Source organism: Bacteroides sp. AF39-16AC, assembly GCF_003602735.1.
Taxonomy (GTDB): Bacteria; Bacteroidota; Bacteroidia; order Bacteroidales; family Bacteroidaceae; genus Bacteroides; species Bacteroides uniformis.
This window is the reverse complement of sequence record NZ_QTLN01000001.1, coordinates 63,472-121,142: the sequence shown is the minus strand read 5'-3', so window position 1 is coordinate 121,142 and position 57,671 is coordinate 63,472. Positions and strand designations below refer to the sequence as shown.

Genomic DNA, 57,671 nt, shown 5'->3' with positions numbered 1-57,671 from the left:
CAAGAACCAATAACTTATATTTCATGGCAACTCGATTTTGGGGTTATTATGTTACAAAGTTAAAAAAATGACTGTTAAAACGGTAATATTCGTTTTATTGTTTACTGAAACTTCTTTTATTTATCCTATCTTTGTCCACGTTTTGTTCCGCGTTCTCTATCCGGAGAAGCGGATGAAAAGGGAATCGGGTGAAAGTCCCGAACAGTCCCGCTGCTGTGAGTTCCATGCTCGGTGTATCATACTTGTGCCACTGTTCTTCGGAAAGAACGGGAAGGCGATGTACCGGGAACGAGTCAGAAGACCTGCAAAACAAAGTCGAAAAATTGTCCATTCGAGGAAAGTGGGCAGTGCGCAAATGGTTTAAGATAATCTTCATTTATTCTATGTCAGGAAGGACTAAGGTATTACTGGTCTGTGCTGTTTCATTGGGTGCAAGTATACTCCGGCTCTCTGCCCAGGAGGTGGGGGGAGATACGATTACGGGGAAAGTGCATCAGATAGAGAAAGTGACAGTGACAGCACGCAGGTCGCCCAATAAAGTGACTTCTGCCGTACCCATACAGACGATGTCACGGCAGGATATCAGCCAGCTGGGAATACAGAATATGGCAGATGCTGTACGCCGTTTTGCCGGAGCCAATGTAAAGGACTATGGAGGCATTGGAGGACTGAAAACGGTTTCCATACGCAATATGGGAGCAGCCCATACAGCTGTCAGTTATGACGGGGTGGCGGTGAGTAATTGTCAGGCAGGGCAGATAGATATCGGGCGTTTTTCGCTGGACAATGTTTCCATGCTTTCGCTCGCCATCGGGCAGTCGGAGGACTTGTTGCAGTCCGCCCGCTTGTATGCGTCGGCCGGTGTGCTGGGCATAGAGACGGAAAAACCTCATTTTGATGACGGGCGCAATGCCGCTTTTCAGGCACGGGTGCGCGGAGGGTCGTTCGGCATGGTCAGCCCCTCGCTGCGCTGGTGGCAGAAACTGGGCTGCCGTACACGCGTGGCGGTAGATGCCGGTTATATGAGGGCAGACGGTAATTACCCTTTCACGCTGGTCAATGGGAAATACGTGACGGAAGAGAAACGTAACAACTCCGGCATCTATTCCTGGCAGGGCGAAGCTACCTTTTATCATACTTTCAAGGATGACAGCGAACTGGATGTGAAGGGTTATTACTTCTATTCCCGCCGGGGACTTCCAGGGGCGGTTACGCTCTATAATCCCCTTTCCGATGAAACGCTTTGGGATGAGAATACTTTTGTGCAGGCACGTTATAGGAAGCATTTTTCGCCCCGGTGGAGTTTGCAGGCACAGGCAAAGTATAATCATGGCTGGAACCAATATAAGGATGAGGGCAAGGAATATGCCGACGGATATTATCGGGAAAATCACCGGCAAGACGAATATTATATTTCCGCGACCGTTCTCTACCGTCCTTTGGAAGCTTTGACCCTTTCGTTGGCGCAGGATGGGGTGATAAACAAGTTGCGCAACAGTTTGCCGGAATGTCCTTTCCCTACAAGATATACTTCCATCAGTGCCTTCAATGCACGCTACCGGCAAGGATGGCTCACGGCCACGGCTTCGCTGGTGCATACTGCCACTTCGGAGCATGCCGAGAAAGGTACGGTCCCCGATGACTTCCATCGCTTTGCCCCCTCTTTATCAGTCAGTATGCAGCCTTGGCAGGACGAGTCGCTGTATTTCCGGTTGATGTATAAGAGTACGTTCCGTCTGCCCACTTTCAACGACCTCTATTACTACCGGCTGGGCAACCGTAATCTGCGACCCGAGAAGGCAGACGAATATAATGTCGGCATCACATGGAGCAAATCCGGATTGTCTGTGTTCGACTATATCTCCGTTACGCTCGACGGTTACTATAATGATGTGACGGATAAGATTGTGGCTTTTCCCACCACCTATGCGTGGAAGATGGCAAACTACGGCAAGGTACATGCCGCAGGTGTGGATGCCACTTTGGCCGCCACTGTACCCTTGACAAAAAAAATAAAACTGGTTATGTCGGGCGGATATACGTGGCAGAAGGCCATTGACTTGACCGATGCCGATGCCAAGAACTATAAAGACCAATTGCCTTATACCCCTCTCCATAGCGGAAATGCGTCTGCCATTGTGGAAACGCCGTGGGTGAATGTGGGCTACTCGGTGGTGGGAGTGGGAAAACGCTACTATTTGTCGCAGAACCTTCCGGAGAATGAGATTGAGGGGTATTGGGAGCATACGATGAGCCTCTCTCATGAGTTTGCTTTGGGCAGTTGCCGACTCCGGTTGCAGGCTGAGATTATAAACCTGACCGATGAACAGTATGACGTGATAAAATATTATCCTATGCCGGGCCGTTCGTGGCGGCTGACGGGGACCTTTAAGTTTTGAGTCAGCCATTTATAAACAATAAGAAATAATTATAAACAATAACAACAGTGATTATGAAAGTAAGAAGTTTATTATTCGGTATGCTCTGCATGCTTGCTTTGGGTGCCTCTTTGGTATCTTGTAGTGACGACGACGATGATTCTCTGGATGATGACGGGTCGAAGGTGACACTGCCGCAGACGCGTGTCTATATTCTGAACGAAGGCTCTCAAGGGGCCAACAATGCAGGACTTGCCTTTTATGCACCCAATAAGGATGCGGATTTTATCAGTGATATCTACAAGACCCAAAACAATGCCAAGTTGGGTGACCTTGGTCAGAGCATGATTGAGTATGAAGATGAAATATATATAGCCGTTTATGGCTCTAATTATCTGACCAAGCTGAATGCTGCAGGTGTGGAGTTGAAACGTGTTTCGTTCGTAGGCGACAACGACCTCAGTGCTGGTATTCGCTATATAGATGCTGAGGATGGGTATATCTATGCTTCCTTTTGGGGAGGAGCAGTGGCTAAAATCAATGCGACAACGTTGGAGGTAGTGGATAAATTGACCGGACTTGGTGACAATCTGGAAGGTGTGGCAATCTGTGAGGACATGCTTTATGTTTCGAATAGTTGTACTGCTGACTATACTTATCACAATGATGTTAAAGTGATAGACTTGCGAACATTCACACTAAAGGAAACATTGACAGTGGCTTCCAATCCCAATACACAAATGCTGGAAGAGGACGACAAAGTGTTCCTCATTTCTGATGATTATTCTTCTGCAGAGGGCTATGTGCTGCAGATGATTGAGCCGGCCAAAGGCAACAAGGTTACCAAGATAGGCAATGCCACTTATATGGCTGCCAATAATGATATATTGTATCTGGTGAATTCAATGACGGACTGGAGTACTAAACCGGTTACAACTGTCAACACTTTCTTTACTTACAACATCAAGACGGGACAGATGAATAATGCTTCTTTCCTGAAAGATGCTCCTGCTGAACTTGTATCGAGTACATTGCATATGTTGACAATAAACGACAATAACGGTGATATTTATATCAGTACTTCCGATTTCATTACGAACGGTACCATCTACCGTTTCAAGAAAGACGGTACGTTCATAGAAAAGTTCGATGCAGGAGGTGTCAATCCTAATTCCGCTGTTTTCTTTAATTAATGTCGATGAAAAGGAACAGCTTTCTTATCTGCATACTCGCAGTCTTGCTTCTTTTCTCCTGCGGGGGAAGGGGCAAGACTGCCTCTGCTTTGCCCGACGGTGACACCATTCCCTTACGTTATGCGGAGAACCTTACCTTAGTGTCCTATCCCGACTATACCCTTGCCACCCTGCGCAATCCCTGGGATACGTTGCACACGCTGCATACCTATATCCTGGTTCCTAAAGACCGTGAACTCCCGGCACATCTTCCGGAAGGTACCGTGGTGCGTACCCCGCTCTCCAAATCGGTCATTTACTCTTCCGTACATTGCGGGTTGATGGATAATCTGGGCGTGTTCAGTAGTATCGGCGGCGTTTGCGACCTGAAGTACATTAAGCTGCCGGCCGTGCACGAGGCTTGCCGTCGGGGTATCATTGTCGATTGCGGCGATGGTATGAATCCCGATATGGAACGTATCATCGACCTGCATCCCGATGCCATTCTTCTATCTCCGTTCGAGAACAGTGGTGGTTATGGCCGTATCGAGAAACTGGATATTCCCATCATCGAATGTGCCGACTATATGGAAACTTCCGCTTTGGGCCGTGCCGAATGGATGTGTTTTTACGGGCTGCTCTTCGGGGCTGCGCCACAAGCCGACAGTCTGTTTGCCGAGGTGGATAGCTGCTACCGGCGCCTCAAGATGCGTGCAAAGCTTTCCTCCACCTCACTGTCCATTGTCAGCGAGATGAAAAGTGGTTCGGCATGGTACGCTCCGGGAGGGCGTAGCACTATAGGAAGGCTTTTTCAGGATGCTTGCGGGCGTTACGCTTTTGCCGACGATACCCACAGCGGTTCTGTTCCTCTGGCTTTCGAGACCGTTTTCGACAAGGCGGGCGATGCCGACGTCTGGCTGGTGAAGTACAACCGTGACCGCGATATGACCTACGCTGATTTGGAGGCGGATTATATCGGCTACACCGGTTTTAAGGCTTTCAAGACCCGGAATGTCTATGGTTGTAATACGGCGAAAGTTCCTTTCTACGAGGAGACTCCGTTCCGTCCCGATTATTTGTTATCCGACCTAATACAGATTCTGCATCCCGAAATAGGAGATTTGGGAGGTTTGCGCTATTTTTGCAGACTGAAGGAGTGATGAACACACAGAGATACGGAACTTTTGTGAAAGTAATAGAAAACTCTGTGCCTCCGTGTCTCTGTGTGCTAAATAATGTAACTATGAGTAAAGGCTGGAAATATGGTATCGGGTTGGGAGTAGTAATCTTATTGCTTTTTGCGGGCAATCTGCTGGTGGGGTCGGTTTCGATTCCGCCTGCCGATGTTTTCCGTATCCTGCTCGGTGGAGAGGGGGAGAAGGCAAGCTGGAGCTTCATCCTTTGGGAATCCCGTTTGCCCCAAGCGCTGACGGCGCTGCTTTGCGGTGGCGCATTGGCTGTCTGCGGACTGATGTTGCAGACGGCTTTCAAGAATCCGCTGGCAGGACCATCCATTCTGGGCATCAACGCCGGGGCAAGTCTGGGAGTGGCCTTCGTCATGCTGCTGTTTGGCGGCAGTATCACGGCAGGGGTGTTCAGTCTGTCCGGCTTCTTCTCCGTACTGCTTGGCGCATTTATCGGAGCCATGCTGATTATGGCACTTATCCTTTTCTTTTCCACGCTGATAAAGAGCAATGTCATGCTGCTGATAACGGGTATCATGATAGGCTACATCGCTTCTTCGGCCATTGCCCTGCTGAACTTCTTTGCTACGGCAGAGGGGGTGCAGTCCTATATGATATGGGGGCTGGGCAACTTCGGTGGAGTTTCCCTACAGCAGATGCCGGCCTTTGCGCTGGTCACCATTGTGGGACTGTTCGGCTCATTATTGTTGATAAAGCCCCTGAACGCCTTGTTGCTGGGAGAGCGCTATGCCGAAAATCTAGGTGTAAATATCCGCCGTGTGCGCAACTGGCTTTTGATTATCACCGGGCTCTTGACGGCTGTCACCACCGCCTTCTGTGGCCCAGTCGCTTTTATCGGTCTGGCCGTGCCGCATGTGGCCCGCATGATATTGGGGACAGCCAATCACAATTCCCTATTGCCGGTCACCATCTTGAGTGGCGGTGCAGTGGCACTGCTTTGCAACTTGATTTGCGTCTTGCCCGGCGAAGCGGGTATTATCCCCTTGAATGCCGTCACGCCCATTATCGGTGCGCCGGTCATCATCTACGTTATTCTGAGCCAGCGGAAGCCCCAACAATTCAACTAAGCTATTGCCGACAGCTTGACAAGTTTTTGCCATGCCTATGGCAATGTCTTGGCAAAATTTCTCTCTGATTATCAACGTGCTACTTTTTTTGTATTTTTCTCTCCATTCTATAGGGTTTTATCTTCCTCACCGCTCTTATTAATAGAAACCCCTTAAAAACATGCCTTATGAAAAACTTTGTAGGATTTACACTTGGGTGTTTGTTTGCATTCTTATCTTCGGGTATCACCCCGTTGATGGCGCAGGACGCGGCAGTGAACGAGCTCGTCATCACCGGTACGGTCAAGAACAAGGACAGCAGGAAGAAACTCGAAAACGTGAACGTCTCTGTTGTCGGCAACAATATCGGAACGGTGACCAATGCCGACGGCACATTCTCCTTGAAAGTAGCGGAAGCGGAAGCTTTCCGTGGACTGGAAGTCTCCCATATCGGCTATCTCACTACACACCTCTCTCTGGAAGAACTTGAAAAAACGGGCGAGCTGACCATCTGGATGATACCGGCCCCCAATCTTTTGAGCGAGATTGTGGTCTATGGCAATAATCCCCGCGTCATAGTGGAAGAGGCCATCAAGAAAATTCCAGTAAATTATTCTGGCAATGACAACATGCTGACCGCCTTCTATCGGGAAACCGTGCAGAAGCGCCGCCGCTATATCAGCGTGTCCGAGGCAGTGATGGATGTCTATAAGACGGATTATAACTCCCGCGATGTGGACCGCGACAAGGTGCAGCTGCTGAAAGGCCGCCGCCTGCTGAGCCAAAAGCAGAGTGACACGCTGGCTGTGAAAGTGGTGGGAGGCCCCAATCTGTCCCTTTATCTGGATATTGTGAAGAATGGCGATGCGCTGTTGAGCACGGACAATCTGGACTATTATGAATTCCGTATGGAGGACCCCGTCAATTTGGATAACCGCATGCAGTATGTGGTCAGCTTCCGTCCGCGGGTCAGCCTGATGTATGCCTTGTTCATCGGGAAACTGTATATAGACTACGAACGGCTTTCCTTTACACGTGCCGAGTTTGGCCTGGACATGGCAAATCGGGTGAAGGCAGTGGAGGCCATTCTGCATAAGAAGCCCGTCGGCTTACGGTTCCGCCCGCAGGAAGTCACCTATCTGGTGACCTACAAGCAGCAGGGGGCCAAGACTTACCTGAACTATATACGGAATGTCATCCGCTTTAAATGCGACTGGAAAAAAAGGCTGTTCTCCTCCAGCTACACCGCTTTCTCTGAAATGGTGGTGACCGACAGGACGGAAAGCCCTCTCTCCGGCATCTCCAACAAGAACACCTTCAAACGGAAGCAGGTATTCTACGACCTGGTGGATGAGTACTGGAACGAAGACTTCTGGAGGAACTACAATATCATAGAACCTACGGAATCCCTGGAGAATGCAGTCAGCAAATTGCGGAAACAATCCAATTGATTATCTGATAGTTTTCCTTATATTTGGAGCAACCGAGAAAAAACACCGTGTATGCTGGACGAACTGATGATACTGGCCAGAATAAAGGAGGGCGATATAAAGGCGTTCGAAGGAATCTTCCGCCGGTATTATTCCCCTCTTTGCTGGTATGCTGCGGGCATCACGGGTGATACGGCGTCTGCCGAGGAAATTGTGGAGGAGCTGTTCTACGTGCTGTGGAAGAACCGGGAGCGGTTACAAGTATTCCAGTCCGTGAAAAGCTATCTCTACCGTTCTGTGAGGAATGAAGCCGTGCAGTTTTGTGAGCATCAGGAGGTCAAGGAGCGCTATCGGGCATCTGTCCGTACGGAGTCCGGGCCGGGCTATTCGTCCGACCCCCACGTGCATTTGGAGTACGAGGAACTACGGACTCTCATCCGGCATACGCTCGACAAGCAGCCCCGGCGCCGGCAGCAGATTTTCAGGATGCACCGCATGGAGGGGAAGAAATATGCAGAGATTGCCTTGTCGCTTTCGTTGTCCGTCAAGACGGTGGAAGCGGAAATGACCAAGGTACTCCGAACCTTACGAAATGAAATTGATAATTATATCCGGACACAATGATGGAAGTAGATAAAAAGAAGACAAGGACCGACGAGGCATGGGTACGGCTTTATGCCCGCTTCGAAACGGACTGCCTGCTGCCGGCAGATGCGGAACATGCTCCGGCAATGCACCGCAGGCTTTACCTCAAGTGGGGGAGCGTTGCGGCAGCCGTGATTGCCGGAATCGTATGTTTTGCCGCATGGTGGGCCGTACCGGAACAAGGTGGGGACAGTCGTAGCTTGCTGACGGAGGAGAACCGGGAGAAGCCCACACTGGTCAAGACCCTTGAAGACGGTTCGGTGGTATATCTGGCGCAGGAAAGCACGCTGAAGTATCCCGAACATTTTGCGGAAGACAAGCGGGAAGTGAACCTGCAGGGTGAAGCCTTCTTCGATGTGGCAAAGAAACCCGAGCAGGCTTTTACGATTGAGACGGCGAGGGTGCGTGTGGAGGTGCTGGGCACGGCTTTCAATGTCAGGAGCAATGAAGGGGCCCCCTTCAGCTTGTCCGTGAAGCGCGGGAAGGTGAAGGTGCTGCTGAAACAAGAGGAACAGACGGTCTTTGTAGAGGCGGGAGAAACGGTTATCTTGCAGGGGGGCAGTCTGCTCGTCAGCGAGACGGAGAATCCGGAGCTCTTTGACCGTTACACCAGCAACATCCGTTTCAAGGACGAGTGCCTGGAGGATGTGCTGCGTGCTATCAATAAGGAGTCTGCCGGCTGGCAGATAGAAGCCGCGTCGCCAACCCTGGGCAAAAGGCGGCTGACGGTCGAATTTTCGAATAACTCCCCGGAGTCTGTGGCCGAGCTGATATGCTGGACGTTCGACTTGAAGTGTACACGTCAGGGCAATAGACTGATATTGTCGGAACAATGAATTCAATGAAATGCTTCATTCTCCATTTTTCACTCTTCATTTTCTTCCTGGCGGGCAGTGCAAGAGCGGACGGAGGCGATGTGCTGGACCGCATCGTCCGGCTGCCCGGAATGAAGGGAACGGTTTATGCGCTGTTGGGGAAAGTCTCGGAGCAGTCCGGCTATCTGTTTATCTATGACAGCAAGGTCATCCATAACGACTCAGTAGTGAGGGTTAGGAAGCAGGAGTGTTCCGTGAGACAGGCCATTCATAGGATAACCGGCAGTCGGAACCTCGAATTGAAGGTATTAGGCAACCATATATTGATAACACGGGCGGCAGAAAGGAAGAGTATGGAAGAAACGGTACTCCTGCCGCCCCGACCGGCGTATTCCACCATTGCCGGAATCCTGTTGGACAAGGAGACGGGAGAGCCCGTCGTCAGTGCGTCGGTCATCGCACAAGGAACCTCACTGGGTAACATTACCAACCAGAACGGTGAATTCCGGCTCAACCTGCCCGACTCGTTGAGGCGCTGCATGCTCTCCTTCTCCCATCTGGGTTATGTGGGGCAAACGGTGGAAGCCTCTGCTTTGGAAGGACGCAGCAATGTTCTGAGCCTTGAGCCGAAAGTCATTTCCTTACAAGAAGTGCTTATCCGCCTGGTGGAGCCTAAAAAGCTGCTTCGCGAGATGATAGAGCACCGGGATAGGAACTGCTCCACTTCTCCGGTCTATCTGACCACCTTCTACCGGGAAGGTGTACAACTGAAGAACAAGTTCCAGAGCCTGACGGAGGCCGTTTTCAAGGTCTACAAATCACCGACGATGGAACCCGGACAGAAAGACCAGGTGAAACTGCTCAAGATGAGCAAGATAGATAACCGGGAGCAGACGGACAGTGTGCTTGCCAAAATCAGCTCCGGGGTGGAGGCATGTCTGCAGTTGGACATCATGAAGAATCTTCCAGACTTCCTCTTGCTGGAATCCGGCGAGGAACTTTATACCTATACTTCGGGCGACATCGTATCGGTGGACGACCGTACTGCCAACGTCGTCTATTTTGAGCAGAAACGTGGGGTAAAGGAGCCTTTGTTCTGCGGAGAACTCTATATAGACTCGGAGAACAGCGCCTTGCTGCGTGCCCGCTTCGAGATTCATCCCCGGTATGTGAAGGCCGCCACACAGCTTTTCGTGATACGCCAGGCTCCGAAAATCAGGCTGACAACGGAGAAACTTGTCTATACCGTCTCATACAAACCCTGGAACGGTACCTATTATGTCCACCACATCCGTGGCGACCTTTACTTCAAGATGAAGAGAAAACGCATGCTCTTCAGTAATCCCACTCTGTATACCTGGTTCGAGATGGTGACCTGCCGGATTGACGGGGAGAACGTGACGCGCTTCCCGCGTGCGGAACGGTTGCCGGTGCATACCGTCTTCTCTGAAACCGACTTCAAGTATGACGCCGATTTCTGGGGCGACTTCAATGTGATTCCGCTGGAAGAGGAGCTTGGAAAGATTATCGAGAAGGTCTCCCTGAAGATAGAGCAGACGGAAGCTCCGTAAACATGGCCCTCAATCGTTTGCGGTGGGTAGGTTGTATATTCTACACTAAAATTATCTCTATTTTGTTTTTTTATTGTAATTTTGTCCCCGGTATTAGTTTAAATTTAAAGATTGTAACTATGAGATTACCTGAGGACCCGGTGATGCTGTACAGCTTCATCAACATGAAACTGCGTGATTTCTATCCTTCGCTGGACGCGCTCTGCGAGGATATGAACGTAGAGAAAGAGGACATTGTACGAAAATTGAAGCTCGTGGGATTTGAGTATAATCCTGCAAAGAACAGATTTTGGTAAATAATGTTTCTGTATAAAACAACTCCCGTTGCTTGTTGTTGTAAAGCGCAAGTTAACGGGAGTTGTTTTGTTATGGAACTATGGGATAAGGCAGAACGTCTTTGGACGAGGGTCAAGAACTGGAAAACAGTACGCGGCTGGCACATCTGGAAGTTGAAGCTGGTGGATGCCCGGCTGTATTTCGTCAGCATGTTCGTCGGTTTGCTGACGGGACTGGTCGCTGTGCCCTATCACTATCTTCTCTATTATCTGTTCCACCTCCGCAGTGGTTTCTTCGCTTCGCATCCGGCCTGGTACTGGCACATTCCACTCTTTCTGTTTTCTTGGGGCATTCTCGTCTTCGTCATGTGGCTCGTGGGGAAAATGCCGCTTATCGGCGGGGGAGGTATTCCGCAGACACGCGGCGTGATTAACGGGCGCATCACTTACCGGCATCCTTTCATCGAGATGGTATCCAAGTTTGTAGGGGGCATTCTGTCCTTCTCGGCGGGGTTGTCTTTGGGGCGCGAAGGGCCTTCCGTGCAGATAGGCTCTTATGTGGGTAGCCTGGTATCCCGCTGGACTCATATCCTGAAAGGCGAACAGAAACAGTTGCTGGCAGCCGGGGCGGGAGCGGGGCTCGCTGCGGCTTTTGCAGCGCCACTGGCTTCCTCGCTCATTGTAATAGAATCCATTGAACGCTTCGATGCCCCTAAGACGGCCATCACTACCTTGCTGGCGGGTGTTGTGGCAGGAGCCGTGGCAAGCATGGTCTTTCCTGTGAATCCTTACCATCTGATAGAAGTAACGGAACCGGTTTTCGCCTTCTTTGTCCAGATGAAGTATTTCTTGATATTGGCGGTGATTGTCTCCGTATGCGGGAAGTTCTACTCCTCCACCATGAATGCTTTCAGGCATGTGTATGCCAAAGTCAATTCTCCGGCGTATGTCAAGATGTTCTATCTGGTGCTGGTGGCCTACATCATTTCGCTGATGCAGGTCAATCTGACTGGAGGCGGGGAGCAGTTTCTGCTGGCCCAGGCACAGAACGGCAGTACGCAGATTATGTGGGTGACGGCCGTCATGTTGCTGCATTTTGTCTTTTCAGTTTTCTCTGTCTCTTCCGGATTGCCGGGCGGCAGTTTCATTCCGACGCTGGTTACGGGAGGGTTGTTGGGACAGATTGTCGGTCTGGTAGGAGTGAGGTACGGTGTCATCGGGCAAGAGAATGTCAGTTATGTCATGCTTGTTTCCATGTCGGCTTTTCTGGTGGCCGTGGTCCGTACACCGCTCACGGCCATTGTGCTGATTACGGAGATTACGGGGCATTTCGAGGTCTTTTACCCTTCGGTGGTTGTTGGTGGGTTGACCTACTATTTTACGGAACTTCTGCAAATGAAGCCTTCCAACGTCTCCCTCTATGAAGATATGATTCATGCTCCCGATTTTAAAGAAGAGAAACGCTATACGCTTTCAGTGGAGATTATGACGGATTCTTATCTGGACGGGAAACTGGTGGACGAACTGTCCCTGCCGGAACGTTGCGCCATCATCAATGTACATCGGGATGGAAAAAATCTGGTCCCCACGGGAACTCGTTTGATTCCGGGGGACCAGGTACAGATTGAGATGGACTCGCAGGACATAGAGAAACTCTATGAACCGCTTGTCAGTATGGCGAATATCTATTAAGCCAGATTGCCTATCTCGTCCAGATTCTTCTGGATGTCGGCATCCGTCAGCTCGTAATTCACTAAATCGCCGGACAAATACTTGTCGTAGGATGCCATGTCGATAAGTCCGTGACCGGAAAGGTTGAACAGAATCACCTTCTCTTCACCCGTTTCCTTGCATTTGTTTGCTTCGCGGATGGTGGCGGCAATGGCATGGCAGGACTCGGGGGCGGGGATGATGCCCTCTGCTTGCGCAAACAGACAACCGGCGTCGAATGATTCGAGCTGCTTGATGTCCACCGCTTCCATATAACCGTCCTTCAGCAGTTGTGATACGATGACACCTGCACCGTGATAGCGTAGGCCGCCGGCATGGATATTGGCAGGGGCAAAGTTGTGTCCCAGTGTAAACATGGGCAGCAACGGAGTGTATCCGGCCTCGTCGCCGAAGTCGTATTGGAATTTGCCGCGTGTCAGCTTCGGACATGAGGCAGGTTCGGCGGCGACAAAGCGTGTTTTCTTTCCTTCGAGGATGTTGTGGCGCATGAAGGGGAAGGCGATACCGCCAAAGTTGGAACCTCCTCCGAAGCAGGCGATGACGGTGTCGGGATATTCACCCGCCATTTCCATCTGCTTTTCGGCTTCCAGTCCGATGACGGTCTGGTGCAGGGCCACGTGGCTCAATACGGAGCCGAGGGTATATTTGCAGTTGGGAGTGGTCTGTGCCAGCTCTATGGCTTCGGAAATGGCTGTTCCCAGCGAGCCCTGATAGTTGGGATGGGCGGTCAGTATATCTTTTCCGGCGCGGGTAGACATGGAGGGAGACGGGGTAACCTGCGCACCGAATGTCTGCATGATGCTGCGGCGGTAGGGCTTTTGCTCGTAACTGATTTTTACCTGATAGACAGCGGCTTCCAGTCCGAAGAGGCGGGCGGCATATGCCAGGGAAGCTCCCCATTGTCCGGCACCGGTTTCGGTGGTCACGTTAGTCACTCCCTCCTGCTTGCAATAGTATGCCTGTGGGATGGCGGAGTTCAGCTTGTGCGAGCCCATCGGGCTGACGCTCTCGTTCTTGAAGTAGATATGTGCCGGTGTGCCGAGCGCTTTCTCCAATCCATAAGCGCGCACCAGCGGAGTGCTGCGGTAGTATTTGTACATTTCGCGGACCTCTTCGGGGATTTCAATCCACGTGTCAGTCTGATTCAGTTCCTGGCGGCAGAGTTCCTCGGCAAAGATAGGATACAAGTCTTCTGCTTTCAGCGGTTGCTTGGTGCCGGGGTGAAGCGGTGGCATGGGCTTGTTCACCATATCGGCTTGTATGTTATACCAGTACTGTGGGATTTCCTCTTCCGGGAGAATGAATCTTTTCTTTTTGTTGCTCATAGTGGTTAAAATTATTAATAATTCAATGCCCAAATGTAGCTATTATTTTTGAACCAATTTCTTTTTCCTTTTGTTTTTTGTATATCAAGGTATATTTGTCTAAGTTTGCCGCGTTTCATTAATCGATGCATTTATGAAGATTTATCATAAATTCCTTTTGTATCAAAATAAATGGATTCACCCTTACGTACGGATGACAGTGGGAGTAATGACTTCCATCACTTATTTGGCCTCCATCCTGCTGATTGTCGGCGTGGTCTATGAGCATGGCTTTACGATTTCAGAGGTCGAGGCGCATCAGCTCCAACGCTTGTACCATGGGGTGTGGATTGTTTTTCTGGTAGATGTCACCCTTCGCATTTTGCTGGAATACAAGGATACCCGGCGCACCTTCAGTAAGCTCACCTGGATACTGACCATTCTGCTCTATCTGACCCTTATCCCGGTCATTTTCCATCGTCCGGAGGAGGAGGGCGCCATCTTGCAGTTCTGGGAATTTCTGCATGGCAAGGCCTATCATCTTGTCCTGCTGCTGGTGTTTTCCTTTTTCAGCCTTTCCAACGGGCTGGTACGGTTGTTGGGGCGGCGTACGAACCCTTCGCTTATTCTGGCTGCAAGTTTCCTGATAATCATAATGATAGGCACGGGGCTGTTGATGTTGCCGCGCTGCACGATGAACGGCATATCGTGGGTCGACTCGCTGTTCATATCCACCAGTGCGGTGTGCGTCACGGGGCTGACGTCTGTCGATGTGGCGTCCACTTTTACCCCGACCGGTTTTGTGGTAATCATTCTGCTGATTCAGATAGGCGGTCTGGGAGTGATGACACTGACGAGCTTCTTTGCCATGTTCTTCATGGGTAATACCTCGTTGTACAATCAGTTGGTGGTGCGCGACATGGTGAGTTCCAATTCCTTGAATTCCTTGCTCTCCACCCTGGTCTATATTCTGGCCTTTACGCTGGTGATTGAAGGAATAGGGATGCTTGCTATCTGGGGAGACATCCACGGGACGATGGGGATGGACCTTCAAGAAGAGCTGGCCTTTTCCGCTTTTCATGCCATTTCCGCTTTCTGCAATGCGGGATTCTCCACGTTGCCCGGAAATCTGGGTAATCCGTTGGTGATGACGGGGCACAATCCGTTCTTCATCTATATATCTCTGCTGATTATTTTGGGGGGTATCGGTTTCCCCATACTGGTGAATTTCAAGGATATTATTCTTTACCATCTGCGTCGTCTGTGGCATTTTCTGCGTACGTGGCATTGGGACGGCAAGCGTTTTTACCATCTGTACAACCTGAATACAAAGATTGTACTGATAGTCACCTTCCTGCTGCTGGTACTGGGCACGGTGGGCATTGCTGTCTTTGAGTGGAATGCCGCCTTCGCCGGCATGTCGGTGGCCGACAAGTGGACGCAGGCGTTTTTCAATGCCACGTGTCCCCGTACGGCAGGCTTTACCAGTGTGGACTTGGCAGGCTTGGGGGTACAGACATTGCTTATATATCTGTTTCTGATGTGGGTGGGAGGCGGTTCACAGTCTACGGCAGGCGGTATCAAGGTAAATGCCTTTGCGGTAGTGGTGCTGAATCTGGTGGCTGTGTTGCGCGGCACGGAACGGGTAGAGGTGTTTGGCCGTGAGCTGTCACACGATTCTATCCGTCGTTCCAATGCCACGGTGGTGATGTCGTTCGGCGTCTTGTTGCTGTTTGTTTTCATCATCAGTATGCTGGAGCCGGGTACGTCGCTTTTGGCCATTACCTTCGAGTGTGTGTCGGCATTGAGCACGGTGGGGTCCAGTTTGAACCTTACCCCACGGTTGGGAGACGACAGCAAGCTGCTGGTGGCACTGCTGATGTTTGTGGGGCGTGTGGGACTAATTACGCTGATGCTTGGCATCATCAAGCAGAAGAAGCATACGAAGTATCAGTATCCGAGTGGTCAGATTATTATCAATTAAATGAGATGAAGTATATTATTATCGGTTTAGGGAATTATGGTCACGTGCTGGCAGAAGAGCTTTCTGCACTGGGGCACGAAGTGATAGGTGCGGACGTGAGCGTCGGCCGGGTGGATAGTCTGAAGGAAAAGATTGCCACAGCCTTTGTCATCGACGCTACGGACGAGCAGGCCTTGTCCGTATTGCCGCTGAACAGTGTGGATGTGGTGATTGTTGCCATCGGCGAGAATTTCGGTGCATCCATCCGTGTAGTGGCTTTGCTGAAGCAGAAGAAGGTGCAGCATATCTATGCCCGCGCCATTGACGCTGTCCACCGTTCCGTGCTCGAGGCTTTTGAGCTGGAACGCATTCTTACTCCCGAGGAGGATGCCGCACGCGGACTGGTACAGTTGCTGGAATTCGGTGCCGATATGGAGACATTCCGCGTGGCACCGGATTATTATGTAGTCAAGTTCACCGTTCCGGACAAGTTCATTGGCTATTATGCCAATGAATTGAATCTCGATAAGGAGTTTGGCCTGAAGATGCTCGCCTTGAAACGTGCCGAGACTTTGAAGAATTGCCTGGGCATCTCGTATGTGGAACACAATGTACTGAACGAACTGCCGGAAAATGACCAGATACAAGCCGGCGACCAGTTAGTGTGCTACGGACGGTATAAGGATTTCCAGAAGTTCTGGAAAGCACTATGATAATTGGTAGTTGGAAATGTGTCAAAAGTGGTATTCACCCCCCATTTTCAACTAATCAAAGTCTTTCTCCCGACACCGATGATGGAAATAATCAGTCAGGAAGTGTGCATTCTTGCGTATGAACTCTTGCCCGTATTCTTTTCTTTGCAAACTGTTCAGATAAGCATCCGGAAGCATGCCTTCGTCTTGCAGGATGCAACTCAATTGGTAGGGGATAATGTCTGGGTTGACGATGAACATAATGGCGTTTTTCTCTGCTTCCTCCTTATTATAATTGGGGTTGTCCGGAGATTTGATGCATTCGCACAGCTTGAATTGGATATGTAGGCCGGTGTGCGGGTTGGCCATCAGCATGGCTCCGGTTTCTGTATGTATGCGTGGTATGTCCAGGTCTTCTTTCAAGCCGTATCCCATCTTGTTCAGCAGAAAATCAGAGATTTCCTCTTGCGATTGGCAGAATACAAAAGATTTCCCGCCGGATGCTTTTATGAAATCATGGAATGTAGCCTTTTCATTCGTCTTTTCTTTCTGTTTCGTCAAGTCGTCCACATATTCCGCCATTTTCTGGTCGTACTTGTTTTCGAGAAGCATGCCGCACTGCCACCATGCGTTGCCAAAATAAATCAGTTCGCAGATAAGGGTGCTTTTCCCTGCCTCTCGGCTACGGATGGCCGAAAGGTTCAAGGACTTCTTGGTTATCTTGAATTCGCCTTCGTCCTCACTGCACAAATCTTTGACGTACAGAAATTCATCGTCTTCTTTCTCGAGCAGATAGCAACTGTTTTCCCGTGCCTTCACTTTGCCCCAAAGCTGATGTTCGGGATGGGCTTTTCCGATGAGAGCCAGCCATTCCGGTGAGGTCAGCGACAGCAGGTTGCGGCGGCCTTTGAACGTCAGTGAGGTGCGTGTGGCATATATGAGGGTCTCTGCCATTTCGGGAGTAATCTTTTCATCATCCAGCAACCGTTCAGCTTCGTCCCGGCATTGGGCGACATTTTCGATGTTGAAGTAGCATTGGTAGTGAAACCAATCCAGTATCTCCCGGTAGCGGAAGAAATCTTCTTCTCCCATGGCAGAGTGGTATAGAAATTCCTGCATCCTTTCATTTTCGGGAGCGGTTTCGTATTCCTCTGCAAGCAGTCCGTATATCTCTTGTGCAGTCTGCTCTATTCCGGGATTCTCGGGGTTGATGGCGCTTATTCCCCGGCATAGATATTGTATATGGTGCCAAAGCAGAAAGCGTATGTCCTCCAGATTGATTTCATCCGGAAAATAATCGCCTTTGATGGGGTAGAAGGGCAGATAGGTTCCGTATCGCTTCCGGCACTCGGCAGTGAATGCCTGCCAGATGCCGGTCTGGGAGATGACGTCCTCAAACCATGCGGCGAGGCAGAGGCTTGTATAGCGTATGTTTTCCTCTTCTTCGAAGGCGTCGGCTATCGTTGAAGAGTAAAGTCTTTTGTGGATTTCGTTTGCAATGCCGACGTAGTACTGGTCAACGCTGTTTGTCTGCTTGTACGGATGCAGTTCCAACCATTTTTTGGGATATATTTTCTTCATGACTCTAAAGTGAGTTTGGTGTGTATTTTTTATATGTTTCATTTCCAGCGTAAAGATATGTTTTTTATGGGAATTTTCTTGTTTTTCCTCCTTTCGATTAGTATATTTGTATGCTACTATTAAATCGTTCCATCGTGTGGAAAAAATCATTCCACTATGGTGGAACGATTTTTCTTCCGTGGTGGAATGATATTTTCTCCATGGTGGAATGATTAAAGAATAGCATTTCTTCTCCTTAATGCCGTGGAAGAAGAAATGACGGAATTGCAGGACCATTTAAAAACAGAATATATATGAGTGCGTATTACGACCTTTTCGAGAAACCCGACGTCCGCCAGACCGGCGAGCAACAATCCCTTTATGCCCGCTTTGTCCCCAAGGGCACCATCGACCGCAAGGAATTTATCGAGCGTGTACATCTTTTCACCGGCCTCAGCCGCAGCCTGCTGGAAGGAGCGATGGCAGGCTTTATGGACGAGTTGCGCGACTGCCTTGCCAATGGCTGGACGGTGGAGCTGGGCGAACTGGGTTACTTCACCCCCTCTTTGAGTTGTACCCGCCAGGCGACGGACAAGAAAGAGCTTCGTGCTGCCTCCATCGCTTTGCGCGGGTTGAATTTCCGTCTGGGCAGGGAGTTCTATAAGGATTTGAAAGGTAAGATGCAGTTGGAGCGTTGTCCGCAATCGGCATCGGCGCCTGCTTCGTCTGCCGATGAGGCGTTGGGCGTGGAGCAGCGCTGGCAGTTGCTGGATGAGTATTTGCAGCAGTATCCCTGCATCAATCGCTCTCAGTATGCACGGCTGGCAGGACGTAGTTATAAGCAGGCGGTTGTCGATTTGAATAGGTTTATAGAAGAAGGGGTGTTGATGAGGCATGGGATGGGGCCGAGTGTGGTGTATGCAAGGAAAAAGTGAGCAAGATTTGGCTATTTGCAATTCAGAAACGTATCTTTACACTATTATAGATTGTGTTATGGACAAGATGACTCCCGAGCAACGGCATCACTGCATGAGCAGCATCCGCAGCAAGAACACGAAACCGGAGATGGTGGTTCGCCGTTATCTCTTTTCCCGTGGTTTCCGTTTCCGTGTCAATGTGAAGCGGTTGCCTGGCACGCCCGACATTGTACTCCGCAAGTATCGTACGGTGATATTCGTGAACGGATGTTTCTGGCATGGGCACGAGGGATGCAAATACTTTGTACTTCCCAAAAGTAATGTGGAATTTTGGAAGGACAAGATTGAACGGAATCGGCGCAGGGACTTGAAGGAACGGATTCAGTTGCGTTGCATGGGGTGGCATGTGATGCAGGTGTGGGAATGCCAGTTGAAACCCAAGGAGCGAGAGATGACACTGAAAGGGATTGAATGGGCACTGAATAGGATATTGCTGGAAAATTACGGAATGCGTAAGAAAGGTGAAATGAAACCTTATCGGGAATATGAAGAGGGAAATGGTAGGATGATAGCAGCCGATGGGATGGAGGATTACGGAAAGTGAGAAATTGCGTGGATAGAATAATGTATTATTTCCTTAAATAAGAAGTGGACCGCAAGTAAGGTTGCTTGCTTTTTATTATCTTTGCCCATTAAACGGAGAAAGAATATTTTTTATAATATTCTCATAAAAAGTGGAAAGATCATAAAAATGAAACATTCTAAGTTTATAGATTTATTTGCAGGATGTGGCGGATTAAGTTTAGGTTTAGAAAATGCAGGTTTTGAAGTCGTGTTTTTCAATGAGATAGTACCTACTTTTGCTGCTACTTATCTGGCTAATCATCAATTGGAGGCAGGTAATTATTATATTGGGGATATTAACGGGTTGAATGCCAACATTGAAACCTATAGAGATATAATACTTAATCCGGAGAAGCCTATCACTCTTGTTTGTGGAGGACCTCCGTGTCAAGGATTTTCAATGGCGAACAGGCAGCGGATTATTGATGATCCAAGAAATCAATTATATAAGGCATATTTGCAATTTTTGTCATATACGCGTCCGCAGTTTTTCATAATGGAGAACGTGAAAGGAATGGCGAGTAAGATAGATGAAATTAAAGATAATTTTATAGAGTATTTAGGTGATGAATACTTGTTTGATTATCGTTTGCTTAATGCAAAAGATTTTGGAGTTCCTCAAAATCGTGAACGTTTCATTATGATAGGAAACCGTATAGGTATTAAGCCAGGCATGATTTTTAATCAGATAGATTGTTTTAGGCGTGAGCCATTTGTGCTTCGTGATGCTTTGGAAGGGTTGCCATGCCTACAATCTCGCAAAATGAAAAACCAAGGAGAATTAGAATCGGAAGAGTCTGGATACACAGAACGAAATTTCGAATACCCTGACACTTCCTTTTATCATTTTATTAATGGGGACAGGGTCGTAAAAAAACTCTATAACCATAAGAATAGATATAATAATCCGCGTGATATTGAAATTTATCGCAGGCTTCCACAAGGTGCTAATTCATTGCACGAGTCGATAAGGGACATTATGCCTTACAGTAATAGAAACCATATGTTTAAAGATAAATATTTTAAATTGGATGAGACACAGGTTTGCAAAACAATAACGTCGCATATGAGATATGATTGTAATATGTATATCCACCCAAGAGAAGCAAGAGGACTCAGTCCACGGGAGGCTGCCAGAATTCAGACTTTTCCGGATGATTTTGTTTTCTGTGGAGCACAGAATTCGTGGTATGCACAAATAGGAAATGCTGTACCTGTCAAATTAGCAGAAGCTATTGGACGGGGAATAATGAAGTTTGTGAAATGATTATACGTCGTACACTGCAACATATAGAACTTTTTGCCGGCATTGGCGGATTCCGTACTGCTATGGATATTCTTGGCAGGGATAAGATTGCACGATTTAAGCATGTGGGATATTCTGAGATAGATAGAAAGGCTGTTCAGACCTATTGTGCCAATTACGATACGGAAAATGAGGTGGTAATGGGGGATATTGTTCATTTTACAGAATCTGTTGAAAGAATCGGAAAACTGCCGAATTTTGATTTGTTGACAGGTGGTTTTCCGTGTCAGACTTTTAGTATGATGGGACATCAACGAGGCTTTGATGACGAACGGGGATTGATGTTTTTTCGTATTATGGATATTGTCCGTGTTAAACATCCACCATACATATTGCTGGAAAATGTAAAGAACCTTTATACACATGATAAAAGACGTACCTTTACTCGTATTGTTGAAGAGCTTAAAGCGGCAGGGTACAATGTAGTGTATGATATTTTTAATACTCAGGATTTCTGTCTTCCCCAAACCAGAAATCGTGTATTGATTTTTGCAACATTAGAACCATTGCCTAATAATTTTATTTTTTCATCTAAGGCCGTTAAAGAATGTTTTGAATTTAATAAGTCGAGGATGAGTGTCCGACAAAGTGACACTGTAATAGGTATCCTAGAAAAAAATGTACCAGACAAATACATGCTTTCTGAAAGAATCAAACCAACGTTATTGGCTGATGGATCTGCCGGGTTTAAATCGAAATCAGAGATAAACCAATTGATAGCGCGCCCGCTAACAGCTTCAATGCATAAGATGCATCGGGCATGTCAAGACAATTATTATAGTCTGGATTTTATAGCCTCAGATGGTGCCGTGAATCAAGCGATTAATTTGAGCAAAGACGAGCAGGCTCGTTTGCCTATTCGTAAATTGACGCCTAAAGAAGCTATGTTGTTACAGGGATTTCCTGAGGATTTTGCAGCAAAAGCTTCAGCTATGGGCGTTGCTGACGGAGCTCTTTATAAACAGGCCGGCAATGCTGTAAGTGTAAATACTATATATGCTGTACTATTTTATTTGATTACTAATAAAATCATCCAATAATTATGTTCTTTAAAATAAATGCAGAATGCCATATCGGTTTCAAGAAACTTACAGCTGCTGACTTGGGTATAGGCACAAGCCATCAAACCCATATAGGCTTATATGAGGGAGTACTTAATTTTCTCCCTGATGTGGATGTCGTTTCTACGGCTATGCTTATATGCGATGGCTATTGTGATATCATTAAGTGTTATTTTGATCGAATAGAAAATCTAGATGGAACATTCCGTAGTCCTAAGATTAGAATTGGTGGGTCTGAAGAGTCAGTAGTAAAAAGAATAAGGGAATTTGCTTCCGCGGATACAGGTGCGGATTGGTATTTACTTTGGTTCGGCTTGGAAAGTGAAGAATTGGTTTTTATTCTTTTAAATGCTAATTCGGAGGATTATCATAGATTACATTCTTATATTTCTGATAATGATAAAATATTAGATGAATCCCATCCTGCTTTTGCAGCTATCTTGCAGTATATTGAAGACAAAGTGAACAGGGTTAGCGTTGATTTGCAGAAAGATTTGGAGGTTGTGGCACAAACTGGTAGAGGAGTACATGAATATAAACCGAAAGATATCGAGAAAGCTAATAAGTATTTCTGTCAAACAGGAAGGGCCGGCGAAGAGCTGATTAATGAATATTTTGATAAAGAGTGTGCGGCCGGACATATAAAGTCATACCTATGGATGAATGCGAGTCGGGAATCGGGGTTGCCTTTTGATTTTATTGTTAGCTCCGATTCATCGGCCGCTTTGCATGTAGATGTTAAATCAACTCAATTTGATTGTAATCAACCTATTGTTTTTAGTGATGGTGAGATTCGTTTCATATCGGAGTACGGGCGTGATACTTACCAGGTGTATCGTGTATTTGATATGTCGAATGAGCAGAAAAAACTTTGCATATACCATGAAATTTCATCATATGCAGATGCAATATTGGCAAAGCAAAATATATTTGGTGCGGAAATATCTCAGTTATCTACATCGGTAAATTTAATAAAATATGCTGTGCGGCCAAATATTTTTAATGTTGGACAGGAAATAATGTTGTAGAGATGGATAAAGTTATAAAACAGATACATTCACAAGATGCCGGATTTAAATTGTCTCCTAAAAAGTCTGGAGAGACAAGTTTGAATCTTTCCAATGTAATTTTGAATTTCTTGGTAGATAAACCTCTTTCGAGAGGTGATGAAATTTCTGTTAGTTTTAATCTGTATAAAGAGGACTTCTTGAGATGCTTGAGTTATATCGTGATGCATCTGCCGCTTTATAGGTCGTCTTCGCAGGAGTCTATGAAAATAACATTCTCGACAGGGATGTTTGCTTCTTTATATAATCCAATAGAGGAGTTTTTTGGTGCTTCTGAGATACAGAGATACGATGTGAATTTACTGTATCGCCTTGATGGACGGATTTATCTGAATGGCTTGAAAAAGGGGACCTTTTCTTTACGTAACTATCTGGTCGAAAATAATACGACTTTAAGTTTTCTGAAAGATGAAAAAGGGGAGTATTCTTTACGTATGGAAATGGGGGATTTAGAAAATGTAGTTTTGGAGACTGATGTTTTACCGCTTTCATCAATAATAGCTCAATTCCGTCCTTATATCACAGCCATTAAATCCAAACCCTTCATTCTTCTTGCCGGCATTTCGGGTACAGGAAAATCTCGTATTGTTCGTCAATTGGCTTATGCTACCGGAGGTGAGAATCCGGATGAGGTTAAAAAGCCGTATAATTATGAGATGATACAGGTGCGTCCCAATTGGCATGATTCAACAGAGTTACTGGGCTATGAGACAAGAATCTCTGGGGAAACAGAATATGTGCTTACCGATTTCTTGCGTTTCCTTGCAAAAGCCTGGTATTTTGAGGAGACTCCTTTCTTTTTGTGTTTGGATGAAATGAACCTGGCTCCGGTAGAGCAATATTTTGCAGAGTATCTGAGTGTGCTTGAAACCCGTAAATTGAACAATGGAAGAATTATTTCCGATTCATTGTTACCGCCTCTGAATAATTATGGAAAAAAAGGAAATACATGGGTGGGGGATATCATGATGAATGATCTCTTCGGAAAAGATTGGAAAATAAACGGCAAGTCTGTGGAAAAAAACAAGGAACGTGAAGCTCGATTGAGAGAGCAGTTTCGTACGGAAGGTATTGCATTGCCACCCAATCTGATTGTGATGGGGACAGTAAATATGGACGAAACAACCTTTAGCTTTTCTCGTAAAGTCTTGGACCGTGCCATGACTATCGAGATGAACAAGGTGGATTTTTCCGGAGGACTGACTAAAAAGGATTGCCGAGTGGCTCCTATTGCTTCCGAAATTATTTTACCTAATGCAGTAGAGGCTATGGATGTATATGAGGCGAACCAGATTATCTGTGACCATGTGATTTCTTATTTGACAGAGATCAATGGCACACTTGAGGGAACACCTTTTAAAGTGGCATACCGGACGCGTAATGAGTTTATCCTCTACGTGCTGGCCAATCTTCAATATGAGGGTAACGATGTGTGTTACAGGATGATTAGAGCTTTGGATGAGATGACTTTGATGAAAGTTTTAAGCCGGATTGAAGGTGACAAGAATAAATTGATGAATTTGAAGCAGACCGGCTGTGTTTTGGACGATCTTGCTACTCAAATAAAACAATCGTTGGAAAAAGTTTATCAAGATTTTGACGCTTCGGATAATGAGAAATCTATCTACAACGACTGGGATAAAGAGTCCGTATCTCTATGTAAGTTAAAAGAAATGAAGCGTAAACTGGACAATACTTATTATTGCACTTTCTGGAGCTGATGAAATGGAGGCACTTCTGAAGTTGGTACACGAAGATTTTGAACTGTTGGTCTCTTGTAATTCTTATGATAGGATTTACAGGAAAGCGGCGGAATGCATGCGTGTGGAACAAGATTCAGAAGCTTTGTTGTCCTATTATATATGGGATGGAGATAAAGCGGTTTTGACTTTTCGTGGGATTTCCATAGAAAAAGGAGCGTATGTCCCTTCCGTTTTCTTTGAAAATACGGATTATCAGTATTGGATTCATTTCAAGAAACAAGTGACGGAGGCTTGCATAGACACTCCGTTAAGAAAAGTAAGCGATGGCTTCTGTTTCAATGAGGATGCGCAAGTGCTTTATGGACACATCAACTATGGCAATGATATTGGCCGGGCAGACTTGAAGATTGCATATCGGCTGCGAGAGGGGGTAAGAAATATCTTCTCGTTCGGTTATGATGTATTGGCCATAAAATTGGATTATCACAGTGATTTGAAACATATTATTGCTGATATAGAGGCTGAATATCGCATGCTGTCCTTAGACTTCTTTAGGCGTACTCACCATTCTTTTTCGGAAAAACAACAAGGAGAAACACCCGATATAATCTGGTGGAATTTATTCCGGGAAGTTAACGAAGAATTTGTCCGTGCTGTGAAAATTGTGGTGGATAGCCCCCGTAACAGGATAGTATGCGAAGAAGTATATTTGCGTGCCGATAAATTGAAGCGACTCACACCGAAACTGGAAATGCAGTTGGTGGAGCATCGTCAGGAGTCGGGACATTTATATCGGACGGAAGTGTCGACCATGAGTGTTGATACTTTTGAAAATCGCTTTTTGAAATATGCCGTTCGTTTTGTGATGCAGAAGTTTGTCTCTTTGAAGGAACGGATAATGGCAAACTATCCGATGGACTCCAATGGGAAGTTTATAGAAGGCTTGGCAGATACGGAAGAGGAATTGAAACGTTTGGTATATCATCCCTTCTTCAGGACGGTAGGTGCTTTTAAGGGCATGAACCAAGAATCTCTTGTCTTGAAACAAGGAACAGGATATTCGCAGGTTTATCGTGATTGGCTGTTATTGACTTGTAGTTATGATTTGGAAGAAGGAATACGGAGCCTGGAACTGAAAGATATCGCAACCTTGTATGAGATATGGTGTTTTATAGAGGTTAAAAATCTTGTGCAGCAACTCTTGGGGGGGGAGAAGGTTGTGGTTGACAATCAAAGCCGTATGGAATTGAACAAACATTTCACTTATTCATTGGCAAAGGGGCAGAAGTCGAAGGTTGTCTTTTCACGTAGAACATCAGAAGGAGATTTGGTCGAGCTTGCCGAAGTGATTTATAATCCGAGGGAAGTACTTGGAAAAAGTTCGACGGAAACATCAATAGACCATACTTATTCGTTCACCGTGCCACAGAAACCGGATATCGTGCTTCAGTTGACGAGACGTGATGTAGAAAACGGATTCAAGCTGACTTACCTTTTCGATGCAAAGTATCGGATTGGGGATACGGATATAGATGGAGTGGATGTTCCGCCTGATGATGCTATCAATCAGATGCATCGTTATAGAGATGCTCTTTATTATGATCCAAAACAAGAAGGGCTTCCTATCAAGAAAGAGGTGTTGGGAGGTTATATACTTTTCCCGGGAAATGGAAAGGATGAGGATGTGGAAAATGCCAACTTTTATCGTTCCATTGAAAAAGTGAATATCGGTGCTTTTCCGCTTCGCCCTAACAATGAGGGGAGCGCACATTTGCTGGAACGGTTTCTGCGTTCGCTGATTTGGGAACAACCTACGGTACAAATCCTTCAAGATGTAAAGTCGCATAAGGGGACAAGTCTAACGATAGAGAAAGTCGGGAATATCTTGGCGGTTACTGTCTTTGAAAATGGAGAACGTGAATATTATGACAAGTTCCGGAACCGGGAAAACGAAATAGAATATTATTTTGGAAAGATTACTCCTTCTAATAAATTAGGACTATTGAATTTCCAGAAATATGATTATTTTGTGCCTGTGATTAAAGGGCAGATACGTGACATTTATCAGATAGACTTCTGTTCGGTGATGTATCGCAAGGATCTTCCTCATCGGGAGGGAAAGCAAATTGCCGATGATGATGTAAGAATTGTGATGAAACTGGTCAAACCTTCTTATTTGATAGGAAGCAAACAGTTTGTCCCCTTGAAGTCTGTATTGTTTCCTCCTCGTCATTGGGGATTTCGAGAGTTTACATCCGTACGTGAACTTTTGAGTTTTACGGTTTAACCTTCTTGGTTCATTTGCCAAACTATCGGCTTCTAACTTCCGATAACTCCGGGCGAAGCCTTGACTCCCGATAACTGCCGTGAATAATATAGGTTAAACCTCCTTTAACCTCCTTAAACCTCCGTTAAAGCACCACCCCGTTTTCTGCCCGTTGTATCTTTGCATCGTGGTCACAAAGAAACTGGTTTTGCAGACTGACGAGCGAACAAGACCGACTTTTATTAATCAATTTAAAATTAAAAAACTATGGCTTTGAATTATGAAGTAAAAAAGAGAGTATTCGGTTTTGACGAGACAAAAACGGAAAAGTACGTGGCGCAGATGAAAACTTTGGGTGTGGTAGGTTTTAAGGATTTATGCGACGAGGTTTCCAAGATAGGCATGGCGCCTCGCGGTGTGGTGAAGTTGGTGCTGGACGGATTGATCGACACCTTGAATATGGATATCAACAAGGGATTTTCGGTACAGCTGGGTGAGTTCGGCTGTTTCCGTCCCGGCATCAACGCCAAGAGCCAGGACAAGCTGGAAGATGTGAAGGCAAGCACGATTTATCGCCGCAAGATTATCTTCACCCCGGGCTTCTACTTTAAGGATATGCTGACCCGCGCCAGCGTAGAGAAGATGGATTGGTCGGGCAACGGCACCGTTTCTGGCGGGGGTAGCTCCAAACCAAATCCGGATGGCGGCGGTTCCGATGGCGACCAGGGAGAAAATCCGTTAGGATAAACATTCTGTAAATAAGGAGAATATGAACTTTCTCAGAAAAAGGTTCATATTCTCCTTGAAATACTTGACTTCGCCTTTTGAATATCGTATCTTTACATCAATCATTTAAAAATCAGACAAACTGCTATGGAAACAGAAAATGGCTTTCGTATCACGACTTATAAAAAGAAAGATTTGGCATGCCTCTATTGCCCCAATGCTACTGCACGTTGCGCCATCCGCACCCTGACGCGGTGGATAAAACGGAATCACGAACTGTATGAAGCCTTGGCGCATACCGGGTACAATGTAAGGACACGGACATTCATGCCGAAGCAGGTGAGTCTTATCGTACAGTATCTGGACGAACCTTAATATTCTTTTCAACCTCATTTATTATGTTAAAGCGGGAAGTTGCGGTTAAACTTCCCGCTTTTGTTTTTGTCATAGATACGTTGCAACACAATAGGTATAACTAACATAAGGTATTAATTAAAAAAAGAGAAAAATGATGAAAAGAATAGTTCTGATATGGATGGCCGCCTTCCTGATGGGTGGCATGGCAATGGCACAACATGCCCGCCACAGTGATAAAATGCCCGAACCGAAAGTCCGTGCCGAGCGCATGACGGAACGGATGGTGAAAGAGTACTCCTTGAACGATATGCAGAAACAACAACTGCTGGAGGCAAATCTGGCATTGGTTGAGAAAATGGGAGATATGCCGATGCATCGTGCCAAAGCACACAAGCATCATAAGAGAGATGGTAAGCGCCATCAATTGACGGATGAGCAACGCGCGCAGAAAAAAGCGGAGATGGAAAAGAAGCGTGAAGAGATGAAGACTGCCCGTATTGCTTATGATTCACAACTCCGGAAGATTATGACGGAAGAACAATATGCTGCATACAGCAAGAAAGTGCAGGATAGAAAAGCAAAAATGGAATCTAAAAGAAAATAAATTTTCTATTGCATTCAATTTGTACTATTTTTGTCCGGTCAACTACTAAAAAACAGAACGATGAAGAATATAGTCTATATTTTAGTGTGTGCATCGGTCATTTTCTTCACTGCTTGTTCGTCGCAAGACAAGAATAAGAAAGACGGTACGCAGGTATTGATGCAGGATAGTACAGAAATTGCCGGCCCACAGCGCATGCAGGTGTCCGATGTAAAAACATCCTTTACGTATAAGGGAAAAGAGTATCAGTCTTCTGTAGTGCGCCGGCCGGATGAATCTCTGCCGATAGTGAAAAACGAGCAGGGGGAGAAATTTGTGGATAACCGTATCACCTTGCGCATCACGTGCGGCGGGAAGCAGGTGGTGGATAAAGTGTTCACCAAAGATAATTTTGCTTCGTTGGTGGATGCCAAGTTCATGAAGTACTCTATTCTTGAGGGGCTGGTCTATGACAAGACCACTCCGCAAGGAATCATATACGCGGCCAGCGTCTGCTATCCGCAATCCGACCTTTATGTTCCCATCAGACTGACCATTACGGCTGACGGGAAAATCTCCATGGCAAAAGAAGAACTGATGGAGGACTATCAGACAGACAGCATTGATTAGTGGATAGTTTTCCAGATTGTTTCCAGTTTTGTAGACCATCTTTGCCGGTATGAAAATCCTGATTGTAGAAGATGAGCAAGATTTGCGGGAAACCATCCGCACTTCGCTCTTGAAAGAAAAGTTTGTTGTAGAGACCGCTGCCGACTATTTTTCGGCATTGGATAAAATCAATGACTACGATTACGACTGCATTCTGCTGGATATCATGTTGCCTGGCGGGAGCGGTCTGGACTTGCTGCGTGAGCTGAAACGGCTGCACCGCAGTGACAGTGTGCTTATTATCTCGGCCAAAGACTCGCTGGACGACAAGGTGGACGGGCTGGAACTGGGAGCCGACGATTACCTTACAAAGCCTTTCCATCTGGCAGAACTCAATGCACGTGTCAAGTCATTGATACGTCGGCGGCAGGCGAAGGGAGATGTGACCGTCACCCTTGGAAATCTTTTGCTCTACCCCGACAAACGGCAGGTAGAGATAAACGGAAAACCCTTGCAGCTGAACCGCAAGGAGTTCGACCTGCTTTATTATTTTGTAGTCAACCCCGGCCGGGTCATCAATAAAATGAGCCTTGCCGAGTCGGTGTGGGGAGACAATATAGACCAGGCGGATTCGTTGGATTTTATCTACTCGCAAGTGAAGAATCTGCGTAAGAAATTGAAACAAGCTGAGGCTACCATAGAATTAAAGGCTGTCTATGGATTCGGCTACAAACTCTCCGAACGATGAAGCTGCTGAGCTACACCTACCGCAAACTTGCATTGCTGCTGTTTCTGTTGATGGCAGTGTGGGGTGTGCTGTTCTATTACGCAATCATTGACGAGGTGGTGGATGAGACGGACGATACGTTGGAGAATTACGGTGAGATATTGATGGAGAGTGCGCTTCACGACCCCTCGATACTCGAAACGGAAGGCTCGTTGATGTCTTTCTATAAGTTCACCCCTATATCCGAAGAGGAAGGGCGGCATTACAGACAAGTGTTCTATGATGCTACGGTTTATATCGAACTGGAGGATGAAGACGAACCGGTACGTGTCATGTGTACCGCTTTCCGTATGCCCGACGGGCAATATTATGAGTTGAAACTGATGATTTCCATTTTGGAGCGGGATGACATGGTGGAGGCTATGCTTTGGTATCTGGGAGCGCTGTTCCTGTTGTTTCTCATCTGTACTTCCATCGGCATCCAGTTGGTGCTGAAGGGAGTGTTCCGTCCGTTACATAGGTTGCTTGACTGGCTGCACTGCATTCAGCCCGGCAAGGAGGCGCCTCCATTGGACAACCCGACGAAGATACGGGAGTTCCGCCAGTTGAGCGATGCTGCATTGGATATGGGCAACCGCAGCTACAAGGCATACGAGGAGCAGAAGCAGTTCATCGAGAATGCCTCGCATGAGTTGCAGACACCGCTTGCCATCGTGAGGGGAAAAGTGGAACTGCTGGCTGAGAGTGAAGGGATGACGGAACAGCAAATGGAGCAGCTGGACGAGATATATGCCACGCTGGGGCGTGCCGTAAAACTGAACAAGTCCCTGCTGTTGCTTTCCCGTATAGAGAACGGGCAGTATACCGAGATGGAAGATGTTTCGGTGGATGAGATATTGGATGAACTCTTGCCCGACCTGATGGATATCTATGAACATAAGCAGGTGAGACTGATACGAAAACGGGAGGAGCAGCCTTTTATCATCCGTTGCAACCATTCGCTGGCGCAAATACTGGTTTCCAATCTGGTGAAGAACTCGTTGCTGCACAATAGGGAAGGGGGAGAGTTGCAGGTGTTTACTACTCCCGCTTCTCTGGTCATCAGGAATACGGGGGATGCCCCTTTGGATGGAGAGAAGTTGTTCCGGCGTTTCTATCATGGCATGGATGGCAAGAAGGACTCCACCGGACTGGGGCTTGCCATAGCGCGTTCCATTGCGTTGTCGTCTTCATTGAGGCTCACGTATGAATGGCAGGACGGTATGCATACCTTCCGTCTGGTTAAAGAAAGTAAAATTTATCGTTAACTGCGGTTATTCCCAAATCTTTCCTAATTCTCTACCGTTATTTGCAGTGTGAATGATATGAAATTTATTAGTAACATTAAAAAATAACGATTATGAAGAAAGTATTGTCTATTCTTGTGTTGGCTCTTGTAGCTGTTCAGTTTGCCTTTGCCGGTGATGTTATCACTCAGGATGCCAAGCAGCTTCCGCTGACGGCACGCAATTTTATCAACCAGTATTTCTCGAAACCGCACATTTCACACATCAAGATTGAAAGTGAAATATTGCAGACTAAAAAATATGAAGTGCTGTTGACAGACCGTACGGAAATAGACTTCGACAAGAAAGGAAATTGGTTGGAAGTGGATTGCAAGAAGTCCGCTGTTCCCGAAGCATTGATTCCGGTTCCGGTAAAGGAGTATGTGAAGGCTAACTTCCCGAGAGAGATTATTACTAAAATCGAACGCGGACGTACCGGTGTGGAAATTGAATTGGGTAATGACTACTCTTTGAAGTTCAACAAAAAGGGAAAGTTCGTCAGCATGGACGATTGATTCTCCAGTAACTATTAACCTAAACTTTATAGAGAAATGATGAGAATAAAGATTCAAATGTTGGCGATGATGTTCATCGCCGCCTTGGCACTTGGTGCATGCAGTGATGATGACGACAAGGATGATGTCAAAGTGCCCGAAGCAATGTCACAAGCATTGAAGTCCAAATACCCTTCCGCAATCCATGTGGAATGGGAACAGAAAGGGGGCTATTTCGTTGCAGATTGTAAAGTGGATGGGCAGGAAAAGGATGTATGGTTCAATAATCAGGCGGAATGGCAACTGACGGAAACCGAATTGCTTTGGAATAATCTTCCGGGAACAGTACAGACCTCTTTCAGCGCCAGTGAGTATGCCGGTTGGAAGATAGAGGAGATTGTTCTTTTGGAGTATCCGGTAGTGCCTATGCAGTTTGTCATTGAAGTTGAAAAGGGAAATGCAGAGTATCAATTGTTCTATTCGGAAGAAGGCGGCTTGCTACAGACAAAAGATGTGAGCGGTAATAGGGATGATACGCATTGGCCGGTAAAACTTGATTAGGGATGAGGGGTTAGGGATTACGGATTAAGGATGAAGGATTAAGGTTCAATATGATTGCACACCCCTAATCCTTCATCCTTAATCCGTAATCCGTAATCTCTAACTACATCGGCTTATAATCCTTCGCCAGTCCTCCTTCGCTGGTTTCTTTGTAGAGGGAGGGCAGGTCGTTTCCGGTTTCTTTCATGACTTCCACCACCTTGTCGAATGATACGCGGTGCATGCCATCGGTGAAGGAGGAGTAAAGGTTGGCATCCAGGGCACGTGCGGCGGCGTAGGCATTACGTTCGATGCACGGGATTTGTACCAACCCACAAACCGGGTCGCAGGTCATTCCCAAATGATGCTCCAATCCCATTTCAGCGGCATATTCTATTTGTGCCGGACTGCCTCCAAACAATTGGTTGGCTGCGGCTGATGCCATGGAACATGCTACGCCTACCTCTGCCTGGCATCCGGCTTCCGCTCCCGAAATGGAAGCGTTGGTCTTCACGATGTTTCCTATCAGTCCGGCTGTGGCAAGGGCACGGAGTATGCGTGTGTCGCTGAACTCCCGGCTTTTTTGCAGATGATAGAGCACTGCCGGTACAATGCCACACGAACCGCAGGTAGGTGCAGTGACAATGACCCCACCTGACGCATTTTCTTCACTTACTGCCAAGGCATAGGCAAATACTAGTCCGCGCGACTGGAGGGAAGCCTTGTAGCCACTGGCACGTATATAATAGGTAGAAGCCTTTCGGCGCAGATTCAGAGGGCCAGGCAAGACTCCTTCACTATCCAATCCCCGTTTTACGGCAGCCTGCATGGTTTTCCATACCTCCTGCAGGTAATCCCAAATGTCGCTTTCCTCGCATTCCTTGACGTACTCCCAGTAACTTTTTCCGGTACGTTCACACCATTGTAGTATTTCGGTCATACTGTTCATTTCGTATACATCCGGGGTGTTTACGGATGATGCTCCGTCATTCTCTTCTGCCAGGGCACCGCCGCCGACACTGAATACAGTCCATTGGTCGGTCTCCTTGCCTTCGCTGTCCAAAGAAACGAATTTCATGCCGTTGGGATGGAAGGGCAGGAATATTTTGGGTTCCCAGATTATTTCTACCGGTGCTGCGGGTTGCAGTGTCTCGGTGATGGCAACATTGGTCATGTGTCCCTTGCCGGTAGCGGCGAGGCTTCCGTATAGGGTTACTTGGAATGCGGCTGCTTCGGGATGCCTTTCCAGGAATATCTGAGCAGCCTTGCGCGGTCCCATGGTGTGGCTGCTGGATGGACCGGTACCGATACGGTAGAGTTCTTTGATTGATTTCATATATTTCAGATTTATGATTTAGCTTTAACTATCAATTATCAACTGTCAATTATCCATTAACTCAAGTCCACAACGGTGATGCCTGCTCCGCCGAACTGTATATGTTCGTCGGCAAAGTGGCGCACTCCGGGGACAGTTTCCAGATATTGACGGATAAGCATGCGCAGGATGCCTGTTCCCGTTCCGTGAAGGATACGCACGCGTGACATGCCGACAAGGATGGCGTCATCAATGAAATAGGTAACGGCTTGCAAGGCTTCGTCGCCACGCATGCCGCGGACATCAATGTCTTGTTTGAAATGCAGTTTCTTCTCGTACATGCTGTCCTGGGTCTGGGCGCTGATGAAAGTGCTTTTGGTGGACACATCAGCTTGTTTAGGCTGCGCGTTGGTACGTTCCAGCCTGTCCAGCTTTACGGTAGTCTTGATGCTGCCGAACGCGATGACCGCATTCTTGCCATTCACTTCCATTACTTCGCCCACAGAGGTTTGGCCCTTTATTCTGACGTTGCAGCCGGGGGTGATGGCTGCAAGGCGTTCTGCCTCTTTCCGCGCCTGCTGTTCTGCCAAAGCCTGGGCAGACAGTCCGTTCTCTTTTCCTTTGTCCGCTTTCTTTTCCTTTTTCCGGTTCTGCTTCTCTTTCAGCTTTTCCATTTTGCGGGCGATTTTTTCTTCCAGTTCCTTGTTGGCAAGCGCTTCCATTGATTCACGGAAGTCCGTCAACTCCTGGCGGGCCTGGCGTGTTTTTTCTTTTTCTGCTTGGGCTTCTTTGATGGAGCGTATGGTGTTCTCGATGCGTGCATTGGCTTCCTGCATCAGTTGCTCCACTTCTTCCTTCGCTTTGCGCAGAATCTCCTTCCGGGATTTCTGCAAATCTTCGATTTCGGTTTGATAGCGCTCGATAGTCTCTTCCATGTGCTTTTCACGCTGGCGTATTGTCTGGCGTTTGCCTTCCCAATAGCGTTTGTCGCGCACAATGTCTTGCAGGTACTTATCAGCATTGATGTATTCGCTGCCCACAATTTCCGAGGCATCGGCGATGACATCTTCCGGCAGACCTATTTTGCGGGCAATCTCCACAGCGAACGAACTGCCCGGATTGCCTATCTGTAGTTGGAACAGTGCCTGCATCAGATGGCGGTCGTAGAGCATGGCGCCATTCACTACACCTTCGTGGTCTTCGGCAAAATGCTTCAGGTTCTGGTAGTGTGTGGTGATGATACCGAACGTCTGTTTCTGGTTGAAACGCTTCAATACGGCTTCGGCAATGGCACCTCCTATCTGGGGTTCTGTTCCGCCCCCGAATTCATCAATCAGGATGAGGCTCCGTTCGTTGCAGCTTTTCATCATGATTTTCATGTTCGTAAGGTGGGAGGAGTAGGTGCTCAAATCATCTTCGATGGACTGCTCGTCACCGATGTCGATGAATATGCTGCTGAATATTCCGGCATGGCTGCGTTCGTGCATCGGGATGAGTAGTCCGGATTGCAGCATGTATTGTAATAAGCCTACTGTCTTTAAGCAGACGGACTTGCCGCCTGCGTTCGGACCGGAGATGATGAGGATACGTTGCTTCTCATTCAGTTCGATGTCAAGCGGTACGACTTTTTTGCCATGTTTGGCGAGAGAAAGTTGCAAGAGTGGGTGTACCGCCATTGTCCAGTCCAGCAGTTGCTTGTTTTCGAGAGCCGGTTTCAGTCCGGATATTTGCTCGGCAAACAATGCTTTGGCACGTATGAAGTCTATTTCGGCAAGGAACTCGTATGATAGCAGTACGTCGGGGATGGAGGGACGCAACTGGTTGGAGAAGCCCGTCAGGATGCGGATAATTTCTCTGCGTTCGTCACCTTCAAGTTCTCGTATGCGATTGTTGGCTTCCACTACTTCGGCAGGCTCGATGAATACGGTTTTACCACTGGCCGACTCGTCGTGTACAATACCGCGTATTTTCCGTTTCAGTGCCGGTGCAACGGGAATGACCAGACGGCCGTCACGCATGGTGGGCGTTACATCTTTGTCCACAACGCCCTCGGACTGGGCATTTCGTAGAATACTGTTCAGTGAGCGGGAGATACTTCCCATAGTACTTGCCAGTTCCCGGCGGATGCGTGCCAACTCTGTAGAGGCATTGTCCTTGATTTTTCCGTAAGGAGAGAGGATGCCGTTTATTTTTGCTATGAGCTGTGGGAAAACAGTGATGTCTCCTGCCAATCTTTTCAGACAAGGGTAGGGGGAAGCGCCCTCTTCCTCATCATCGTCGCTTTTCTGTAGGAAACGTACAATATCACGTATGGTTTCCAGTGAACGGCGTAGGTCAAAGAGCTCTTGTTCATCCAGATACATGCCTTCCACGCGTATGCGTTTCAGTGACGGGCGTACATCAAAAAAGTATTGTGCCGGGAAGTTGTCTTCTTCTTGGAGTATGCGTACAAATTCAGTGACTTGGTCCAAACGCTCCTCTACCTCTCCAAAGTGGTCGGAGAATGCCATGTCCATCACCCGTTCTTCGCCAAGTGTACTGAGGCATTTTTCTTTCAGCAATTGGCGTATTTGGTCGAAACCTATTTTCTGTTCAAAGTTCTGCGGATATATCATGGTGCAAAAGTACTATTAATTCATGAAAAAAGAGAAAGGAAGTTTGCAGAATTAAAAATGATTTGTACCTTTGCATCGCTTTAAGAAAAAAGTACTTCCCGAAAAGGAAGTTTTTAGGAGAGGTGGCAGAGTGGTCGATTGCGGCGGTCTTGAAAACCGTTGTACTGCGAGGTACCGGGGGTTCGAATCCCTCCCTCTCCGCTGGAAAGAATTGCAAAACAAAGAAAATCTCTGTAAATTAATACTTTACGGGGATTTTTTGTTTTTGGTGCATAGCAAAAATAAGCATATCAAAGCATTCTTTCGGTGTACTATTCGGTGTACCTGTTTGCCTTCAATGTCAGGTACACCTATTAAGTAAATAATTCATTGTTTATCAGTGTTTTGCATCTTGACTTGTTGCTCCTGGAAATTTAGTTTTGTGATTAAAAAACAAGTAAGATGGAAAGAACAACATTTTGTCTATTGTTCTACATTCGTAGGACGAAATTGAATCGGAACGGTGAGGCTCCGATGATGATGAGAATTACAGTGAATGGAGTGCGGGTTGATGCTTCAGTGAAGAAAACAATTCTTCCGGAATTCTGGAGTGCGGCAAAAGGAAAGGTTCTGGAAAAGAAGCGTGAAACCATTCTTGCGGAAGGTGTTGCAGAGCGCATCATCGGACTTTATGCTTTGGGAAACAGCACACGTGAGATAAGTGACTGGATGGAGGAGAACTTGGGTAATCGTGTGTCTGCCGAGACGATTAGCGCCATCACCGATCGTGTACTTCCGGAAATAAAGGCATGGCGTTCCCGTAGCCTAGAGAGCGTTTATCCGATAGTCTGGATGGATGCCATCCATTATAAGGTAATGGACGAGAGAGGCTGTGCCGTAACCCGTGCGATTTACAATGTACTGGCTCTGAACAGCGAGGGACATAAGGATCTGTTAGGGATGTATATCTCTAAGAATGAGGGCGCTAACTTCTGGCTGAATGTATTGACAGACTTGCAGACCCGTGGTGTCTGTGACATACTCATAGCTTGTGTTGACGGATTGAAAGGCTTCCCAGATGCTATCCAAAGTGTGTTTCCTGATACTATTGTCCAGCTCTGTATTTTCCATCAGATACGTAACTCCGTCAAGTATGTCGGCAGCAAGCACCAAAAAGAGTTCATGAGGGATCTGAAACATGTCTATGGTGCGGTAAATAAGGAATCCGCTGCGACAGGACTTCTTAATCTGGAAGAAAAATGGGGTGAGAAATACCCTATCGTTATCAAGTCTTGGCAGGATAACTGGGAAAGGCTTACTGAATACTTCCAGTTTACGTCGGATATACGACGTATGATTTATACCACGAATACAGTCGAGGGCTATCACCGCCAAGTGCGGAAAGTGACAAAAAACAAGGGCGTGTTCCCTAACGACACCGCCCTTGAAAAGTTGGTTTATCTCGCTTACCGCAACATACGTAAGAAATGGACCATGCCCATAGCCAACTGGGCGGCCATCGCACAACAATTAGCGATAAAGTTTGGAGACAGATTTAAATTGTTGTAACTTTACGCTCGTCGGGAGTGCTGGTGCACCCCCTTGGCGCTGGCCGATCCCCGACCGATGAGCTTGGAAGAAAACGCCGCATGACACAGTTTATTTTACGCCCCCGCAGTGTACACTTCATGTGTATTCTTTTTAATCTGTTTACAGTCAAATAACAACTTAAAACTGTATCAAATAAACATATCCAAGTATTCTTTTTTTGCCATATTTTCAAAAGGACTATGCATCACGCACTGTCCTTTTCTTATTAGAACTTTAAACACCCGAATATCTTACCAATTTGGTTTTCGTCATTACCTGTCTAGCCATGCTCCTACCTTCTCTTTAAAGAAGAAAGTATAGAGGAATGCTCCTATCCAGCTTGTAAGGACTACCAGCAGGATTGCCATAAGTTTTTTTTCTTTCGGTATTCTCAGGCAACCTATTTCCCAGGCGCATCTTATAGTCAGAACTATTCCAACGACCCAAATAGCAAGAATATTCATACCTGTATAAATTAAATGAGAGATAGTAAATCGAGATATAAAGGCTTATATGGCAGTCTTAATCAAGCTGCTTTTTTACTTCATCTTTAGCTTTGTTATAATCCTTTTTTATTTCTTTTTTTACCTTTTCTGTACCTTGTTGCACGTCTTTCTTGGTTTCTTTCCAGGCATCTTTAACTTTGTCGGCACCATCCTCTATTTTGTTAGAGGCCTTGTCTAATGCGTCATTTACGTTTTCTTTTGCATTTTCAATCTGCTGTTCTGTCCGGTTCTGTTCTTTTTTGTCCCGACAGGATGATGCGGACAGTGCAAATAAAATTGTCAGTGTGATAAACATTATCTTTTTCATATAGTTCTCTATTTTTGCTTGTTATACAATATGCTTTAGGATTTCCGGTGGAGAAACCAGTTCTCCACCGGGATGAAGATTTAGACTTCATACTGTCGGAAGATCAAGTTATTTCTTTTCCGATTTTTTGTTTGAAGCAGCAGGCTTACTTTCTTTAGCTTTGCTTTGGGTACACTTTTTGCCACCCTTTGCTTCCATCTGTTTTTTTTCGTTCTTTGTTGTCATAAAATTTAGTTTTTAAGTTAAACAATAGTAGAACTGGAAGTCTTATTTGTTTCCGTTCTTAGCATTTCCATATTCACACCAACGCATTTCTCCTTTAGGGATATGGGAGAGTATCTCGCTGCTCCGTTCCTTGGCTAGTTTTTCATCTGTCTGGCGTACTTCCTTTTCCGTACGTTTGGTGCCTTTAGGTTTACGTTGAAGTAGTCCGTCAGTACTTCTGACTTCCTCCAGTGGATTCTCAATATATTGCCATTCTTCTTTGAGCCTCGTACTTTTGCCTTCGTTCCATGGTCCGCGGGCTTCCTTTCCTTTGGAATCATTAAAATAAAGGTTACTGTATCGGGGGGATGTTTGGAATACTCCCGGAGGAAAGTTAGGCTGAATAGTTTCCAGAGCGGCCTCAAACTGTTGAAAATGGGTCACTTCGCGAGTCATAAGGAATGTGAGCGTTTCTTTTACAAGTGGGTCATCCGTAAGTGGGATAAGGTTTTCGTAACCTATCTTGGCACGTGCTTCACCCGCCATGTTGGAACGCAGGTCCACTGTCAGGTCAGCATTGGCCGATACATAGGTGGCACACCATGGGTTCCCGTTGCTATCGGTCAGTACGGGACTACCGGGAGCTGTTACCAGAAACGCAGGATTGGTGAAGGCTTGGTGGATAAGATCCTCTTTGCCTGCTTTTCCTCCCATCATGGTACGCAGAGGAGTATCTTCCAATACATCCTTCATTTCTCCGTTTACTGGTCCGAGGAGCATCTGGATGGTTGCACCTACGATTTCAAGATGGCCGAATTCCTCAGTGGCAATATCCATGAGCATGTCATATTTGTCAGGGTAGGGGTTATGGCAACTGAATGCCTGTACAAAGTACTGTAGAGCGGATTTCAACTCACCGTTGGCCCCTCCGAATGCCTCAAGCATCACACGAGCAAAACGAGGATCCGGCTGTGATACACGGGCATTGAACTGAAGATCTTTTACATGGTAAAACATAACAGATTCATTTTTAAGTTAATAATTCAGGTTAATTTTAGATGTACATCTGTATATTAAAGATAGGAATATCCTTGCCGGGCCGTATGTACAGACCGGAAGAGGTTTGTCCAATCAAGTCAAGAGGGTAAAGTTGTCGGTAGAGATATAAATGAGAAAGGATCGGAGAAAATGAATTTTATTCCTCCAGTTTGTCCAGTTCAGACATATATTTCTTTATATAATGACAATTTCCGTCGCATATCCTTTTCCGCACTCCCACGGAAAGGGAAGAGTCCATACATTTGTTTCCGAACAGACAGCTGCACCTGAGTCTATACGCTTCCAAGCTTTTATTCCTCTCATCCGTACGGCCCTCTGTATAGGCGGACAGGCATAGCGTGTACAGTTCTTCATAACTCTTTTCCCGCAGGGATGCGGGAGTATATTGGCATTTATTGTTCCATTTCATATTCATTAATCATTAATTCAGGTGAAATGGATCGGGAAGCATTGAAAATACATCCCGTAATTTTAGTTGTTTGTTATAGTAGCCTATTTTTTGGCTTCTAAAGCAGCTGCATGGACTTTACTTTTCAGAGTGTCAGCCTTTTCGGCAACGTCAAAGGTCGCATCTGCAACCTTGTCGGCGGTTTTGGTACTTGCATCCAGTGCTTTGTCTCTCACGGTTTCTGTAAGGCTTTCAGCGCGATCGGCAATCTTTGCCATGGCATTATGAATTTTCTTTTTTAGCATCTTGGCTTTTGCCGTACGTGAAAAACGTTGAGCAAGTGCTCCGATGGCCGAACCTATTGCCAGCCCAATCAAAAAGTTAGATTTACTAGTTTCCATAATCAAAAAGGGTTTAGGTTAATAAAAATTTAAATATCAGTTCTCTTGGGATGACGAAAGAAGGATATGATCCACAATAATAGGACTGCACCGATAACAGAGGTGAAAAGGCTACCCAGAAGGCCTGTGGTAGTAATTCCCAACAAGCCGAATACCCAGCCACCCAATACGCCACCTACAATACCTACGAGTAGGTTAATGAGAAGTCCGAAACCGCCTCCTCTCATAATCTTGCCGGCTATGAGTCCGGCAACGATTCCAATGATAATGTACCAAATAAAATACATAATATTAAGTTTTAGTTAAAATAATATTGTTGGGACAGATGGTTTGAGGAATCATATCAGACGGAAAACCATCGGTCCCGTTTTGAAAAAAAAACATGTTGTGTAAGAAAATGGTTTGGGTGTAAAAAAAGGATTTAACAACAATTTTCATTTTAATAATAGGCTGGCTGGCTATATTAGTACTATTTATATGTTTATCCCATGTAGTGTTTTATTGCTAAGTAACTATGCCGTGCAGTCAATATTTCAAACTTGTAATAGATAAAAGTTGTGGCTTAATATTTTGATAATAAATGATATAACTCCATATATCGTTCTTTCTGATGGCCGTTGGCTGAAGATGTATAACAACCGAAGATGCCTTCATACTATGGTATTGAATTCTCTCAGAGTCGTTTATAAGTAAACATAATCCTTCTTTCATCGTTATAATCTACACATATAAGATTTATGATATGAAAGGATTATTGTTAATTGGAATTTTTATGTTTTGCCCCGTTTCCATCTTATGGGGACAGGATAGGATACAACAATACGCGGGGACAGCCATGCCGTATCCTATTGTGAAAGACTCGTTTGTTTTTTTTCAGGATAGTATGGTTCCGTTTTATGTTAACCATTTGGGAAGACATGGAGCGCGTTTTCCAACTTCAGGAAAGGCTTTGAATAGAGTGAAGGAGATTCTGGAATTGGCTCAGCGGGAAAATAGGCTAACATCAGGAGGGGTAACCTTGCTTTCTACAATACAGAATCTATCGGAAACTTTTGACGGACAATGGGGGAAGTTATCAGTAGTGGGAGAGGAGGAACAACGGGGTATTGCCAGACGTATGATAGAACGCTATCCACAGTTATTCAGTGATTCTGTCAAAGTGCAGGCAATTGCGACATATGTTCCCCGTTGTATACATAGTATGGATGCATTTCTTGCTTGTATGGTAGAGTTTAATTCTTCTTTACACATACAACGCAATGAAGGGAAGCAATATAATGATATTCTTCGTTTCTTCGATTTAAACCAATCTTATGTTGATTATAAAGAAAATGGTGATTGGCGTCCTATATACGAGACTTTTGTGCGACGAAAGATTTCTTCTGCTTCTGTTATGGAAAACTTCTTTCTGGAATCAGGACAGGAAACAGATAAGGAGGCAGAGGAATTTGTCATGGCTTTATTCTCCATTGCTGCCATACTACCAGATACAGGTACTCCGATAAATTTGGATGGTCTTTTCACAATAGGTGAATGGGATAATTACTGGCAGACTCAGAATTTGCGACAATATATGAGTAAAAGTTCTTCGCCGATTGGGCGAATGTTGCCTGTTGCAATTGCATGGCCTTTGCTATCAGAATTTATTCATTCAGCTGATGAAGTGATAAAGGGCAAGTCGGATACCAGGGCGAACTTTCGTTTTGCTCATGCAGAGACAGTTATTCCTTTTGTAGCATTAATGGGTATAGAAGGAACGGATGTTAAAGTTGTTGTTCCTGATTCTGTATCTAAATATTGGAAAGATTATGAGATTGCTCCGATGGCTGCTAATGTACAGTGGATTTTTTATCATGACAAGGCTCGAGAAATATGGGTGTCATTTCTTTTGAATGAAAAAGAAATGACACTTCCTGTTTCAACTTCCCGTTTTCCTTATTATCGATGGGAAACTGTCTGCATGTATTTAAAGAAACGGGTTGAAATGGCGAAAAAGGTACTTGAGTCTTTTTCAGATGATTGTAAATAAGGTAGATATGGGTTGAGTATTGGTGTGGTATGAGTGTGATAGAATTGAAAAAGTATCTGTATTATCCCGGCGGTATAGAAATCATTATATACCGTCGGGATTTTTTTTGTTACATTGGATTTATATTAGTGGGGTGATTTTGAGGATAAAGTGTGCGTACTATTTTTTCTCTTTTGCCAAATCAGCCAATTCATCCTTTTCAACGTAAATCGTTCGTGTTGGGAATGCGAAATCAATGCCTGCTTTATTGAATGAGTCTAGAATCTCCATATTTACATTTGAAGTTACCATTAAAATATCTCCCTGTTTTTCTATAAAATATATGTACATGATATTCAGTGCAGAGTCTGTGTATTCTGTAAAAACAGCTGTGGTATCTGATGGTTTGGAAGATACATTTTCTATTCTTTTAGGAATGGCTTTCAGTATATTTAAAGCTTCTTTCATTTTTTCGGATGTTGTGTTGTATGTCAATCCAAGTTTCAAGACGACTCGACGCATCGGTTCGGAAGAGATATTTATGATAGAAGCATCTGTAACTTTATAATTAGGGAAAGTGATGATACGTTTATTGTAGTCCATGATTTTTGTACTTCGAACTCCAACATCAATCACAGTACCTTCGATATGATCCACGCGAATCGTATCACCTATGTTGAAAGGCTTATCTGTCAATATAGTGAAAGCGCCGAACACATTTCTTACAGTGTCTTGGGCTGCTAAGGCAAATGCGATACCTCCAATACCCAGAGTACCTAATAATGCACCAATATTGACTCCAATATTACTTAAGGCCATTACAAGACCGATTATCCACACAATGACCAGTATTGTCCGTCTGATAATGGGCATCATTTTGTTGTTTTGTCCATCCGATTGTCGTCCCCAGTAGATTTGCAATAAACTACTGGATAATCGGGCAAATATCCATGTGATATCCAGAATAATCAGTATCTTGTAAGCATTATCTATTACTTTTACAAAACTATCCGGAGAAACAAGCCTGTGAATAGCTATCCAAATACCTAATAACATAATTGCAAACTTGACGGGCGATTCTAAAGAATAATAAATTATATCATCCAGCCGATTATTGGTACGGGTGATAAATGGATTGAGTACTTTTCTGCTGAAGAATGATATTAACTTCATCAAAACAATTGTTCCTAAAATAATAAGTATGGAAATACCCCAGTCTTCTAAAGTATTTCCCCAGATTTCTCTTTCTAACATAGCTGGAAATTTTTTAATTAAACATTTTATGGAATATCCTTGATTTTGGATGATGTAAAAACAAACGGATAAAGGAAAAATCCTATTCATAATCAAGTAAATTGTATATATGAAAAGAAACATTAAGATAATTTTTATTACTCTATTGGAGATGGTTAAAAACATTGGAGGCGTTTTTATAATGCTTAATGTGATGTTGTGTTATACTTTTTTCTTACTAAACTATAATTTACATTTATAGTGGGAACCATCTTATTATTTATTTTGTTAAGTTACTCATCAATTTTAAATTAAATAGTTATGGAAAATGGAGTAATGATGCAGTATTTTGAGTGGAATCTTACGAATGACGGAAAGTTGTGGAAACAGTTGAAAGAGGATGCGTCGCATCTACATGAAATTGGTGTGACAGCGATCTGGATACCACCTGCATATAAAGCAGATGAACAGCAGGATGAAGGATATGCTACTTATGATTTGTATGATTTGGGTGAGTTTGAACAAAAAGGAACTGTGAGGACTAAATACGGGACGAAAGATGAATTGAAGGAGATGATTGATGAACTTCACAAAAATAAGATTGCTGTATATCTGGATGTCGTTTTGAATCATAAAGCAGGTGGTGATTTTACGGAAAAGTTTATGGTGGTGGAAGTAGATCCTGATCAAAGAAATAAAGCTTTGGGGAAATCTTATGAAATACAAGGATGGACCGGATATAGCTTTCATGGACGTAAAGATAAATATTCGGATTTTAAGTGGCATTATTATCATTTTTCCGGGACTGGATTTGATGATGCTCGAAAGCGAAGTGGTATATTTCAGATTCAAGGAGAAGGAAAAGCCTGGAGTGATGGTGTAGATGGAGAGAATGGCAATTACGATTTTCTTTTATGTAATGATATTGACCTAGATCACCCTGAGGTTGTCGCCGAACTGAATCGTTGGGGCAAATGGGTTTCAAATGAACTTGATCTTGATGGAATGCGTTTGGATGCAATTAAGCATATGAAAGATCAGTTCGTTGCACAGTTTCTGGATACGGTAAGAAGTGAGAGAGGTGATGACTTCTATGCTGTGGGAGAATATTGGAACGGTGACTTGGAAACATTGGATAATTATCTGGAAGCAGTAGGGCATAAAGTTAACTTGTTTGATGTTCCGTTACATTATAATATGTTTCAGGCATCACAAGAAGGAAAAGATTATGATTTACGGAATATTCTGAAGAATACTTTAGTGGAGCACCATTGTGAACTTGCTGTGACTTTTGTTGATAATCATGATTCGCAGCATGGAAGTTCTTTGGAATCACAGGTTGAAGATTGGTTCAAGCCATTGGCATATGGTCTTATTTTTCTGCTGAAGGATGGTTATCCCTGTTTGTTCTATGGTGATTATTATGGGGTGAAAGGAGAAAAATCGCCACATACTAAAATTATAGATATTCTATTGAATGCAAGGAAAAAGTATGCGTATGGTGATCAAGTTGATTATTTCGACCATCCATCAACCGTAGGCTTTATTCGTACAGGAGATGGGGAACATGTTAACTCAGGCTTGGTATTTTTAATCTCGAATGATGAAGCGGGAAGTAAAACGATGTGTTTAGGGAAAGAACATGCGGGTGAAGTGTGGTGCGAAATTACCGGAAGTATTCCGGATGAAGTAACTTTGGATAAAGAAGGAAATGGAGAGTTCTCTGTGGATGCGCGTAATCTTGCTGTTTGGGTAAAAAAAGCATGAGATGACGGAACAATTCATAGGAAAGAAAAAGTTAAGCCTATCCTTATTAATCAAGATTGTAAAGGATACCGGACAAGGGTTTATTGATGATAGTGTCACTAGATTAAGCGGATCGTTAGCTTATGCGACACTATTTTCAATTATCCCCTTTCTTTCTCTTTTAGTTACTATTGGGGTAGCTTTGCATATGGATTTGGCTAATCAGTTGTATATTCAGTGGGAACCGATAGTGGGAGCGGAGGTAATTGGGGCACTTCGCTTAATTATAGAAAATGCAGAAAGAACGGACTCTTCCGCATCTGCAGCTATTGTTAGCCTGGGAATTTCTATATTTGGTGCTACTACCATTTTTGCAGAAATACAAAGTTCCTTAAATTCGATTTGGGGAATAAAGGCCGTGCCAAAGAAGAGTTGGCTGAAATATATTCAGAATCGGTTACTTTCATTCTCGATAATTTTGGTATTTGCTTTCGTGCTTCTGATAACATTTAGTATAACCAATATTATTGGAGACTTGAGCAATAAGTTTATGGCCAGCTATCCGGAAGTGGCAGGGTTTATTGTGAAAGTTGTGGGACAAATATTAAACATAGGTGTTACAGTTATTATTTTTGTATTGATTTTTAAGGTTCTGCCTGATGCAAAAATAAAAAGTAAGGATGTTTTTATTGGAGCTGTAGTGACAACGCTATTATTGTTGGTAGGGCAATGGGGAATATCCTTTTACATCGGAATTGCGAATGTAGGAACTATCTATGGTGCAGCGGCATTCATGGTTGTTTTTATTACATGGATTTATTATTCTGCTATTATTGTCTACGCAGGTGCAGAGTTCACTAAAGCATGGGCTAATGAAATGGGAAGCAAAATTTTCCCAGATGAATATGCGGTAGCAACGAAAGTAGTTGAAGTACGTGAGGCTTGACAACTGGAGGCCCTTGTTTTGCATTCCAGTCAATAATGGTAATACCGCTATTTACGTATTTTTACCTTTACACGCTTATTTGATACGATTTCATTTTCTATCTTACGGGGTTCCGGCTGTATCGGTTTGTTTGTAAACTCTGGTACATTGTAAGAGTAAATCAGCCGGTCGTAATATTCCAGCGGTTTCTCCTGAGGCAACATGAAAGGTTTGCATACGCGGCCGTCCGGTTCTATGTATGCCAGATAGAGGCGGGTATATAGCCCGTCGTCACGTCGGCTGCTGAATATGAACCAGCGTGAGTTGCTGCTCCAGCTGTGGTAGCTTTCCGTATTGGTGCTGTTTGCTTCTTCAATGGCGTGCATGGTACCGTCCTGCAGGTTCAGCAGCCATAGGTCTGCTTCCTTGTGCCAGATGGAGAAGTTCCCATAGTCGGATAATGTGAACATGATGTATTTCCCGTCGTATGAAGGACGTGGAAAGGAAACGCTCTTTTTCAGGTCTTCTGCATTTATCAGCGTGTCTACCCGTTCACCGAACGTGCCGTTGTCCGGATTGAAGTCTATGCAGCAAAGGCTATAGCGTATCTCATCGTATTTCTCGGGCATCGGTTTACCCGCTGCCGAGCAGAAATACAGTTTCTTTCCATCTGCCGAGAATGCGGGGAAGGTTTCAAAAACTTCTTTTTTCTGCAGTAGGGGAGAAAGCAGCAGTTCGTGCGTTTCCGGTTGGTATACTAATATGTCCGAGGCCATGTCCATCACTTCGATGCGTTCAACCTTGGCTGTGTGGAAGGACTGTGTGGTCCGGTTTACCGAATAGGCTATGTATTTTCCTTCCGGATGCCAATAGGGATAGACACAAGCGGAGAGTGTGGAATCTGTCTTGGTATCCAGAAGTTCGCGGTTTCCCTCTATCTGCATGAGGGTTGCACCGTGCTGTCCGCGTATATGCAGACTTAGGTGACCGGGATTTGTCCGGTTGAAGGCATGGCAGTTCAGGCACATGCCCGGTACCATCGCATTTTCCAGCAAAACGCGTTCTTCAAAGGATGAAAGGTTCCGTTCGTAAATACCCATTTTGCTATATACTTCATATCCCGGAATGACTTTGCGGTATACCACTCCATAGTCTATGGGAGCGTCACTGACATACATGGAGAAAGGGCGGTACTGCTTCCATTTGTTTTCGTTCTTGACAGATACTGTAAACAACAGACTGTCTCCCTTGTTGGATTCCAGGAGTTTGTGCCATTCGTCCTCCGGAAAGGAGGCTGTCCGGGCATTTACGTGTATTTCTCCGAATTTGCTTCCCGTTACGATTACGTCTATGCGGTCGTGTTTTCCGCCGATGTAGTCGAAATTCATCGGAGCAATGGTGGCGGGTATTGTCACTCCTATGTAGTCGGGATAGATTTCCGGCCATTCTTCCGTCTTCTCCGGATTGTTTACCGGATGGCTGCAGGTTGTCAGCAACCATACCGATAGTATGCAAATCAAATGCTTCTTCATTCTTTATCCTATTTTTGAAATAACAGATAATGCCAGAATGTGCCGGTATACAGAGTTTGCAGTATTTGCCGCCCATTCGGTTGTGATGTGTAAATCCGCATGAAATCTTTGCAATCCTGCATTACTTGCGGAGACAGTTTCCAAGGTATGTCCCGGAAATCCTTGTGAGTCTGTCCCCATATATATGCCAGCGCTTCCTGGTAACTGCGCGGAATGGGTTCATGATTGATATTTGCGTCTGAAGGATAGTAATTCATGAAGCCTTTCAGGTCGCGTTTTTGCAGTGTATATGCCAGCAGGTATTCAAGAGCCGTCCGGTTCTGCGGGTTTTGTTCATACAAGCGTGCCAGCAGGATATCCGTTTCGTGGCTTCCGGACAGGAAGTTCTCTGTATACCGCATTTGTCTCAACCGTCCCCATTCCGGGTGTGCGTCGATTTTCTCTTCATTGTATAGATAGGTCATCGTGTTTTTTGCCCAGTCTTTATAAAACAGTGTCTTGCTTAAAATACGCAGGTATTTGGCCGCCACTTCATACTGTCCGTTAATCAGGTTTGTTTCGGCCAGCCGTTTGAGGCAGCGCCCGCTTTTGCGGAAGTTGGGAATGGCTTCCATGGCTTCGAAGGCAAAACGCTGTGCGTCGTTAATCATCCCCAGATGGTATAATACTTCGCCCGTAGGAAGCGGAGTGACGAAGTTTCGCTGGAACTTGGCTATCAGGCCTTCCGTCCCATTCTGGTAGAACTCGAACATTCGGTTGCCCAGTTGTCCGGTCTTGCTCAGAGCCAGATTCAGGCAAGTTACGCTGAGCGGGGAAACCGGGGACTTGTTTTCCGCTTTTCCTATGATTTGGTTCCACTGCCGGTTTCTTGCCAATTGATTGTACTCCATTGCCTCTTCCTTATCAAAATTGCAGCTTGAAAGAATATAGGGATAACTTATTGCTACTAATGCCATGCTCTGTAAGGCCATATATAGAGATACATGCTTGTGCGTCCGGGGGAGCCGGGCCAGCAGATAGGGGAGCACGGTGAACAGAAGGATGATTGTCATTTCCATCCGGGGAATCACCGCAGGGAAACGGTAGTAGCCGAGAAATCCGCTTAGCTGGTAGATGGGGTTCTGCACTTGCATGCTTATCAATAGCGTGCAGGTGGCTTTCAATGCGAACATCCCTACCACGATTCCGATTCCTTGGAGGAATTTCCTTTTTTTGAAGCAGGTGTGCAGTTCGCTGATGATAATCCAGCCCATAAAGATGAGATGTGTTGCTCCCGCCATCCAAAGAAGGACAGGGAAACATACCAGCACGTACATCGCACGTTTCCATTTGGTGTGCAGGAAGGTGTAGAAATAGTTGGCAACCAATGTCATCAGCAGGGCCACCACAAACGACAACATGGCGTTTTCGTCACACATAAAGTGCCATACGGCTATTGCCGGTAGGAAACTCAACGGGTAATACACTTCCGGTGTTCCTTGTCTTTTTGCTAATTTCCATGTCAGGAGTTGCAGCCCTATGAACAAGAGTGCCAGCATAGTGGCACCCATCCACGTATGATAATAAAACTGCACCAGGAATTCGCTTATATAGTCGGCCATTCCGCCGGGGATGGCGATTCTTTCTTTCCAATATTCCATGTCGAACAAAAAAAGTTGGTATTGCTCGTGGTATTGGAGGTGGCCCGGATAGACTATCCTCCAGAACAGCCACACTGTTGTGCCCCAAAGGAGGGATAAGCCGGTTTTCCGGAGCTTCTGTGATAGTGGTTTCATATCAATGTATATTTGTTTTTTCACAAGCAGATTCCTCATTCTTGCTTGTTGATGGTGTTTTGATATTCTTTGGGCAGTTTGCCGAATTTGGCTTTGAAGCATTTGGCAAAGTAGGATGGGGCCATGAATCCTACGCGCAACATCACTTCGTTGATGCGCATGTTCTGGGCAAGCAGTTCGGCTGCCTGGTTGAGCCTGAAGTTCTTGATATAGATATTGGGAGCCATTCCGGTCAGCATTTTTAATTTCCGGTAGAAATTCGTGCGGCTCATATTCATGGCATCGGCCAGATTGTCTACGGAGAAACTTTCCTCGTCCAGATGTTTTGTAAGGGCAGTATCCACCTCTTTCATGAAGGTGATGTCGCATTCGGACTGAATATATTCCGATATAGGCGTTTCGTGTGTGGTTCCTGCCGAACGGAGCATCAGCTCGTGGAAGGCCAAACGCAATTTCAGCAGATTTTCTATCTGGTTGTGCAGTTGCTTGATGCTGAACGGCTTTTCCATATATACCTCCGCACCGTTCTCCATGCCTTCTGTCTTTGATTCCAGATTGGTCTTGGCTGTCAATAGGATGATGGGGATGTGTGAGTAAGTAAGGTTCGTCTTGATGTGGCGGCACATCTCTATACCGTCCATCTCGGGCATCATGACGTCGCTGACGATAACGTCTGTGGCATCATTCGTTTCAAGTTTTTCCAGCGCTTCCTTTCCGTTGCCGGCAGTATATACCTTATACCATTGTTCCAGTGCTTCCCGTATTTCATTCTGCAATTCGATGTTGTCTTCTACAATCAGCACGGTGTGGCGTTTGTTCTTTGTCTGGGGCAGGTCCGGTTCAAACCCTTCGCTTTCCGGATGGCTTTCCGTTTCCGGAAGTTTTTCCGTAGCTCTCTTCAGGGGTAGTGAGAGGATGAACGAACATCCGCTCGACGGCAGGTTCTCTACGGACAGAGTGCCTTGGTGGGATTCTGCCAGTGATTTGGAGAAAGCAAGTCCGATACCGGTTCCTGGCATTTGTTTTTTATCATCCGGTATTTGATAGAAGATTTGGAATATCTTTTCCTTTTGTCCTTCGGGAATCCGGGGACCGTCGTTGCTGACACAAATGACAATGTGCCCGTCAGATTCCTTCAGGCTCAGTTCAATCATTGATGCGGCATACTTCAGTGCATTGCTCATCAGGTTGACCATGATTTTACGGATGATGTCATTGTCAACTATGGCTTCCATTTCGGGTGCAGGTAGGCTGACGGAGAGCTCAAGGCCTTTGATGGATGCCGCATCTTTAAATTGTTCGGCGATGTCTTTTATGATTGCATTTATATCATGTCTTTTCAGGTCGAGCTTCATTTTTTTGTTCTCTATCTTTTGAAAATCAAGAAGCTGGTTGGTGATTTCGAGCAGATAGCTGACGTTTTTCTCAATCAGGGTGAGATGTTTGCCATGTTCCTCTATCTTCCCGTCGCGCAATTTCTCTAGTGGCAGGCATATCAGACTGAGTGGGGTACGTATTTCATGTACCAGATTGATGAAGAAACTTATCTTCTGTTTGTAGATTTCCTTGTCTTGTGTGATGCGGAAGTCTTCCATCATTTGATGGTACTTGCGTTTGACGTGCATCCTCCAGCGATAGGTGATATATCCGATGATGAAAAAGAGTGCCAGCGCATAAGTTATGTAGGCCGGTATGCTCAGCCACCACGGGGGAGTGATGATGATGCGCAGCGAAGCCGTCCGGTCGTTCCACAAGCCGTCATTATTGGCTCCTTTCACTTGGAATTCATATTCTCCGGGCGGCAGGTGAGTGTAGGACGCCGAGTGGCTGGAGGTATTGGCAATCCATTCTTTGTCGGCACCCTTCAGGCGGTATTTGTACTGGTTTTTAAGCGGCTCTTCATAGCTGAGGGCCACGAACCGTAGGGAAAAAGTGTTGTATTCGTACGGCAACCGTATTTCTTTCCGCATATAGAGTGCATTGCCAAAGTCGGTTTGTCCCTCCTTGTCGCTCATGTGGGGGAAGCCTATCTCCATGATGTATACGGGAGGAATATATGGATTGTTCTTAATGTCTTCGGGGGTCAGGATATTGAATCCGTTGATACCGCCGAAATAGAGTTTGTTGTCTGAAGAGAGCAGCGATGCCTTGGGCAGGAATTGATTGCTTTGCAGGCCATCGTTCATCGTGAACTGCCTGATATCTTTTCGGTTATCTTGGGGAATCTGGTAAATACCGTTATTGCTCGACACCCATAAATCTCCGTCGCGGTCTTGCCTGATGGCACATGCCATGTTGCCGGTCAGCGGTGTCCGGCTGCCGGGAAGAAGGGTTGAGAAATGTCCGGTTGCTTCGGAAAAACGGCATATGCCCGATTCATTGGTGCCGAACCACATCCGGTCGTCTTTGTCTTCGAACAGACTTGTGATGGAATTGCTGATAATGCTGTTGGTATTCTGATTTGTCTTTTTATAATGATTCCACACAGTGCTTTCCGCATTGAGGTTTATCATCTTGAAAACCCCGCTGTTTGAGGTGGCTATCCAGAGGTGTTGATGTGAATCTTCCAGAATGTCCGTTACCGCTGTCATTGCCCCCACTTGGATGATAGGCAGAAAATTGTCAGTTTCTGCACGGTATCGGCATAGGCCGATATTTGTGCCTACGTATATGGTTCCATCATGTCCTTGATACAGACTTAATACGTCGTTGCTGGGTATTGTATGTGGCGTTTGTTGTGAGTGGCGGTAGTTTTTCCATTTTCCGGTGTTCATGTTCAGTCTGTAGATGCCCTCTTTGTAAGTACCTATCCACAGTTCTTCCTTGCTTGGCAGCAGGCAGCAGATGTCAGGCCGGTGTGGCGGCATGTTTTCAGGTCGGTATTCTTCGAGGTTCTTGCTGGCAGGGTCGAATATCCACAAGCCTTTATCGGTGCCCAGCCATATTTTCTTCTGATTGTCTTCATAGAAGGCTCTTATTTCAGTCCTTCCGGTTTCCGGTTGTGTGTTTGTGGTGGGAATGGTATAAAATTTAAAGCGTTTCAGCTGGTTGTTGATGATTTCCACTCCATTGTAGTTGGTCATTATCCAGAAGTTGCCCTCGTTGTCGCACATAAGGTCATTGATATGCGGTTGCTTGATGTTCAGGAAGCTGGTGGGCAGATTGATTTCTTCGAAGGTGCATTGTGGCAGTTGCAGGGCAAAAATTCCTTTGTCTGTTCCTATCAGCAGGCTTTTCTCTCTATACTTGATGAGGCAGAAGATGGTTCCGAACCGTTTTCCGTTTGTTTCATACACTTCGGTTTTTCCCAGCAGTTTCTGGTAGCAGTACAGCTTGCTGCCTTGGTTGAACCAGAGGTTGCCGCCGATACATTGCAGGAAGTTTATTCCGGTGCCTTCGGCAATTTCGGCCAAGGGGGTGTCGGCGGGTTTCCGGTTTCCGTCTTCATCATATATCATCAATCCTTTCTGGCGCGAAAGTACATAGACACGGCCGTCCTCGTCTTCGCAGATGTCGTTGATGAAGGAGTTCCATACGCAATCCTGTTTCATTGTGTTTGTTTGGGGATTGTAGATAAAGAGCCCTTGGCCTATGGTGGCTATCCACATGAGGCCGTTGTGTGTCTTGACTATTTTTCGTATTTCGCTGCTGATGATGACGCCGAATTGTGTGGTGATGTCGAAGTGTGAGAAATCATCCGAGGCATGGCGGTAGATATAGATGCCGTTTTCGGTTCCTACCCACAACTCTTGGTCTAGTTCTGCAAGTGTTTTTATGTGGCTGTTGCCCAAGGAGTGCTTATGGTTGCTGCTGCGGTATATCCGATTGTTGCAGCCGTCGTAGCGGTTCAGGCCGTTTTCCGTACCGATCCAGATGAAGCCGTAGCTGTCTTGCAGGCAACAAGTGGCGGTATTGTATGAAAGACCGTTTTCCACATTGAGCCTCCTTACCGATAATATTTCGGCAGCAGTGGCCGGATAACCGGATATTCCGATAAGAAAGCACAATATGAGAAACAGTCTTTTCATAGTGATGGCGAAAATAGAATTTATTTGAGAGAATTGCAAATTTCCAGGTTGATTTCCCTGATACGCTTTTCGTCCACTTTAATTACTTTACGGTCATACGTCATCAGGCCGTTCACTTCGATTTCTACGTCCGAGGTCTGTGTATATACCGCACCGGTGAAACCTTTCAGGGCGAGTTTCTTCAATTCTTGCGCATATTTCACGTATTCGTCGGTTACTTCTTTTGAGGTATTGAACCGGATATATCCCCAGTTGCGGTCGGCCTCCCATACGTGCCCTTTCACTACATAGCCTATACCGCCGTATTCTCCTATCACGTTGGCCCGTCGGGCATCATACAGAAACGGTTCGGGACCCGGATAGCTGTGTATGTCCAGCATGTCACCGCATGTATAATGGTTGCCACCGCTGGCAGCGTTCACCAGTCGGGTGCCGTCATATTGTTTGGTCAGGTTGGCTGTTTCTTCTGTTTTAAACTGTCCCCATCCCTCATTGAAGGGTACCCATACGCCGATGCAGGGGTAGGAGTAGAGGTAATCCATAATCTCTTTCCATTCCTTGAAGTAAATGGCTTCCGATTGCGGAGTGCGGGTCAGGTCGGCACCGGTGAAGTAGTCACGTTGGTTCCATTCGTGCATTTTGTCGCCGTTGGGCATGTCTTGCCATACGATGATGCCTATCCGGTCACAGTGTGCGTACCAGCGTGCGGGTTCCACTTTTACATGCTTGCGAATCATGTTGAAGCCGAAGTCTTTCGTCTTCTGTATGTCGTAAATCAGAGCCTCGTCCGTGGGGGCGGTATAGAGGCCGTCGGGCCACCAGCCCTGGTCCAGCGGGCCGAACTGGAACAGGTCGCGGTTGTTCAGTTGCATTCTCATCACACCGCTTGCGTCGCGCTTGGACGAGAACTTTCTCATGGCTGCATAGCTGTCCACCGCATCCGTTTCCGTGCTGTTTTGTTTCAGACGTACTTTGAGTGTATATAAGAAAGGTGTGTCGGGCGACCACAGCTTTACTTCTCCGGGTATGGTGATGTCTATGGCCTCCCCACGGATGGCTGCTCCCGAGGCTACAAGTTTGCCGTTGTCATATACTTCCGCTTCCAGACGGCATCCTTTTTTCCATTCGCCTTCACCGGTCCGGGCTTCAATCCGCAGCCGGTTGAGGTCGATGTCGGGTGTGATTTTCATAGAGGCTATATGGTTTTCGTTTACCGGTTCGAGCCACACAGTCTGCCAGATGCCTGAGACGGCTGTATACCAGATGCCTTGCGGGCGGTTGGCTTGTTTTCCTACGGGTTGCGGACCATTGTTGGTGGGGTCCCATACACGTACGGTCAGTTTGTTGCTTCCTTTTTGCAGTGCATCGGTGATGTCGAAGCAGAAAGGGGTATAACCGCCTTCGTGCTTGCCTACGCTGGTGTTGTTCACCCACACATGGGCTCTCCAGTCTACGGCACCGAAATGCAGCAGTACTCTTTTCCCTTTCCATCCGGCAGGTACTTCAAATTGCCGTGTATACCACAATTCCTGACTGTCTTCCAAGTGCACGCCTACTCCTGATAGCGATGATTCTACGGCGAAGGGCACCAATATCTCGCCGTCGTAGGTTTTCGGTTCTGCTTCTCCACACGGGCGGATGGCATAGTCCCACAGTCCGTTCAGGTTTTTCCATTCTTTTCGTTCCATCATCGGGCGCGGATATTCCGGCAGAACGTTGGCAGGGTCCAGTTTCTCTCCCCATTCCGTCTTTATTCTGTCGCCTGCCGGTTTCCATTGGGCGAGGGAGGGGGCTTGCAGGCCTAATGCCAAAGCACATGCTAACGCCAATTTTTTCATTCTCATAACAATCTGTTGTTTATAAATTATAGTTGTTTCCGTCTGTCGTGCGGAATTTGGGCAAAGGTGCTCCAATTCGTCTTTATGAAAGGATAAAAACTGACCAAAAAAGGCGAATTTTGTTTCAGCTGCTTTTTCTTAAGAATAAAATCCATTACTTTGCGACGGCTTTGGAAGATTTGGAGCCAAACGGAAATAGTCGCAGGATATTTCTGTTTGAGTATATATACCTTAAATTAAATGATTTCCGTATGATGAGAATCAAGTGTGCTTTTCTTTGTTTGCTTGTCGGGTGGTTCAGTTCCTGCCATTCGGGAAAGCGTTCTGAAAACGTGGACGGAGTAGACTCTTTGCAGTGCTATGTCAATCCTATTTCTACCGGTTTTCTGGGGTGTCATGTCTTGTTTCATCACGGTATGTATTATTGCATCCAGGGGTGGATGTCGGGTATATACCTGCGTGCGGCTGAGGATGCCACTTTGCTCAAGGAGAAAGAATTCAAGAATGTGTGGAGTTCTGCCGATCCTTCTGTCGGAAACATAGATGATGCCGAATTGCACTACATTGATTCCAAATGGTATGTTTATTTCACCGGGAATGACAATAACCTGGATAATCGTTGTATCTATGTGCTGGAGAATGATTCGCCCGATCCGCTGAAGGGTACGTTCAGGCTGAAAGGGCGCATTGACACCGATAAGGAGAATCATGTGGCCATGTTCTCTACGGTATTCCAGCAGGACGGCCGTTTGTATCTGGTGTGGTGCGGCTGGCCTTCCCGCAGGGTTTATGAAGAAAACCAGTGTATCTATATTGCCGAAATGGAGAATCCCTGGACTTTGTCTTCGGAGCGCGTGCTGATATCGAGGCCCGAATATGAGTGGGAGTGCCAGTGGGTAGGTATTGACGGCAACCGCACGGCTTATCCGATTTATGTGAATGAGTGTCCTCAGGTGTTCAGGTCGCTTCGTCAAGACAAGATTCTGCTCTATTATGCTGCCAGTGGCCGTTGGACCCCTTATTATTGTGAAGGCATGCTGATGGCCGATGCTTCTGCCGATTTGCTTGATTCCGCTTCATGGAAGAAGTGCCCGGTTCCGGTATTCAGCTCGAACACCACCGATAAACTCTATGCTCCCAGCATCGTCTGTTTCATACCCTCGCCGGACGAGACGGAGTATTACTATCTGTATAAGGTGCGTAAGGACTTGGAAGATATGTTCATTTCTTTAGAGAAGTATGAAGTCTGTATGCAGAAGGTGGAGTGGGACAAAGACGGTATTCCGATACTGGGATGTCCGCAAAGGCAGGATACGCTGTTGCGCAAGCCGTCGGGGACGCCACATGCGAATGATGATTGAAATCGGCACGGAAGTTGCCTTATGGATGCGGAAATTCTCCTTTTTCGGTCGGAATTTCTTCTTTTTTCCATGGAAAATGCCCTTATTTTGCATCCGGCAGTTGCGTGTGCTTCTGCTGTGAGTATGAATCTTAAAAAAATATGGTATTGATGAAAAACATGGTATTGCTTTTGTGCATCTTGTTTCTCTGTTCATGGGCGGAAGCCGATGCGCAGGGTTTTCACCTCCAGCCCACTCCGCAGAAATATGTGGGAAGTGAGGATTCTGTTTTTATCCCTGCAAGATATAGTTTGCAGGTAGGAGCCACTTTGCGGGGAAGTGCGGCGGAGCAGTTGTTGGCCGGTCTTTTTCCGGATGCTGCGGTGACTGCCGATTTTTCCGTTTGTATCGGTATGAAGGGGGATAAGTCTGTGAGGAAGTATGCTGCACGTATCCCTAAACAGGCAGAGGGTTATTATCTGAAGATAGACAAGGAAGGTATTGTTGTTGCCGGTGCCGACCGTAGAGGGGTTTTTTACGGTGTGCAGACGCTGGTCCAACTGATTGCATTGCCCAAACTGCCGTTGGTGGAGGTGACGGATTATCCCGACGTACCCTACCGTGGTGTGGTGGAAGGTTTCTATGGCGTTCCCTGGAGCCGGGAAGCACGCTTGTCGCAGCTTGATTTCTATGGCCGCAACAAGATGAATATCTATATTTATGGTCCTAAGGACGACCCTTACCACAGTTCGCCCAACTGGCGCAAGCCCTATCCTGCTCAGGAAGCCGA

Annotated in this window: 49 protein-coding genes, 1 tRNA gene and 1 riboswitch (2 of these 51 only partly in view); of the genes, 34 read left to right on the top strand and 16 right to left on the bottom strand. The window is 46.0% G+C overall.

Going from position 1 to position 57,671, the window contains the following annotated elements; genetic code table 11:
• Nucleotides 1-25: the start of a Cof-type HAD-IIB family hydrolase gene (locus DW039_RS00490; RefSeq protein WP_005832678.1), read on the bottom strand. It extends 1,208 nt beyond the left edge of the window; only the first 25 of its 1,233 coding nucleotides appear in the window; it begins with the start codon at nt 23-25; the stop codon falls past the left edge of the window.
• A 100-nt stretch (nt 26-125) separates the two neighbouring features.
• A riboswitch (cobalamin riboswitch) is annotated at nt 126-325 on the top strand.
• A 58-nt stretch (nt 326-383) separates the two neighbouring features.
• Between DW039_RS00490 and DW039_RS00485 the strand changes: the two genes are divergently transcribed.
• The 10 genes from DW039_RS00485 to DW039_RS00440 all read left to right on the top strand — a co-directional run bounded on the left by DW039_RS00485 (nt 384) and on the right by DW039_RS00440 (nt 12,229).
• Complete coding sequence (locus tag DW039_RS00485; protein ID WP_119993668.1) at nt 384-2,399, top strand: TonB-dependent receptor; 2,016 nt, start codon at nt 384-386, stop codon at nt 2,397-2,399.
• 53 nt (nt 2,400-2,452) lie between these two features.
• The gene (locus DW039_RS00480) at nt 2,453-3,571 is read left to right on the top strand and encodes a YncE family protein (RefSeq protein ID WP_016272788.1); all 1,119 of its coding nucleotides are present in this window, start codon (nt 2,453-2,455) and stop codon (nt 3,569-3,571) included.
• Nucleotides 3,572-3,576: 5 nt separating this feature from the next.
• Nucleotides 3,577-4,710 carry an ABC transporter substrate-binding protein gene (locus DW039_RS00475; protein ID WP_044468140.1) on the top strand — a complete coding sequence of 378 codons (1,134 nt, stop codon included), beginning with the start codon at nt 3,577-3,579 and terminating at the stop codon, nt 4,708-4,710.
• Between the two features lie 83 nt (nt 4,711-4,793).
• Nucleotides 4,794-5,822: an iron ABC transporter permease gene (locus DW039_RS00470; protein WP_016272786.1), complete on the top strand. Its 1,029-nt coding sequence runs from the start codon at nt 4,794-4,796 to the stop codon at nt 5,820-5,822.
• 167 nt (nt 5,823-5,989) lie between these two features.
• A complete protein-coding gene (locus DW039_RS00465; protein ID WP_009038151.1) occupies nt 5,990-7,252 on the top strand; it encodes a carboxypeptidase-like regulatory domain-containing protein in 1,263 nt (420 codons plus the stop codon).
• Between the two features lie 51 nt (nt 7,253-7,303).
• A complete protein-coding gene (locus DW039_RS00460; RefSeq protein ID WP_120381555.1) occupies nt 7,304-7,855 on the top strand; it encodes an RNA polymerase sigma-70 factor in 552 nt (183 codons plus the stop codon).
• The gene (locus DW039_RS00455; protein ID WP_044468136.1) at nt 7,852-8,712 is read left to right on the top strand and encodes a FecR family protein; all 861 of its coding nucleotides are present in this window, start codon (nt 7,852-7,854) and stop codon (nt 8,710-8,712) included. The genes DW039_RS00460 and DW039_RS00455 overlap by 4 nt, the downstream gene beginning before the upstream one ends.
• Nucleotides 8,709-10,262: a carboxypeptidase-like regulatory domain-containing protein gene (locus tag DW039_RS00450; RefSeq protein ID WP_120381554.1), complete on the top strand. Its 1,554-nt coding sequence runs from the start codon at nt 8,709-8,711 to the stop codon at nt 10,260-10,262. The genes DW039_RS00455 and DW039_RS00450 overlap by 4 nt, the downstream gene beginning before the upstream one ends.
• 119 nt (nt 10,263-10,381) lie before the next feature.
• Entirely contained in the window at nt 10,382-10,558 is a 177-nt protein-coding gene (locus tag DW039_RS00445; protein ID WP_005832662.1) for a DUF4250 domain-containing protein, read from the top strand.
• 72 nt (nt 10,559-10,630) lie between these two features.
• Nucleotides 10,631-12,229, top strand: coding sequence for a ClC family H(+)/Cl(-) exchange transporter (locus DW039_RS00440; protein ID WP_120381553.1), 1,599 nt, complete (start codon nt 10,631-10,633; stop codon nt 12,227-12,229).
• Here the strand turns inward: DW039_RS00440 and DW039_RS00435 are convergent.
• The gene (locus DW039_RS00435) at nt 12,226-13,593 is read right to left on the bottom strand and encodes a TrpB-like pyridoxal phosphate-dependent enzyme (protein WP_005831725.1); all 1,368 of its coding nucleotides are present in this window, start codon (nt 13,591-13,593) and stop codon (nt 12,226-12,228) included. The genes DW039_RS00440 and DW039_RS00435 overlap by 4 nt on opposite strands.
• Nucleotides 13,594-13,726: 133 nt before the next feature.
• Between DW039_RS00435 and DW039_RS00430 the strand changes: the two genes are divergently transcribed.
• On the top strand, nt 13,727-15,556 hold the full coding sequence (locus tag DW039_RS00430) for a TrkH family potassium uptake protein (RefSeq protein WP_118273955.1): 1,830 nt from the start codon (nt 13,727-13,729) through the stop codon (nt 15,554-15,556).
• A 5-nt stretch (nt 15,557-15,561) separates the two neighbouring features.
• Complete coding sequence (locus tag DW039_RS00425; RefSeq protein ID WP_120129126.1) at nt 15,562-16,248, top strand: TrkA family potassium uptake protein; 687 nt, start codon at nt 15,562-15,564, stop codon at nt 16,246-16,248.
• A gap of 51 nt (nt 16,249-16,299) precedes the next feature.
• Here DW039_RS00425 and DW039_RS00420 read toward each other — a convergent pair whose 3' ends face one another.
• Nucleotides 16,300-17,808 carry a DUF3843 family protein gene (locus DW039_RS00420; RefSeq protein ID WP_229122544.1) on the bottom strand — a complete coding sequence of 503 codons (1,509 nt, stop codon included), beginning with the start codon at nt 17,806-17,808 and terminating at the stop codon, nt 16,300-16,302.
• Between the two features lie 293 nt (nt 17,809-18,101).
• Here DW039_RS00420 and DW039_RS00415 point away from each other — a divergent pair, with 293 nt between their 5' ends.
• From DW039_RS00415 to DW039_RS00345, 15 genes are all read left to right on the top strand, one after another.
• On the top strand, nt 18,102-18,722 hold the full coding sequence (locus DW039_RS00415; RefSeq protein ID WP_057089726.1) for a DsbA family protein: 621 nt from the start codon (nt 18,102-18,104) through the stop codon (nt 18,720-18,722).
• Between the two features lie 58 nt (nt 18,723-18,780).
• Nucleotides 18,781-19,308: a very short patch repair endonuclease gene (locus DW039_RS00410; RefSeq protein WP_087331935.1), complete on the top strand. Its 528-nt coding sequence runs from the start codon at nt 18,781-18,783 to the stop codon at nt 19,306-19,308.
• A gap of 147 nt (nt 19,309-19,455) precedes the next feature.
• Entirely contained in the window at nt 19,456-20,595 is a 1,140-nt protein-coding gene (locus DW039_RS00405; RefSeq protein ID WP_117959124.1) for a DNA cytosine methyltransferase, read from the top strand.
• Entirely contained in the window at nt 20,592-21,674 is a 1,083-nt protein-coding gene (locus DW039_RS00400) for a DNA cytosine methyltransferase (RefSeq protein ID WP_229068171.1), read from the top strand. Before DW039_RS00405 ends, DW039_RS00400 begins: the two co-directional genes overlap by 4 nt.
• A 2-nt stretch (nt 21,675-21,676) precedes the next feature.
• Nucleotides 21,677-22,723 (top strand): protein NO VEIN domain-containing protein, encoded by a 1,047-nt coding sequence (locus DW039_RS00395; protein ID WP_117959123.1) that lies wholly within the window; start codon nt 21,677-21,679, stop codon nt 22,721-22,723.
• A 2-nt stretch (nt 22,724-22,725) separates the two neighbouring features.
• Nucleotides 22,726-24,483, top strand: coding sequence for an McrB family protein (locus DW039_RS00390; protein ID WP_087331937.1), 1,758 nt, complete (start codon nt 22,726-22,728; stop codon nt 24,481-24,483).
• Nucleotides 24,484-24,487: 4 nt separating this feature from the next.
• A complete protein-coding gene (locus tag DW039_RS00385; protein WP_057089731.1) occupies nt 24,488-26,752 on the top strand; it encodes a restriction endonuclease-like protein in 2,265 nt (754 codons plus the stop codon).
• Between the two features lie 246 nt (nt 26,753-26,998).
• Nucleotides 26,999-27,478: an HU family DNA-binding protein gene (locus DW039_RS00380; protein WP_009038158.1), complete on the top strand. Its 480-nt coding sequence runs from the start codon at nt 26,999-27,001 to the stop codon at nt 27,476-27,478.
• Nucleotides 27,479-27,604: 126 nt separating this feature from the next.
• The gene (locus DW039_RS00375; protein ID WP_005831704.1) at nt 27,605-27,832 is read left to right on the top strand and encodes a DUF4248 domain-containing protein; all 228 of its coding nucleotides are present in this window, start codon (nt 27,605-27,607) and stop codon (nt 27,830-27,832) included.
• Nucleotides 27,833-27,968: 136 nt separating this feature from the next.
• Complete coding sequence (locus DW039_RS00370) at nt 27,969-28,418, top strand: DUF4890 domain-containing protein (protein WP_165852451.1); 450 nt, start codon at nt 27,969-27,971, stop codon at nt 28,416-28,418.
• A gap of 60 nt (nt 28,419-28,478) precedes the next feature.
• The gene (locus tag DW039_RS00365) at nt 28,479-29,027 is read left to right on the top strand and encodes a DUF4738 domain-containing protein (protein ID WP_005831701.1); all 549 of its coding nucleotides are present in this window, start codon (nt 28,479-28,481) and stop codon (nt 29,025-29,027) included.
• 49 nt (nt 29,028-29,076) lie between these two features.
• Nucleotides 29,077-29,754 (top strand): response regulator transcription factor, encoded by a 678-nt coding sequence (locus DW039_RS00360; RefSeq protein WP_016272776.1) that lies wholly within the window; start codon nt 29,077-29,079, stop codon nt 29,752-29,754.
• Complete coding sequence (locus tag DW039_RS00355) at nt 29,751-31,040, top strand: HAMP domain-containing sensor histidine kinase (RefSeq protein WP_120137950.1); 1,290 nt, start codon at nt 29,751-29,753, stop codon at nt 31,038-31,040. The genes DW039_RS00360 and DW039_RS00355 overlap by 4 nt, the downstream gene beginning before the upstream one ends.
• A 92-nt stretch (nt 31,041-31,132) precedes the next feature.
• Nucleotides 31,133-31,573, top strand: coding sequence for a PepSY-like domain-containing protein (locus DW039_RS00350; RefSeq protein WP_005832634.1), 441 nt, complete (start codon nt 31,133-31,135; stop codon nt 31,571-31,573).
• Nucleotides 31,574-31,609: 36 nt separating this feature from the next.
• Nucleotides 31,610-32,113: a PepSY-like domain-containing protein gene (locus DW039_RS00345; protein ID WP_009038162.1), complete on the top strand. Its 504-nt coding sequence runs from the start codon at nt 31,610-31,612 to the stop codon at nt 32,111-32,113.
• Nucleotides 32,114-32,216: 103 nt separating this feature from the next.
• On the opposite strand, the gene DW039_RS00340 is transcribed toward DW039_RS00345, so the two are convergent.
• Nucleotides 32,217-33,428 carry an L-serine ammonia-lyase gene (locus DW039_RS00340; RefSeq protein WP_005831694.1) on the bottom strand — a complete coding sequence of 404 codons (1,212 nt, stop codon included), beginning with the start codon at nt 33,426-33,428 and terminating at the stop codon, nt 32,217-32,219.
• A gap of 56 nt (nt 33,429-33,484) precedes the next feature.
• On the bottom strand, nt 33,485-36,022 hold the full coding sequence (locus DW039_RS00335; RefSeq protein ID WP_120381552.1) for an endonuclease MutS2: 2,538 nt from the start codon (nt 36,020-36,022) through the stop codon (nt 33,485-33,487).
• Between the two features lie 116 nt (nt 36,023-36,138).
• Here DW039_RS00335 and DW039_RS00330 point away from each other — a divergent pair.
• Nucleotides 36,139-36,223 (top strand) — tRNA-Ser (locus DW039_RS00330).
• Between the two features lie 240 nt (nt 36,224-36,463).
• Nucleotides 36,464-37,570, top strand: coding sequence for an IS256 family transposase (locus tag DW039_RS00325; RefSeq protein WP_119957751.1), 1,107 nt, complete (start codon nt 36,464-36,466; stop codon nt 37,568-37,570).
• A gap of 293 nt (nt 37,571-37,863) precedes the next feature.
• Here the strand turns inward: DW039_RS00325 and DW039_RS21180 are convergent, their stop codons facing one another.
• From DW039_RS21180 to DW039_RS00290, 6 genes are all read right to left on the bottom strand, one after another.
• The gene (locus DW039_RS21180; protein WP_016278380.1) at nt 37,864-38,055 is read right to left on the bottom strand and encodes a hypothetical protein; all 192 of its coding nucleotides are present in this window, start codon (nt 38,053-38,055) and stop codon (nt 37,864-37,866) included.
• A gap of 58 nt (nt 38,056-38,113) precedes the next feature.
• Nucleotides 38,114-38,404 (bottom strand): hypothetical protein, encoded by a 291-nt coding sequence (locus DW039_RS00310; protein WP_016272770.1) that lies wholly within the window; start codon nt 38,402-38,404, stop codon nt 38,114-38,116.
• Between the two features lie 267 nt (nt 38,405-38,671).
• Nucleotides 38,672-39,625: a manganese catalase family protein gene (locus tag DW039_RS00305; protein ID WP_007665899.1), complete on the bottom strand. Its 954-nt coding sequence runs from the start codon at nt 39,623-39,625 to the stop codon at nt 38,672-38,674.
• Between the two features lie 178 nt (nt 39,626-39,803).
• Complete coding sequence (locus DW039_RS00300; RefSeq protein WP_016272768.1) at nt 39,804-40,076, bottom strand: hypothetical protein; 273 nt, start codon at nt 40,074-40,076, stop codon at nt 39,804-39,806.
• Nucleotides 40,077-40,159: 83 nt separating this feature from the next.
• The gene (locus tag DW039_RS00295; protein WP_016272767.1) at nt 40,160-40,456 is read right to left on the bottom strand and encodes a YtxH domain-containing protein; all 297 of its coding nucleotides are present in this window, start codon (nt 40,454-40,456) and stop codon (nt 40,160-40,162) included.
• Nucleotides 40,457-40,485: 29 nt separating this feature from the next.
• Entirely contained in the window at nt 40,486-40,743 is a 258-nt protein-coding gene (locus DW039_RS00290) for a GlsB/YeaQ/YmgE family stress response membrane protein (protein ID WP_007665893.1), read from the bottom strand.
• 455 nt (nt 40,744-41,198) lie between these two features.
• Here DW039_RS00290 and DW039_RS00285 point away from each other — a divergent pair, with 455 nt between their 5' ends.
• Complete coding sequence (locus DW039_RS00285) at nt 41,199-42,485, top strand: histidine-type phosphatase (RefSeq protein WP_057281702.1); 1,287 nt, start codon at nt 41,199-41,201, stop codon at nt 42,483-42,485.
• A gap of 159 nt (nt 42,486-42,644) precedes the next feature.
• Here DW039_RS00285 and DW039_RS00280 read toward each other — a convergent pair whose 3' ends face one another.
• Nucleotides 42,645-43,718 (bottom strand): mechanosensitive ion channel family protein, encoded by a 1,074-nt coding sequence (locus DW039_RS00280; RefSeq protein WP_120381620.1) that lies wholly within the window; start codon nt 43,716-43,718, stop codon nt 42,645-42,647.
• Between the two features lie 300 nt (nt 43,719-44,018).
• Here DW039_RS00280 and DW039_RS00275 point away from each other — a divergent pair, with 300 nt between their 5' ends.
• Nucleotides 44,019-45,464 (top strand): alpha-amylase, encoded by a 1,446-nt coding sequence (locus tag DW039_RS00275; RefSeq protein ID WP_044469252.1) that lies wholly within the window; start codon nt 44,019-44,021, stop codon nt 45,462-45,464.
• A gap of 1 nt (nt 45,465) precedes the next feature.
• Nucleotides 45,466-46,389 carry a YihY/virulence factor BrkB family protein gene (locus DW039_RS00270; RefSeq protein WP_117749002.1) on the top strand — a complete coding sequence of 308 codons (924 nt, stop codon included), beginning with the start codon at nt 45,466-45,468 and terminating at the stop codon, nt 46,387-46,389.
• A gap of 47 nt (nt 46,390-46,436) precedes the next feature.
• Here the strand turns inward: DW039_RS00270 and DW039_RS00265 are convergent, their stop codons facing one another.
• The 4 genes from DW039_RS00265 to DW039_RS00250 are packed head-to-tail and all read right to left on the bottom strand — an operon-like array spanning nt 46,437 to nt 55,541.
• Nucleotides 46,437-47,900 carry a PD40 domain-containing protein gene (locus DW039_RS00265; RefSeq protein WP_016272761.1) on the bottom strand — a complete coding sequence of 488 codons (1,464 nt, stop codon included), beginning with the start codon at nt 47,898-47,900 and terminating at the stop codon, nt 46,437-46,439.
• Nucleotides 47,901-47,908: 8 nt separating this feature from the next.
• Nucleotides 47,909-49,675: a DUF6057 family protein gene (locus DW039_RS00260; protein ID WP_016272760.1), complete on the bottom strand. Its 1,767-nt coding sequence runs from the start codon at nt 49,673-49,675 to the stop codon at nt 47,909-47,911.
• A 35-nt stretch (nt 49,676-49,710) separates the two neighbouring features.
• The gene (locus DW039_RS00255; protein WP_120381551.1) at nt 49,711-53,703 is read right to left on the bottom strand and encodes a hybrid sensor histidine kinase/response regulator transcription factor; all 3,993 of its coding nucleotides are present in this window, start codon (nt 53,701-53,703) and stop codon (nt 49,711-49,713) included.
• 20 nt (nt 53,704-53,723) lie between these two features.
• Complete coding sequence (locus tag DW039_RS00250; protein ID WP_035457718.1) at nt 53,724-55,541, bottom strand: glycoside hydrolase family 2 protein; 1,818 nt, start codon at nt 55,539-55,541, stop codon at nt 53,724-53,726.
• Between the two features lie 251 nt (nt 55,542-55,792).
• Here DW039_RS00250 and DW039_RS00245 point away from each other — a divergent pair, with 251 nt between their 5' ends.
• Both DW039_RS00245 and DW039_RS00240 read left to right on the top strand, forming a co-directional pair.
• Entirely contained in the window at nt 55,793-56,902 is a 1,110-nt protein-coding gene (locus DW039_RS00245; protein ID WP_016272757.1) for a glycoside hydrolase family 43 protein, read from the top strand.
• Between the two features lie 149 nt (nt 56,903-57,051).
• Nucleotides 57,052-57,671 carry the beginning of a beta-N-acetylglucosaminidase domain-containing protein gene (locus DW039_RS00240; protein WP_120138124.1) on the top strand. Its footprint extends 1,189 nt past the window's final position, so the window shows 620 of its 1,809 coding nt (coding positions 1-620); the start codon lies at nt 57,052-57,054; the stop codon falls past the right edge of the window.

What these genes read in the sequence shown, in the direction of transcription:
- DW039_RS00485 (WP_119993668.1), top strand. Translation starts at nt 384, where the DNA reads ATGTCAGGAAGGACTAAGGTATTACTGGTCTGTGCTGTTTCATTGGGT.
- DW039_RS00480 (WP_016272788.1), top strand. Translation starts at nt 2,453, where the DNA reads ATGAAAGTAAGAAGTTTATTATTCGGTATGCTCTGCATGCTTGCTTTG.
- DW039_RS00475 (WP_044468140.1), top strand. Translation starts at nt 3,577, where the DNA reads ATGAAAAGGAACAGCTTTCTTATCTGCATACTCGCAGTCTTGCTTCTT.
- DW039_RS00470 (WP_016272786.1), top strand. Translation starts at nt 4,794, where the DNA reads ATGAGTAAAGGCTGGAAATATGGTATCGGGTTGGGAGTAGTAATCTTA.
- DW039_RS00465 (WP_009038151.1), top strand. Translation starts at nt 5,990, where the DNA reads ATGAAAAACTTTGTAGGATTTACACTTGGGTGTTTGTTTGCATTCTTA.
- DW039_RS00460 (WP_120381555.1), top strand. Translation starts at nt 7,304, where the DNA reads ATGCTGGACGAACTGATGATACTGGCCAGAATAAAGGAGGGCGATATA.
- DW039_RS00455 (WP_044468136.1), top strand. Translation starts at nt 7,852, where the DNA reads ATGATGGAAGTAGATAAAAAGAAGACAAGGACCGACGAGGCATGGGTA.
- DW039_RS00450 (WP_120381554.1), top strand. Translation starts at nt 8,709, where the DNA reads ATGAATTCAATGAAATGCTTCATTCTCCATTTTTCACTCTTCATTTTC.
- DW039_RS00445 (WP_005832662.1), top strand. Translation starts at nt 10,382, where the DNA reads ATGAGATTACCTGAGGACCCGGTGATGCTGTACAGCTTCATCAACATG.
- DW039_RS00440 (WP_120381553.1), top strand. Translation starts at nt 10,631, where the DNA reads ATGGAACTATGGGATAAGGCAGAACGTCTTTGGACGAGGGTCAAGAAC.
- DW039_RS00435 (WP_005831725.1), bottom strand. Translation starts at nt 13,593, where the DNA reads ATGAGCAACAAAAAGAAAAGATTCATTCTCCCGGAAGAGGAAATCCCA.
- DW039_RS00430 (WP_118273955.1), top strand. Translation starts at nt 13,727, where the DNA reads ATGAAGATTTATCATAAATTCCTTTTGTATCAAAATAAATGGATTCAC.
- DW039_RS00425 (WP_120129126.1), top strand. Translation starts at nt 15,562, where the DNA reads ATGAAGTATATTATTATCGGTTTAGGGAATTATGGTCACGTGCTGGCA.
- DW039_RS00420 (WP_229122544.1), bottom strand. Translation starts at nt 17,808, where the DNA reads ATGAAGAAAATATATCCCAAAAAATGGTTGGAACTGCATCCGTACAAG.
- DW039_RS00415 (WP_057089726.1), top strand. Translation starts at nt 18,102, where the DNA reads ATGAGTGCGTATTACGACCTTTTCGAGAAACCCGACGTCCGCCAGACC.
- DW039_RS00410 (WP_087331935.1), top strand. Translation starts at nt 18,781, where the DNA reads ATGGACAAGATGACTCCCGAGCAACGGCATCACTGCATGAGCAGCATC.
- DW039_RS00405 (WP_117959124.1), top strand. Translation starts at nt 19,456, where the DNA reads ATGAAACATTCTAAGTTTATAGATTTATTTGCAGGATGTGGCGGATTA.
- DW039_RS00400 (WP_229068171.1), top strand. Translation starts at nt 20,592, where the DNA reads ATGATTATACGTCGTACACTGCAACATATAGAACTTTTTGCCGGCATT.
- DW039_RS00395 (WP_117959123.1), top strand. Translation starts at nt 21,677, where the DNA reads ATGTTCTTTAAAATAAATGCAGAATGCCATATCGGTTTCAAGAAACTT.
- DW039_RS00390 (WP_087331937.1), top strand. Translation starts at nt 22,726, where the DNA reads ATGGATAAAGTTATAAAACAGATACATTCACAAGATGCCGGATTTAAA.
- DW039_RS00385 (WP_057089731.1), top strand. Translation starts at nt 24,488, where the DNA reads ATGGAGGCACTTCTGAAGTTGGTACACGAAGATTTTGAACTGTTGGTC.
- DW039_RS00380 (WP_009038158.1), top strand. Translation starts at nt 26,999, where the DNA reads ATGGCTTTGAATTATGAAGTAAAAAAGAGAGTATTCGGTTTTGACGAG.
- DW039_RS00375 (WP_005831704.1), top strand. Translation starts at nt 27,605, where the DNA reads ATGGAAACAGAAAATGGCTTTCGTATCACGACTTATAAAAAGAAAGAT.
- DW039_RS00370 (WP_165852451.1), top strand. Translation starts at nt 27,969, where the DNA reads ATGAAAAGAATAGTTCTGATATGGATGGCCGCCTTCCTGATGGGTGGC.
- DW039_RS00365 (WP_005831701.1), top strand. Translation starts at nt 28,479, where the DNA reads ATGAAGAATATAGTCTATATTTTAGTGTGTGCATCGGTCATTTTCTTC.
- DW039_RS00360 (WP_016272776.1), top strand. Translation starts at nt 29,077, where the DNA reads ATGAAAATCCTGATTGTAGAAGATGAGCAAGATTTGCGGGAAACCATC.
- DW039_RS00355 (WP_120137950.1), top strand. Translation starts at nt 29,751, where the DNA reads ATGAAGCTGCTGAGCTACACCTACCGCAAACTTGCATTGCTGCTGTTT.
- DW039_RS00350 (WP_005832634.1), top strand. Translation starts at nt 31,133, where the DNA reads ATGAAGAAAGTATTGTCTATTCTTGTGTTGGCTCTTGTAGCTGTTCAG.
- DW039_RS00345 (WP_009038162.1), top strand. Translation starts at nt 31,610, where the DNA reads ATGATGAGAATAAAGATTCAAATGTTGGCGATGATGTTCATCGCCGCC.
- DW039_RS00340 (WP_005831694.1), bottom strand. Translation starts at nt 33,428, where the DNA reads ATGAAATCAATCAAAGAACTCTACCGTATCGGTACCGGTCCATCCAGC.
- DW039_RS00335 (WP_120381552.1), bottom strand. Translation starts at nt 36,022, where the DNA reads ATGATATATCCGCAGAACTTTGAACAGAAAATAGGTTTCGACCAAATA.
- DW039_RS00325 (WP_119957751.1), top strand. Translation starts at nt 36,464, where the DNA reads ATGGAAAGAACAACATTTTGTCTATTGTTCTACATTCGTAGGACGAAA.
- DW039_RS21180 (WP_016278380.1), bottom strand. Translation starts at nt 38,055, where the DNA reads ATGAATATTCTTGCTATTTGGGTCGTTGGAATAGTTCTGACTATAAGA.
- DW039_RS00310 (WP_016272770.1), bottom strand. Translation starts at nt 38,404, where the DNA reads ATGAAAAAGATAATGTTTATCACACTGACAATTTTATTTGCACTGTCC.
- DW039_RS00305 (WP_007665899.1), bottom strand. Translation starts at nt 39,625, where the DNA reads ATGTTTTACCATGTAAAAGATCTTCAGTTCAATGCCCGTGTATCACAG.
- DW039_RS00300 (WP_016272768.1), bottom strand. Translation starts at nt 40,076, where the DNA reads ATGAAATGGAACAATAAATGCCAATATACTCCCGCATCCCTGCGGGAA.
- DW039_RS00295 (WP_016272767.1), bottom strand. Translation starts at nt 40,456, where the DNA reads ATGGAAACTAGTAAATCTAACTTTTTGATTGGGCTGGCAATAGGTTCG.
- DW039_RS00290 (WP_007665893.1), bottom strand. Translation starts at nt 40,743, where the DNA reads ATGTATTTTATTTGGTACATTATCATTGGAATCGTTGCCGGACTCATA.
- DW039_RS00285 (WP_057281702.1), top strand. Translation starts at nt 41,199, where the DNA reads ATGAAAGGATTATTGTTAATTGGAATTTTTATGTTTTGCCCCGTTTCC.
- DW039_RS00280 (WP_120381620.1), bottom strand. Translation starts at nt 43,718, where the DNA reads ATGTTAGAAAGAGAAATCTGGGGAAATACTTTAGAAGACTGGGGTATT.
- DW039_RS00275 (WP_044469252.1), top strand. Translation starts at nt 44,019, where the DNA reads ATGGAAAATGGAGTAATGATGCAGTATTTTGAGTGGAATCTTACGAAT.
- DW039_RS00270 (WP_117749002.1), top strand. Translation starts at nt 45,466, where the DNA reads ATGACGGAACAATTCATAGGAAAGAAAAAGTTAAGCCTATCCTTATTA.
- DW039_RS00265 (WP_016272761.1), bottom strand. Translation starts at nt 47,900, where the DNA reads ATGAAGAAGCATTTGATTTGCATACTATCGGTATGGTTGCTGACAACC.
- DW039_RS00260 (WP_016272760.1), bottom strand. Translation starts at nt 49,675, where the DNA reads ATGAAACCACTATCACAGAAGCTCCGGAAAACCGGCTTATCCCTCCTT.
- DW039_RS00255 (WP_120381551.1), bottom strand. Translation starts at nt 53,703, where the DNA reads ATGAAAAGACTGTTTCTCATATTGTGCTTTCTTATCGGAATATCCGGT.
- DW039_RS00250 (WP_035457718.1), bottom strand. Translation starts at nt 55,541, where the DNA reads ATGAAAAAATTGGCGTTAGCATGTGCTTTGGCATTAGGCCTGCAAGCC.
- DW039_RS00245 (WP_016272757.1), top strand. Translation starts at nt 55,793, where the DNA reads ATGATGAGAATCAAGTGTGCTTTTCTTTGTTTGCTTGTCGGGTGGTTC.